Raw genomic sequence first — 46,456 nt, 5'->3', positions numbered from 1 at the left:
AGACAAATTTTATTTGTCTCCACTTGCTTAACCCATAGAAATCCGCGCGGATGCTCGTGCTCAATGCCGTTCGTGATAAGCTGATTCATCGGGTCTGCTCAGTCGTGCATCGTCAGCAGAAATATGATAAAAATTATGTATCACCCCTTGTTTGAACCATGGAAATCCGTGCGGTATAACCGTCGGCGAAGACATTCGACATTAAATTACCAAACGCCCAGTCAACAGGAATCTTATTTTTGTCACTCCCCGATGGCGGCCTGAGAAAAATCTCCAGTGTACTATTGCAAGTCCACTTTTGAGTCTAACAGAACCTTTCGGGGTAGGATGACCAGCCGACGAGTTGGCCGAGCCGGTCGCGGTACGATCGGCTCCAGCGGAGAATTGTCCCATTAGTAAGCTTTACGTTGTATTCCCCGTTGAAATATGGTTCCATTTCCTGAATGGCGTATTGGTTAATGATATAAGACCGGTTGATGCGGATGAACTGAGCGGGCGGCAACCGGGGCTCCAGCGAACTGATGGATTCGCTTAGCAGGTGACGTCGGACACCCGTATAAACCCAGAGGTAGTTGCCATCGGCTTCGACGTATTGAACGTCGTCTACCGAAACGAAGAAGATCCGCTTGTTTTCCTTAACCATCAGCCGGGTAAGGTACTCAGTTTGCGGGCTTGGCCGATGGGCAAGTGTTGTTTCCAGCAGCGCGTCAAGGCGGGTCGTAAAATCGGAGGCTTTTTTTAGCAACAGCTGCTCAATAGTATGGTCGAGGGCCTGATCAAAGCGCTGCCGGCCGAACGGCTTCAGCAAATAATCCATCGCCTTTAACTCAAACGCTCTCAGGGCATACTGATCATAGGCCGTTGAGAAGATAATGTGGGGTAGATATACTGGCTGAACCCGCCGAACCACCTCAAACCCATCCATTTCGGGCATTTGTACGTCCAGAAAAATGAAGTCGGGCCGGTGGGTTGTGATCTGCTCAACGGCTGAATAGCCATCCGCGCACTCGCCCACTACAGCGATGTTCGGGCGGGTAAGCAAAAACGACTTCAACACCTGTCGGGACAGTTCTTCGTCGTCAATGAGCAACGTTCGGTAGGTTGTCATACCGTTACTAGTTGAGGACCGACGGATACAGGTTGATTAGTTTGCTGAACGGGTAGCGTCACCTGAACGGTTACATAGGTTGATCCGGCCGAGAAGTCAAGGGTAGCCTGATCACCGTACAGATGTTTTAAGCGTTCGCGAGTATTGGTGAGTCCAATGCCCGTACCTCTGCGTCCCTTCATGAGCGGATTGTAACTATTGACAATGGTAAGCGTAAGGTGGTCATCCAGCAGTTGAGTCGTTACGTGAATGTATTTATCGCCCAGCGAGGCCTCTACTCCGTGAACGATGGAGTTTTCAATCAGGGGCTGGAGGATAAAATGAGGTACCAGACACGACCGTGTTTCGGAAGCTTCCTCGATGGTCAAACGGAGTCGGTCGCGGAAACGAATCTGCTGAATCGCCAGATACATTCGGGAAAGTTCTAGCTCGTCGCTAACCGAGACCAGCTGCTGGTCTCGGCGGTCGAGAAGAATCCGAAGTAAGTTGCTCAATCCGTTGATCATTTGAATCGCCCGGTCGTTATCCCCCACGAGCATCAGGCCAGTAATGGCGTTATGCGTATTGAACAGAAAATGCGGGTCGAGCTGCATTTTTAGGGCCTGAAGTTGGGCATCAGCCAGTTGGGTACGTAACTGCTCGGCTTTTAATTCGACCTCCTGCCGGTTAATAGTTGCCTGGTGATACCGTACTACGTAGAGATAGACGTTGATACAAACGACAACAAAGAGGTAGATGAGCAAAAAGAAGTTGAACCGGGTCATGTACTCGGCCAGATACTGCGCAATGGTATCGGTCGGCCGGTGACAAAGCCAGGTCTTGACTAATCGGGCCGTTGGAATTTCAATCAGGAATTCAAGCGAGAGGAAGAGCACACCCAATAGCAGATGAATGCCTGCCCACCGAACCAGTCGGTAACGGCTTAGGGGATACCGGAACGCCAGATGCACGATAATCGGGCTAAGCAGCGTCCAGATACTCCATTGCACGGCAAAGTAGGTGACATCTAGAGCCGGATAGCGGTAATCGTTTTTCAAGGCATATGACACGAATATTTCGAGGAGCGATAAGATCAGGAACCCGGCAAAAAAGCCGAAGGTGTAGCGTCTGAGTATACGTTCGCTAAGGGGTAAGGTAGTACGTGTCATAGCCAGTTAGCTTTGAAAATAGACCGATGGATTACCGTAAAATTAGGTTGTTCCATTGAACAGGCAAACCCTACCCAGCTCGTTCGAAGCATACCGATGGCAAAAATGAATCATAATCGGCGCTGTTCGTCTTCGGTCGAGGTGGTCCGCTTACGGGCCGCTTTTACGTTCTGACTACCCAAGCGATAAGTAAACGTAGCGCGGGCTTGCCGGGTCTCGGTTTGTAAGTATTGCGTCAGGTTAAGGTTTTCGTACGAAAGTGTAGCCCGGTACGTGTTTGTGTACAGGATATCTAGCCAGTTGATGCGCAGGGTCGCTCGTTTCTGCGCAAACGTTTTTTGCACACCAATGCTGAGTTGTCCCTGGCTTTTGATACGAACCAGGTTCATGGCTTGCGGAGACTGGTAAAAGGCCGAGACCTCCAACAGCCAGTTGTTGGGTAAGGTCAAGTTGTGTGTTGTCCGGACATTGATCGACGGCTGCTGGTTGCGCACGAATCCGTTTAAATACTGAAAAACGAAGCGGTTGTGGTAGAACGAGGCAGTATTGACCGACGACCACGTTTGCGTAAACCGTAGGGAATATGAGCTGCTTACAGCCACATTCACAAACCGATCCATATTGATGACCGTGCCGCGCTGAATTAATGTCACATCGTCTTGGGTCAGTACCGAGCCGATGGCGTCTTGGGTAGCGCTGTAGCCGACAGTGGTAACCAACGGCCCGTACGTATGGGTAAACTGCACAGATTGGGTATACTGGGGCGTAATGAACGGATTGCCCTGGGCGAAAACCAGAGGAGAGCGAAAGATAATATTTGGGTTAAGGTTCTGATAATTAGGCCGGTCGATGCGTCGGCTGAGGGCTAACCGGAGCTGATGTTTCCCCAATTTCCGGGAAACGGTTAGGGAAGGAAACAGATCAACATACCGGCGAGCCACCGTCTCGTTGGTGGTGACCAAGAGTGCGTCTGACCGGGTGGCTTCGGCCCGTAGGCCCGCACGCAATTCGTAACTTGGTGCGGTGTAATTCAGGCTAATATAGCCTGCCTGCACTGTTTCGCCATACTGAAAGTGGCGGCTGAACAAGGGAGCGGTCTGCCAACGCTCATCCAGCTGCTGTTCAAAGCGCACGTCGCTATCGGTCCGTACATAGGTTCCTTTATAGCCTGTTTCCAAAGCCCACCGGCGACTTAGTCCACGCCGGTAGTCTACCCGAATCGACAAAATATCAATCCGGTTGGGCGTGTAGCCCCGGTAGTACAAAGACTGTGAGACAGCCCCATTGGGTAAATAGTAGCCACCGCCGTACTGATCCTGGCTGGTGCAGGTGTAACGGGAGATGTCGAGGTCAGTATTTAGCTCATGCGGACCCTGAGATCCGCGTCCGGTGGTATCGAACGTGTACCGAAAATTGAGATTCAGGAGCCGGTTGGCCGCTTCCGTTCGGTTGTCGTTGTTAATTTGGAGCAACGAGTCGAGCTGGGTCGTACGGAAGTACATCCGGTTGTAAATCGCCTGGGTTTCATTGCTGTACTGATAGTTAGCCAGCACACCCAGGGTAGCGCTGGCGTTGAGGAAGATATCGACACCTGCCGAAACAGGCATACTACCCGGTTTGCGATACGCTTCATTATCTACATCGAGAAGCAACCTAGGCGAGCGGGTTGTTACGTAGCGTTGAACCTGCGTCTGCCAGTGTAACGGATTAAAGCTCCAATCAATGCTGCCAAAGGCATTTAGCCGCCCTGTTCGGTAGTTCATGCTCACGCCCGACGAATACTTGACCGTTTCGCCTACGCCCAAACTGCCCGTGTAGGTGCCGTTCAGCCCCTGGCTCTGGTCTTTTTTGAGAATGATGTTAATAAGACCAGCACTACCGGCGGATTCGTAACGAGCGGGCGGATTGGTCAAAATCTCAATACGGTCAATACTGCTTACGGGTAAGTTCTGCAAAAACGAGGTCAGCTCCTGTTCCGTCAAGTAGGATCGTTTGCCGTTGATGAGGACGGCTACGCCTTGTTTACCCAGCAGACTGATCGTGTTTGACTGCGGATCGACGGTTAGGTTGGGCGCTTTGCCCAATACGTCTAAGACATTGCCTCCCGCCGAAACAAGGCTGTTGCTCACGTTGAGTACGGTCCGTTCGCCATCTGACTCGATGAAGGGTCGACGCCCCACTACCTGTACCTCATTAATTTGCTGGGCTTGGCCAACTAACCGAATCGTCCCTTGATCTATGACGGGCTTATTAGCTTCAATCAGGATAGACGGAGATTTATACGGTTGATAACCAAGCATCGAAACAGTGAAATAGTACGTGTCTAGGGGAAGATTGGTCAGCGAAAAGCGACCTTGTTCATCCGTAAGGGTAGCTTTGATCAAGGTTGAATCAGCCTGTTTGTACAAACGTAGGCTCGCTTGCGGAGGCAACTGTCCCGGTGCTTCCTCAACGCGCCCGCTTATTTGCCCGGTTAAGACGGGTTGGGCAGCCAATGCCGTCGTTACAAAAAATAATTTAAGTAGGGTAAAAAAACGATTCACGGCCATTTAACAAACAGTTATTTAAAGCGAAAATAGACTGGAGTCTGACCCTGTTCAGGTTTGTCTTGTGGTTCGTGCCGAATCGGATGTAGTTTGTGCTGTCAGGCGCATTAAGTGAAATGGATAGGTTAAGCGTTTCGTGCACTAAGCCAACCGCGCAAATACACGTTATAGAACTGGATCAGGTTACCCTTCGGGTCTCCCGTAATAAGCAAAAGCATTCAGAACCGCTCGTTGATCGGCAATCGGTATTTGATCTCAATACCCCGGTTATAGCGCTTTTTCTCCCGGCAAGGCAGGTCATCAACCCAGATGTTTAACTTGAAGAAGTCTCCTGCTCCGGCCGCGTCTGTTTTGAGTTGGGGAGGGCCGTTAGGGTAACAACCTTGGGCTGGTGAACAACTTCCAGCATAAAATCACCCCACGACAGCATCGCAAAGCCCTTATCGGTAGTGAGCTTTCCGTAACGAATGCACGAGAAGTAAAGTTTATTGGTGTACTGTCCAGGCGTATCGAACCGGTGTAAAACTGACGTAGAGACGGCGACTGCCTCGCAATCAAAGAGCCCAAAAGCAAATAGATACAAACGTAGACCAGTGCCTGTAAAAGCCAATTACGGTGCCAGCCAATTACCCCGGAGTAAACGGTTAGGTCGACGTAGTTTGCGACGTTTTTGGGCTTAGTAACCAGACGGTGATGGGCACGATAATAGCTTTTACGAGCAGGCTACTCACAAGGAAGATTCCCGCATTTCGGAAGTTCAGGGCGGGAAAGGCCGACCGAAACCAGATTGTTTCCAGTTGCATAAGTACCGTTTCCAGACCATCGTGTTAAGAAACAGGTTAGTATACCAATTGTCATGGTGAGCCAGCGGGACCAGTAAAAAAAGCGAACAATACCTGACTGGCCAGCCCGAGAACGAGCATGACCAGCAGATAAAAGATCGTGTTACACAGCCAGTGTAAACGGACTGTTTTTAGGTACGAAAACAACTGTTCTGCCTACTGTTCGTGGCGGTTCAACTGACGCAGAATGGCTACCGCATAACCGCCAACGTTCAACAATCCGGCGGCCCCGAGCCACTGGTTCAGCGCAAGCCGGTTGGGCATCAGCAACAAACTGATGACGGCCAGACCAAACGGAAGCAGGTGGCCCTGCCGAACGATCTGTACCCGCGGCATGGGTTGTGTGAGTGCCAGGGCGTATCGCCACAGCACCGGCCCGTGCAGGAGTGCTATACACTCGCTCAGATATAACAAACTGGTAAACTGGGGCTCCAATCCAATCCTTTCTCCACAACCCAGACGGCGGCCAGATTAATGGAAATTAGTCCCAGCCAGCTCGCCAGGATACGGTCGGCTACCGAATGGCGGGGCTTCCCTACCTGAAGAGCCCCGCAAAAAAGCGTGACGCTGAGCCTACTGATAATGAGTGGTTCCAGAGTTTGAAGCGAATATAATTCTATCCGGAGTTGATGAGTAGTCAATAAGTTGCCCCATAGGCTGGCCGTGATTCCGACCCGCTTATGAGGCTATTGGATTACTTCCCGCTTTCCAGTCCGGATAGATAGCGATTGATGTGCTTAAGGCTTTCGGCGGCCCGGCAGTTGACAATACCTTCATGTCCCGTGCCCGGGATTCTGACGTGTTCGCGGTTTTTGAAAAAGTTAACCTGAAACGTTTCCTGAAAATCGTACCCAATATCTTCAGTCAGTTCGCTGCTAATAAATAGAACGTTTTTTTCAAAACGATTCAGGTGAGTTGTGCAGTCAAAGGTAGCCTCCTCGACCTCTCCCAGTGCAATGGCTATGGCCGAAGCGGCCCCCGACCGATAATAAATTCCCTGGCAATCCGACCCGCGGTCTGTACTTTTCTTGTTGGCCTTGGCAAGGTCATAGACATAATCCGCCTGGGCATGGCTACCCATTCCAATCAGTTGTTTTGCCCAAAGGAACTGGTTGATATCCCTGGCAAAAAAATTCAGACGGCTGATGGCTGATGGTGCCTTTTTTTCAATTTCTGACGAAAACGATCCTGGCTCCAGTAAAATAAGCCCTTTTATGCGCTCAAGATGGGTATTCGTATACTGAACGGCGACTCGACCTCCGTAGGAATGTCCGACAAGAATAACCGGCTCATTGGGAGCGAAATGGTCAATAAGCTCTTCCAGGTCTTTTACGGACTTTTCTACAGTCAACTCACTCATCGGATGCCGTCGCGATAGACCGCAGCCCCGGTAGTCGTGGTAAATGACCTGATAATTAGCCGGTAATGACCACCCCCCGACCGACTGGTTGAGCGCCAGATACGACCGAAAATCGTCGCCGGGGCCTCCTTCCAGCACAAAGATCTTTGCTTTTTTTGCGTCCCCGTAGGTCTGCACATGCAGCCGGGTTTCAGACAATGTCACCGCCGGGAGGGAAGCATCCTCATCGACCGTCCGCGCCACCAGGTTGCCTGGTTCGGCGGGGTCAAGGCTTTGACAGGCAGCCAGGGCCAGAAAGCCGATTACATAGGCTTTTTTCATTAGAATCGTTTGTTTACACCGAGTAGAAAATAGGCAGGAGGTAGCAATTGATCCAGCGAGCCACTGGTTTGATAACCGCCTTTAAGGCTCATTTCCAGACTCTTCCGGCGGTTTAAAAGATAAAGCAGATACACCCCCGCCCGCAGGTTGGTGGCCGTCTGGCGATACCAGCCATCTTTGGCAGCCGCGTAAAAATCATCCCGGAACGTCTTCGAATGCGTAATGTGGGTGGCAAACAGCGGATTATAGGTCAGGTTCAGGCCCACGCCAAACCGGTTGAAGAGCAATCCGGGGTTCAGCTCGACCACCGCGCCAATGGCGTTGTAATCACCCGCCTTGTTAGCGGCCCTGACTCCCTGAAGCGCCACCTGACTCGCCAGCAAAAACCGCCCCACACTGCCCTGCCAAGAGCGGATGCCGAGTTGCGCCCGGGTGTTGTTCAGACCGGGCAGCGCCGTGTTTTGGGTAAGCTCAGCGAACGGGGCCGAGCGAAAGCGTGGCAGATGAAAACCGTACCGGATGTTGACAGCGACTACGCTGTAATCATACCCCGCTTCCACCGCCAGCAGATGAGTTTGATCTTTACCCGGCGGAGCATACTGGCTCAGGGCAGGCAGGCGGAGCAACAAAGCGGCTCCCAGAAAAAAATGTTTTGCGGTCATACTGATTGAGTGATAATGCGGCAAAATTCAGCACTGAGGGCATACCAGTCGTCCGACCCTATAGAGACAGACTAACTTTCCGCATTTCTTTTCGGTATTGCCCGGGCGATTGCCCGGTCGAATCCTTGAACGCCTTGTGAAACGTGGATTTCGAATTGAAACCGGCTTCAAACGCCAGCGCCAGAAGGGTATACCGGTCGTATTTTGGATCGGATAGAAGCGCTTTACATTCGTCAACCCGGTAGCCGTTGACGAAGTCGTAAAAATTTTGCCCCAGTTCGTTATTAATCAGATCAGACAGCACATTGGTCGAGGTGTCAAGCCGGGCGGCCAGTTCGGGCAGGGTGAGGTCGCAGCTTCGGTACGCTTTGCCCCCGGTCATGTGTTGGAGAAGCCCTTCTTTGAGCTGCTGCCTCAGAGCATCCGGCAGACTGGCCGAACGCGGCATGCGCAAAACCGGCTCGTCGGGCGATTCTGTCGGCCGGAGCGGTTCTTCCTTCGGAAAAATGGAATTCTGCCGAACGGCATAAAACCCGAGTGAAAACAGAATGCCGATCAGCAGCAGCGGGGCGAGGAGCTGCAAAACCGGCAAGGCCGGAATGTAGACGGGAAAAAGTTCGTGCAGATGAAAATTAGCCCACAGCAACCAGACCAGAAACAAACCGTAATTCAACCGTCGAAGCCAGGCCAGATTTCGCTTCTCAAGTGCTCCGGAAAAATAGTTTTTGATGTGCCGCTGATACCGGCTAACTAGACAGAAACTGAGCAGCAAATACACCACAAAATGCAACAGGCCGAGGGCGGCCACGTGGTCGTAGTCGGTCGGCTGGTCGTTCATCAACCGCGTCAGGTAATCCAGCTTCTGGTGATCGCTGGCCGTATACAACGGGAAAAACTGCAGGAAGCACAGCAAGACCGGAAGACCGTGCAAGAGCTCATACGGCCGGAAAGAAGCCGACTCTTCGGTGAGCGTTTTGGTGTAAAAATAATACGTGGTTCCCCAGCAAAACAGCAAAGGGACAAGGACTTCAATGAACTCGGGATGCGTTTGAAACGAGCCGTTTTCTTCCAGAATGGTCTGCAACAACAGGATGGCTCCAATCAGAAAAAACCCGGCCAGCCAACGATTTGCCTTCCAGTTGCCCTGCTTCATGGCGCCCAGTACCACGCCGAAAAAGAGCAGGTTCGCCATGCTGATGCTATATAAAATCTCCTTCATACTTTAGCGGTGAGGATAGGCACGCATTCCTCCCCATGACATATATACGTTGTTGCTGGCTAAAAATGGCTGATGCAATCCCTCTCATAAAATCATTTTGTGACCAGTAGCCCAAATCCATCCGAACCCAGGCAGAGCAGGAATTACAATAAGGCGGGCATAAACACTATTGAGTCATCCCGGTTTCTGGCCTGGCGAATCAGCTTCAGCCAGTAGAAACCGTACACCTCGGTCGGTACCTCCGCCTGCTCGTGTACCGTGATAACAACGTTATTCTTCACAAAGCAGACCCTGCCCGATAGCAGTTGTTTACCGTCACTGTACAAACTCCTGTTCTTGAGACGATAGCGTTGGCCCTGATAAACGAAACGGCGGTTTTTTACTTCCATAGTAGCCATTGGCTGCCCATTTTGCTTTACAACCGTGCGGTTTTTTTCCTTAACAAATTGATACCGTATACCCGTAGGTGCCTGTATTTCTGAAGCACCCAACCGGACGTAGAATGGCTTACCTGAGTTCGTAATTTCAAAGGTCTTTCCGCCCGTATATGCTATTTTAAACGAACAGCTGTAGGAGATGGCCGATTGAGCCGATAGCGGGTGCGTACGGAGGAAACCGCAGCAAACAATGCACAGAGCGAGAAGCTTGATCTGCTTCATGGTGTCGAGAGATTAAAAGTGTAAAATTCTAACGGGATAGCCATGCGTAAAGCCAGGTCTGTCCAACTGGTAGGGCAAAGCCGTAAGCGGTTTACCTAACCCCGATTGCGGGCGGGAATTAAAGACCGTGGCAGCGTCCTTCAGGCCGGGAAGCCGGTGCGATCAGAGGGAGAGCCGTCAGCAGCAGCCAGTATCGCCAGCCTAAACCGATGAGTAAAACTTCCCAATTCAGGGCGACAGGAGCCAGATACAGAGCGATCAGCAGGAGTGGTAAGGAATGTAATCCTTGCAGGATATGAATTGCCCGGCGTGAAAGTTGTTGAGGTTGATTATTTTTTCGTCGCTCCCACAGTAATGCCAATAAAAGTAGACAGATAAGGGCCAGGCCAACATCCGCTATTCCTGCTTCCATAAAGCGATGGCCAGGCAAATTTAAAAAGGCTGCCACGAGCGGAAAAACAAGTGAGACACTGAAAAAGACCACGAAGAGTCGTGACAGAACGTTTTGTTTTCTGTTCGGAAAAGTTGGTAGTGAATCCATGGCAGTAAAACCGGGTAACTTGAGAGCAAAAGCTTGCAATCGGTAGTTAACCTACTTTTTGAAATAGGCATCCAGCAGCTTGACAAATGGCTCCCCTGGATTATTATCGGTGTTGTTATTAAATAAGCCGATCACGGCTTTTTGACTATCGGGGTCCAGGGCGATGAACGCTGTGAACCCACCCGTACCCCCATCTTTCACCATGATGCGCCTTTTCTGGGGTGTTTGATAGAACTCCCATCCCAGGCCAAACAGGTCCTCGCCCATGTACTGGACCGTGGGCTTCTGGCAGGTGATCATAGCGCGGCCTAGGGCGGTTGCGGAGTTCGCCGTAAGCTGAGCTTGTGCATACTTTACCAGATCGACCAGATTGCTTTTTAGTCCGCCGGCCGCAGCCATGCCGCTCATGGTCCAGTAAACAGCCGTGCCCGTTCCGTTGTGAGGATAGGCTTTGTTGGAGACGCCATCCAGTGATTCGAAGGTTGTACTACTCATTCCTAAGGGGCTGAGAATAGCCTCATTGACTACATTTTGTAACGAGCGCCCCGTCTGGCGTTCCAGTATTAAGCCTGCCAGAGCGTACGCCAAATTACTGTAATAGTTATGAACATCTCCGGCAGTTGCGGGCAGGGTGCCGGGTGTGCGCACCAGTGGGTTCCTGGCAATATACTGGTATACCTTTGTGCTGTCATAGCCGTTGTAAGGATCCAGGGTGTTGGGTAAATCGGTCGGTATCCTCGGCAAACCGCTCGTATGATTTAGCAGTTGCCGGAAGGTAACCTCTACGTTATTCAGCCGCAGATTGGAGGCCAGGTTCGGGGGAAGATAGGCTTTAATTGGTGTAGTAAGCGCAATAGCGCGTTCATTAAGCCATACTACCAGCGAAGTCGCACTGAAGGTCTTTGTTAGGGAGCCAATCTCATACCGGGTTTCTTTGTCAGGCAGCGTTTTGTTGCCCTTTTTAGTTTCGCCATAATTATAATGGTTGACCTGATTTCCATTGACTAAAGCCACTGAAAAGCCGACCGTAGTCGATTTGGATACGTATTCGCTAAAGGAGTCGTGTACCAGCTGATCTAACGTACTCTGCCTTGGATTATCCGTCATCACCCGGTCCGGGGAAATGGATGAGTCAGTTTTACAGGACCCTAATAGAAAAAGTGCAAGGAGAAATACAACAGATTTTTTCATACTTTTTGTGGATAATTGAAAGCTTAAGAAGCGGTTTGCGCTAAGTCGAGCTCGTCCTGGGGTAGGCCTGCCGGGCGCCATCAGGCTGAAAATGAGCTGGCCAACGCTGGTTAGGTCGCGGTATACAGCAATTCGGCCATAATCCGCCAGCCGTTGCGGGCTTCGTGTTTCCAGATACGGATGTATACGCCTTTCCGGTTGGCATCGTCCGCAGCTTGAAACGAGCCGTAGACGTAGGCCAGATCGCCCGATTCGGCCACTTCACTGCGTTCAGCCTGATAGCGGAGGGGCGATTCTGTAGTCAGGTAGGTGTGAATAGCAGGGCCACGCATTGGCAGGTGGTTTGGCCGAAATAGCGAAGCGTCCCGGCTGAGTTGGGATGCATATGTTTTAGTTACTCCATCGGTCAGTAAACGTCTGGCAAACTGTTGATCGGCTTCGATCATCGTTTTCGGTGCAACCGCTGTACGCTGCGTGGCTATGGCTGCCCGTTCAACCTGATGGGGAATTGACTGGTCAGCGTTGGCGTAATCAATGCCCAGATCGAACAAAAACTTGTAATGCCCGTCGGGTTGCCGTTTCCAGATGGTAATGAAGCTGCCTTCCCCCGCCCGTTTGTTTCCGCTTTCAATATACCAGGGGCCCGTGGTGAATCCCATGTCGCCGGCCTGGGACATATCGGCGAAGGCTGGCCCCCAGTACAATTTGTCGGTCCATTCGGGGCGTTGTTGCCAGAGGGGTCTGGCGTAGGTGAGCCGGCCTTTGTCATACATAATGGCCGAATCCGCCATAAAGCCTAAAAAAGCCTGTTTGTTGCCAGCCTTTAGGGCCTGACGGGCAAAGGACCGTTCGGTAGAAATCATGGCATCGATGGGGCCCTGAGCCATGCTCAGGGAGCCAGACAGGGCAAGCCAGGCCAAAATAATCCGTTTCATAGTGCCTTTACACCGGGAAGAATTAACAGATGCAGGCGTTTCCTAACGCCTTTGCAAAGGTGTTATTCCTGCTCGCAATCCGGGTAAAGATTTATCCGAGCTGACCGTTTTTTTATCCCAGTAGAGAAAAAGAGCTCCCTCACCAAACGCTGACTAATTTTTCCGGGCGTAGAACGCCTTGATGTTATCGCGGTAGAATCGCGTCCACTTCAGTACCTGGCCGTTGGTCATTTTAACGTTGTATTCGCCGTTGAAATACGTCTCAACCTCAAGAACATAATCCAGATTGATGATGTATGACCGATTGATGCGCACAAACATCGATGGGTCGAGCCGCTGCTCCAAAAGCGTCAGGCTTTCGTAGACGATGTGGCCCTGCTGGCGGGTTTGGAGGGTGATGTAGTTGCTGTCGGAATGCAGATACATGACATCGCTGAGCTTTACGAAACTCATCCGCCGGCCTTCTTTAACCAGCATCCGCTTCAGGTACGGATCACGCTCACCGGTTTTGTCTCGCAGCATCTCGTTGAGCAGGCTGGTTAGCTCGGAGGGCGGTTGCGGACCCATTCGGCTGACCACCCGGTCGATAGCCTGGCGGAAACGGTCTTCGTCAAACGGTTTCAGCAGGTAATCGATGGCGTTTACCTCAAAGGCCTTCAGGGCGTACTTATCGTAGGCGGTGACAAAAATGACGTAGGGCTGGTGGTGCGGCCAGAGTTCTTTCAGGGCCTCGAACCCGTTCAGTTCGGGCATTTGCACGTCCAGAAACAGCAGATTCGGCTTGTGCTGAATCGTTTGCAAGACCGCATCGGACCCGTTGCCAGCTTCGCCAACAACCTGAATGTGCGGGAGGTGGGCCAGATAGGATTTAATCAGCTGGCGGGCAATTAATTCATCGTCGGCAATGAGTGCGGTCAGAATCATGGAGGAGGAACCGTAGGGTCAGTTTAGTGGGATGGTGACGGTGAAGGTGGTACCACCGCCGAGCGTCTGGCCGTAGTTTAGCCGGGCCATTTCGCCATAGAGCTGCGCCAGGCGTCGTTGCGTATTCCGAATGCCCACGCCCGCCCGTGAGATTTCGCCCCGAATACCGGGGCCATTATCCTGCACCTTCATGATGAGTTGATCATTCTCGCGGGAGGCTGAAATAACCAGCTTCGCCTGCGACGCGATTTTTTCCAGGCCGTGTACGAAGGCGTTTTCAACCAGCGGTTGCAGAATGTACTGAGGTACGGTGCAGTCAAGCGTTTCGGGCGTCAGATCGATGGCCACGTCGAGCCGATCCTGAAACCGGATTTGCTGGATGCGCAGGTAGCTTCTGATAAAATCCATCTCTTCAGTCAGCGTCACAAACTGCACGTCGGTATGGTCGACGATACTGCGGAGCAAGCTACTAAGGGCCGTCAGCATAGCAATGGCTTTCTTGTTTTCGTGCTGTACAATCAGGCCAATGATGGTGTGGTGGGTGTTGAACAGAAAATGGGGATTCAACTGCATTTTCAGGGCCTGAAGCTGGGCCTGATCCAGTTGTGCCTGCAACTGTTCCACATTCATTTCGGTCTGAAGCGCCTGTTTCTGCAACGCCTGGTAGCGATAACTGGCTACAATAATCTGATAGCCGACAACGACCAGCATGTAAATGGCGATGACCAGGCTGTAGCGCGAAAAAAACCAGATAATAATTTGATTAGGCGGCATGGCCTTGCTGGTTTCGAGCTCGTAAAATCGCCGGACAGCCCCGTACTCGAGACAGGTCATGCTCAGGCTGAGCAGCGATAGAATGAGCAGGTGCATGCCAATGCGCCGAACCAGTACCAGCCAGCCCTGTTCGGTGGAGATGGGATAGCGGTTGGCGGCCCACAGAATAAAGGGCGATAGTGCCCACCAGAGCACCCATTTTACGAGCCAGTGCCACGTTTCGGTGTAGTACATCGACCCCTGGGTAAGCAGTTCCCAGATGGTGTAGTGCATGTACGAAATGACGGCAAAACCGCCCCAGAACCAGGCCGAATAGCGCCAGAAGGTTTTGGGCGTAAGGGGAATGCCGGATTGCTGAAACAGCCGCCGTAAGAGCCGGTGAAACGGATCGATCACTGTAAATCAATAAATTATAGACTTTATTGAGACGTATTGGAATCAAAAATAAAACGATACCAAGAAAGCTGATCTTGATACGTCTCCCACCAACTAGCAGTAAATGATAGTTGGTCTTTGAGAAGAGAAAAGCCTGTATGAAATAAACTACTCAATTCCGACAGTTCTTTGACAAATTGCGTTTGGTTGAGCCACCGCTTAACTGATTTCCAAACCTGTTCAATGGGGTTCAGGTCTGGACTATAGGCGGGCAGTGGCACAAAGAAGATGCGACGCTCCCAGCCCCAGGTTTCCAGACATTTGTGGCTGCGAGCATTGTCCGGCACTGGCCGCCCGGCAAAACACCACCAAGGCCGTGCAATCTGTTTGTTGTGCTTTTACCGCCAGCAACGCTTGCTGGATTGATTCCATTTTACCATCCGCTAAATCGACCAGATGGCTCACGGCATTGATGCCATAAAAGCCAAAAAAGCTTTGACTACCCCGATCCGTATTGACCACACGGCTTACGTGCGGCTCGAAGGCCCAGAAGCGGGCATTGTTGCTTTGCAACTAAGCGGCTACTTCATTGGCAAAACCCCATTTAACCCGCTGTAAATCATGGCCCATTGCTTGTAAAGCATCAAACGTAGCCTGGATACGGGCACGCAATTGTTCTTCGGCATCGTCGGCCCGGCGATAGTCACAGGGGCGGGGTTTGTAATAATACATACCTTCCTGATGGCGTAGTAGGCTACACCAATGGCTGTGACTCTAGCGCACACCGGTAAGCTGCTCAAACACCTCGGCCAGTTGATGACTAGTCCAATGCTGAACCGATTGTTGCTGTAGATAGTCTCGCCAGGCTTCCCAACTTTGGCCCTCCACTTGGGGAGAAGGGCCACCGCCTTGTCCACGGCGGCTGACTAAGGCTTTTTTTTTGAAGCCCGTTGGGCCAGATTCCAGTCGGCCAGCCAGTTATAGAGCGTAACTTTGGGTAGTCCGGTTTGGGTCGCTACCACTTCGAGATTGCCTTGTTGTTGATGAATCATCCGTAGTACCATTGCTTTCAGATCAGTACTGTAACTAGGTGTTTCGGCCAAGACTTCATCCAATAGATCAGCATCATCCACACGCATTTGTCTATAAATTTAATTCAAGTTGCGTAATATAGGTCTTGCCAACCACTTGGGTACTTTTGGAGTATCTCACGCTCTAAAACCACTCACAAGATGACTGACAAGACCATTGCAATTTACTGTTTCTTTGACGATCTGTTGAAAGTTATGGGCAAAAAAAACTGATGCTCATTGCAAACTCAATGATGCCGAAATCGCTACTACCGCTCTAATGGCCGCCTTATCATTTTATGGTAATCAGGCTGCGGCATGTGGTTATATGCGCCAGCATCACGGCTTTCAGATGATCGACAAATCGGGCTTCAATCGGCGCCTGCGCCAGTTGGAGGCCACGTTAGTAACGGTGTTCCGCGCTTTGGGAGCTAGTCTCAAAGAGCTTAATACCAGCACCCGCTATATCATCGACTCGTTTCCTGTTTCCGTCTTTCGCAACTGCCGTATTCCCGTTTGTAAACTATTGAAAGGCAAGGCGTACCACGGCTATAATGAGGCTAAAAAAGAATATTTTTACGGTTTTAAGGTGCAACTCATTGTCACGTCGGATGATCAACCGGTTGATTACTTCATCACTGCCGGGAGCTTCCATGATATTACAGCTCTACAAGCCATGCAAATTGACTTGCCTGCTGGTAGTGAGTTGTATGGAGACAGCGGTTACACGGATTATGAGCAAGAAGACTTCTACGCCGAGTGTGATCAGATTTATCTCAAAATTCATCGTAAAAAGAATTCCTTACGCCCTGATGAAGCTTGGGACGTGTTTCTTAAGAAGACCTTTCGCAAACCCATTGAGTGCATCTTTAGTCAAATCACGAACTTGTTTCCGCGTAAGATTCATGCCGTTACGGCGGAGGGTTTCTTGCTCAAATTGTTTTTGTTCATCTTAGCATTCACAATTGATAGCTGTTTGGTGCAATAACCATTACGCAACTTGAATTATTGCTATTTATTTTTTGTAATTGGGGTTCTCGTATGTTTGCCTGAGTTGTTGCGAAAGGGGATAAATCCGATCTTGGCTGACGGAAAGAAAGTGATGTTGGGGCCACCGTGGCACGTTTCAAACAGTCGTTAACTCGCCATGTTGATGAGGGCTTTAAAAATAGCTTAATTGATGGCTTAATGACTTTTTGTTTCAATGACGACAATCCGTTTGGCCAGTCGCATCACTTGCGTGGCTTGAAAATTACCACCCTGTGCCGTCTGGAAGCCCGCCCCATTTAAGCGCCGGGCAATCTCGGCGTAACTTAGTTTCATCATCACTAGGGCACGAATCAGTTCAGTAGCTTTTCGATTGTTTTCATTCTCCTCGGCCCGCTTGCGATTCGAGTCGGCCGCTTTGGCCGAGACCAATGGATTCAGAAAAGACTGGGCGCCTTTCCTCCACTGACCCACTTTGCGTAGCTTTTGATTCAAGGCCTGTTTGGTACGTTCACTAATAAGCTTTCGTTCCTGTTGGGCCAGGGCCGCCAAAAGGTGAATGGTAAACTCGTTTGCATCGGGCATATCGGCGCAAACAAAGCTAACCTTCGAATCCATCAACGAGGAAATAAACGTCAAGTTGCGGCTCAGCCGGTCAAGTTTGGCAATGACAAGGCGAGCTTGATGAGTCTTAGCGTAGTGGATGGCTTTGAGCAACTCAGGACGCTGGTTATTCTTGCCCGATTCAATGTCGGTGAATTCCGCCAGGATCCCCGACGGATTTTGAACAAACCGTCGGACGGCTGCCTGTTGTGCCTCCAGCCCCAAGCCCGATTTTCCCTGTTGTTGGGTACTGACCCGGTAGTAGGCTACGAAGTTTTCCATGGTGCAAGATAGAAAATATACTCATTACAGATCTATTACGTGCGTTGTGAAAACGTTATGAACTCGAAATTTTCCCTACTTTTATCCGTGGAACACCTTCAAGAGTCAAATTTTATTGGAAAGGGGAAGGAGTGCTTCATTCTTTCTCCCCTTTACAACTCCTAAATGTATATTGTATGAAGTACGTGCCTTACTACCGGGTCTCAACGGCTGGCCAGGGAAAGAGTGGCCTGGGTCTTTCGGCTCAACGGGAAATTGTGAACCGGTTCCTAAAAGCGGATGATGAACTCTTAACCGAATTCATTGAAGTCGAATCCGGTAAAAAAGCCAACCGCCCACAAATGGCAGCCGCTATTGCTTTTGCCAAACAACACCGGGCACGCTTACTGATTGCCAAACTCGATCGGTTGAGCCGCAATGTCTCCTTTATATTTTCCCTGCGTAACTCCGAGGTTGACTTTGTGGCCTGCGACATTCCCGATGCCAATACTCTAACGGTGGGGATCATGGCCGTACTGGCACAGCACGAACGGGAATTGATCGGCGAACGTACCCGAGCGGCTTTACAGGCCAAGAAAGCACAAGGGCACAAACTAGGGATGCCCAATATTACACCGGCCATTACCCAAAAGGGTCTGGAGATCCGCCAGCAGAATGCTCGCAGCCATCAGGCTAATTTGCAAGCGGCTGAACTCGTCCGGTTATATCGCAAAGACGGACTCACGTATGCTGCTGTGGCTGAGCGTTTAAATTCTATGGGTTATCGAACCCGTAGAGGTAATAAATTCTTTGCCATGAGTGCACAACGGTTGGACATAAAAACTAATTAATTTATTTTATAAGTAGCTAATTGTCAATTAGTTGTGTGTATTTTTTCTTGTTTTATAAATTTAATTATGTTAACCAAAATTCTCGATTCTTACTGTAATTTTTTACAATTTTTATAAGAGTAAATGGCTATTAAATTAACAGTAAATATTAGGCTTGCCTGAAACTTTAATTTAAAATTTTTATGTTAAAAAACCTGAATTATATTATATGCAGGATAAATGCAATTTAACATTATAATTGCGACTGCCACGTGTGAATTTATGCATTATTGCAATCCGTTTTTCAAGTTTAATGGCCAATATTACAAGCGAGAATTTTTGAAAAGAAAACTAGGTTTTTTATTTAAATTTTAAAATTATCCGCAACCTTACATAAATATATACTATTTATAACGTAGGAAGCTAACAAATTCATTAAATGTATTTCTGTGATCTTGTGTTGATACAAATTTATCAAGAGGGTTGATAATATATTTTATACTCCAAGCCGTGTATCGTATACCATCTCTACGAATCAAAGAAAATAATATCTTTGCCTCTTCAAAACTAGTAACACGTTGAACCATATTTGAATATAAAGGAAGCACAAAAGCAAACTCATTATCTGTGTTTGTTAGAATAAACGGAATTTTATTATAAATTACTTCAAGTTCTTTAGTGATTTGATTAAAACTATTATTTTCATCTTTTACAATATTAATAATCAATTTTTGAATTCCAATAATACTTTCAATAGTAGTGCTATATCCATAATCCTTCATTAAATCAAGCATTACATTTATATTTTGTAAATCACTCTTGCTTATCGTTCGACCTAAAAGTATGTTATACACCTGGTGAGTAGGTGTTATACCTAAATTTAATAAATTTTTGAACGTCTTAATGCAATCCTGATTTGATATTTTAAAAGATGTTAGCTCTAAGAATTTTTTACAAACCATCGTACTATATTTAGACTTGGATAGCATATCAATCTGAAAATGTATATTAAGTGTATTTATCCATTCTACAGCGCCAATAAACTCATTAATGTCATTACATATATTTAATATTAATTGTATGAAATTAATATTAACTGAAATATCCTCTATAGGAATAATTTTACGTATATCTTCAATTTCTTTAAATGACTGAGATTTTTCAATAACTTTGTTAATAGCAGGACTTCTGGGCATAAAACCAGAATTCATTGCATGTTTATATAATTTTATCGAAACAGATAAAGATAAGTTTCTGCTCAAAATTTTAGTATAAAATGCCGGGTATAACTTATTTGTAAGACGATTATTTTGGCTAGTCACTTCGAGAAAAATCTCTATAAATTTATCTAGCCGAGAGTCTGGAATAGTGAACGCACCACTTTTCTCATGCAACAATAAATAGCTTGGAATTATATCTAGTTCTAGAGTTTTTTTAAAAATTAATTCAATTTTTTCATCATTAAAGTCTCGTAAAAAAAGAGGTAAAAAATGCCAACTCAAAAGTGGAACTCTGTCACTTAATTCATCATAATCTTTAGCTTCAGTATATTTCATAAAGTAATCCCACATTTGGTCATTAGTTAGTGATTTCTTTCTAAAAATCATGGCATACGTATAATCATCTGGCTCACTTAGGCATGTATAAATACTATTGATTTGGTAGAATTCTTTAAGATTAGGATTAGCAATTAAAAAATTATAAAAGTTATTTGTTAATTCTTCGCCATTTTGCGAACACCAATTTTCGGCCTGCTCCTTAACAATTAAAGAATCCCCTAATGATTTAGCACGCCTTAAGTATGCAACGAATTGCGCTGTCGTTATGTAACGGTCAGCCAAAATCATTTCATTATAAACTATTGATGCCTCTTGGAACGAAGATGCCACCTTAAAAAATTGTTTAAAAAATCTCCACCAGAATTCTATAGCAATTTCACTTAAAAAGCTTTTTATTAATTCATAAAAATTTTTAATAAGGGTCTCAAATGAAATATCTCCTAATGGAAGAGTAGAAAATAACTCTAATAGAGTATAATTCCAATAAATAATGTCCGCTTCTGAACATTTGCCCTTTAATAAAATTTGGTAATAAGTAAAAGCCTCTTTAAAAGTTTTGGCATCACGTGAACAAGCATAAAAGGTTATACTATCTGTAGGAGAATTAATAGATATTTGCTTTATGAAATCTATTTTAGTTTCATATTCATTTTTATTAGAATATAGTTTATAGTTTAATTGAGTTGCTTGATCGGCTTTATTAAGTTCTTTTTTTATATTATTTTTTTGAGCATTTTTGTCCTTTTCTCTAATGCGTGTGTGTAATGCTTGAAAGGTAAAAAAATTTGATTTCAACCCTTCAGAATACATACGCTGAAAAATATACCAGCTTATTTTGTCACTTTTAACTCTTTCGATTAGCTTATTATATAATTCTTGGGTAGGGGTATAGTATCTTAAAATTTCATCTACCTGCATCGTCTCTGGCAATAGATTTTCTCCAGCTCTATGCCCAATAATCTCTTCATAGCTTGAATCAATTATTATCCTTTGCGGCTTAAATCCAATAGAATCTGCAAGAGAAATAAATCCACACTGGATAAGTTGTATTAAAGATTCATTCCACTCACTATCAGCGATAATTTTAGGTGAAAGAAACTTTTCCGTATGTATCCTGATATTATCTATGTAGTTTCTTTTGTTTTGTTTCCAACATCCTAAAACTTTATAACTACGTAAAATTGACTTGGATAGCGTGCTTAATTGATCACTTTCATATAAATGCCTTATTGAATCAATTGGGACAAAATAGGAACCAATCCGCTCACCAAGATATTTATCATTTTCGATTTTCAATCTTTTTTTTAGGCTATTTTTTTGAAATGTATCTAAGTCATGAATACGTATGGTTTCGAAATATTGTATTAACCTTTCACCTAAATTGTTAAATAATTCAAAGTATCTGTGGCTGCTATAGCTGATAATAATATTAATATTACTTTTTAAGTCATTTAGCGCAAATTGAATAAGATTCTTATAAACGTATTCAGAAAAAGTATCCTCACAGTCATTAAATATTATAATTATATGACCTATTTGCTCTTTTATATCTAAGTTAATATAATTTAGTTCATCTTTAATATCACTATAAGTAACGCTTTGAGTTCCATCAATAATTATAATTATCGATTTCGAATAATGATTTCGAATTAACTCTAAAACTGCTCTTGATTTACCGGATAAAGGCTTACCTGTTAAAATGATGTTCTTCTTTGATTCGATCTGCTTATATAATTCATTATCTATTTCGCGGTGCATGTAGAACGACTCATTGTAACCCTGTGATGGATTTGCTCTGCGCTTTAAGAGATCAAATGGTTCAATTTCGCTCCCTCTCTTAACAGAAAACCCTAGATTTCGTTTTTCAAATTTTTTTATTGAATTATTTTCTAATAATCCTTCTCTTATTGAACTAATCGAAGTTTTTATTTCTTGTAAGGATTCATTCAATAAAATATATTGATTATGTAGATCATTTTTGATGTTAGTATAAATATCATCTCCGATATAATTGGGAATAAAAACTTTCTCAAACTTTTCTAGTATTTCTGATATTGTATGTTTTAATTCTACGTTTTGTAAGCTGATCTTGGCAAGGATATGGTTTTGATATCCATCTTTTGCAAAATTATTATCTCCCTTAAGCAACTGGTTAAAATAGGCACATACTAATTGATACCAAAGAATTCTATTTTTATTTGAGCCCGCAACAATAAGCTCTTTATTATTAATGATGTACTTTTGAAGCTCTTCAAAACTCGGCCTGTTTTTATAAGAACCTATAGGAATTCTTTGTTTTATTTCATTTAAATGGTTATTTGCCAAGTATAGCCTCAGTTCTTCATTTTGATTTGTGTCACTATGGTCGTTGGCTATCAGCTCAATAATTTCGTCATTGTCTAATAAACTATTTGTTGGTAAATACTCATTTTTTTCCAATAAGTCAAGAACTTCATTTGCTTGCTTTTCAATTGCAATTAATGTTTCTGAAAAATTGGCACCTCTATTTGTGTGAATACCCTGCAATTGTTGTACAAAGTATTTTGTTGTAAGCCATTGTGCTGCTATAGCAGATTTTTGTACATGAAAGTTTGTAGGCATGTCAAGATCCTTGAATGTCTCGACAAATTTTTTTGTAACTTTTTTATATCTTGATATTGCTTTATCTTTTAAAATATCATTTCCACATTCATGAGCGAAAGTTACTAATGCGTTGAAAATAATAGGTGCTGTGAAGTCCATAGATATTATCTAATCACTTAATGATTTGTTTAAATTTTTTATTTAAGCCTTTTTTAGGCCGATAATTTTAAATATTAATTGTTTTTATAGACATTTAATTTTATACTTTGCAAGTAACTTTTTGGATTTTCTAAGATATTTTTTTATAGGAGTAACTAATATAATATAGATTTTTTTCGCGTAACTGTTTTAGTTGATATTATTTCTATTGAATCTGCTTCCGGATCTTTCATCCAAAAGATTTGAAATTAATATTAATATTCCCAATTCCAATGGCTAACTGGAAGTTTGTTGAGATCATTCCTTGATTGCTTCCACTCCGCCAAGAAGTGATCCATATAGGCAATAAATCGATCGGTGTGGTTGCGTTCTAACAGATGGACGAGCTCATGGACTACGATGTATTCAATGCAATGAAACGGTTTTTTAGCCAATTCGAGGTTAAGCCATATTCGTTTGGCATTGCGGTTACAGGTGCCCCATTTAGTCTTCATTTTCTTCACCTGGAACTCATTTAGCGAAACGCCCATTTTTCCCTCCCACTTTTGAATAAGGGGCGGTAGCAGATCTTTTAGTTGTTGCCGATACCATTGCTCTAAAATTGCCTGCCGTTTCTGAGTATCCGTTTCTGGTCTAATATAAAGCTCAATGGTCGAGTGTCTGAGTTTAACCTTAGGCGGAGTTTCCTGCTCAATGATGGCTAGCAAATACCGTTTACCCAAAAAGTAGTGACCTTCTTTATTAAGATATTCTCGTGGGGTTTCACGTGGCTGTTCCCTAAACTTGACTTGCTGCTTCTTGATCCAACCGAGTTTTGAAATGGCATAAATACGGATCGTGTCAAGGTTCATACGCAGTGGAGCTGCAATTCGTACCCTTCCAGTGGGTGGGTATACGCTCAGGTGCACGTTCTTGATGTTTTTCTGTACCACATCAACGGTAATATCGCCCAGCGTCAGTTGCTCCATATCAGTATTCTCCCTGCTTTTTGACAATATCGAAAATCCGCTCGGTTTCGGCCACATTTCCCAACACCTCGTAAATAGCCTTTTTCACAACCTTCTCCCGCGTATCAACACCCCGCCAGCCGTTTGGCTTATACTCGATAATGTTTTCATGCACTTTTATCGCTAAGGCTTCATTGTGGTCGAGGTTATTATACAGCGCCCGTTGTGCGGGTGTACGCAACGCGATGGGGACGTTATCCTTTTTACCAGCCTGCACGGTAGCCGCCAGATCAGCCATTTGTTTCAGGTATTCCGCGTAAGTGATGGCATTGGCTTTGCGCTCTTTGATGATTTCACTCAGCAGCTTGCTCATGTCCTCAAAAAAGGCCGGGTCGATGAGGTGATCTTTGATGATTTTCTGCCTTACGTTATTTTCAATCGTCTCGGCTACAGCCTGCTGATTGCCTTTAATGCCGTCGGGAAGTTTGTCGATGGCCGTATCCAGACCCGACTGTACAATCAGTTCGATCAACGACAAATCACCGAAGGGAGAGGTGGGCGTCGGCTCCTCAGCCTGAATGTAATGGTCAATCAAGTGCCGCATATCGGCTTCGTACGCTTTCAGATCCAGTACCTCACCACTGGCAATCCGTATTTCTTCCCGCAGTTTCAGGTAAAAATCAACCTGCTTTTTAATGTCGTCCTGCTCGGCGGCAGAATACCCGGCTTCGTCGAGTTCGGCGGCTAAATTGGCGTAAGCCCGAATCAGGGCCACGGTAGCTTTATACAAAGCCGTACGCCGTAATTCTGTATTTTTAAGCTCCTCAGGAATCTCCGTATTGCCGCAGAAATAGTGCTGATAATCGAGTTCGGATTTTGGTGGATCAACCGGTTCACACAGCAAGACAATAACTTCCAATGCATTGTCCAGCCGTTCCCGGCCTTTCTTCACGCGATCCTGCAACAGAATGTCGCAGTCTTCTTTCTGAAACTGATCGTAGTCCAGTTCGGAGGTATAGACCTGAATGGCTCCGGTTCCCTTATCGTTGACCAGGTTCTTAAACAGTTCTTTGTAATCGACAATGTAGCCAAATTGCTTGTCGTCCGAATCCAGGCGGTTGACCCGGCAAATGGCCTGGAACAAGCCATGATCCTGCATTTTTTTGTCGATGTATAGATAGGTGCAGGTCGGCGCGTCGAAACCGGTTAACAGTTTATCGACCACGATCAATAACCGCATGGTGGCCGGTTCTTTGATGAAGCGCTTTTTGGCAATGTCTTCGTGCGTTTCGGTCCTGGTTTTGCCCGCTACCGGCGTTACCCGCTCCAGTAGGTCGGTATAGATATTGTAAATAAATTCCTTATCCGTTTCCGTATTCGCACCAGTGTCTTCGGTATTGATATCTTTTGTGGCCGGGTTGTAGGAGGTAATAACCGCGCAACGCTTCTTAAATTCCGTCCGCTGAAACAGTTCGTAGTATTTACAGGCTTCGTAGATACTCCCTGCCACCAGAATAGCGTTGCCAAAATGGGAGCTTAACCGGGGCTTTTTCCGGAAATCGTGCTGAATATCGAGCACGATTTTTTCCATTCTGTTTTTTGAACTGAGTACTTTCTGCATCGTACCCCACTTCTTTTTAAGCTCCGACTTCTGAAAGTCATTCAGTGATTCTGTGGTCAACTCGAACCACTCATCGACCTTCCGGGGGGAGGTTAGCCGTTGATCGATGTCGCGGGATTCATACACCAAATCCAACACGACTTCGTCGGCTACGGCTTCATTGAATTTATAGGTGTGAATGTATTTTCCAAATACTTCCAGACTGGTTTGCCGGTCACTTTTCAGCAGGGGTGTACCCGTAAAACCGATGAACACGGCGTTGTGCAGCATGGCCTTCATGATTTTGTGCAGCTTGCCACTTTGGGTACGGTGACATTCATCGACAAAAACGAACACCTCACCCACGGCCGCCGACGGACCACGCTGCAACTCGTCGATGAACTTGTCGAAGTTCTCGACGTCTTTCTTGCCGAACTTATGCACCAGCGAACACAACAGTCGGGGCATCGGCTGGCTCAGTTGCTCCATGAGTTCCTGCCCGCTCGACGTGCGAACGAGGGGTTCACCGGCATCGTTAAAAACCCGCTCAATTTGCTTATCCAACTCCGTGCGGTCGGTTAAAATGACGACACGGGCATTGGGGTTATTTTCCAGTATCCATTTGGCCAGCAACACCATGACGATGCTTTTGCCACTGCCCTGCGTGTGCCAGATGATGCCGCCTTCGCGCCGACGAACGTGTTCCTGTGCGGCCTTGATGCCAAAATATTGATGATGACGCGGTAGTTTCTTCTTTCCGCCATCGAACAGCACAAAATCGTGCAGGACTTCCAGCAGACGGTTTTTCGTGCAGAGTTTAATCAGATACTTATCCAGCTTGAGCAAGCTGTTTTCGTTTTCGTCTTCTTTCCATTGCAGGAAAAACTTCTCTTCCGTACCGATTGTACCATACCGCAGGCCAGCCGCGTCGCTACCCGCCATGACCAACTGGATGGTGGAGAAAAAGGGCTGGATGAACTCAGCTCGCTGGTTGACCAGATTTTGACGAATCCCATCGCCGATGGAGACGATACTCCGTTTCAACTCCAGCACGCCCACGGCAATGCCGTTGATGTATAGTACAATATCCGGGCGTTTTTCGCGGTTGCCCTGAATGGTTACTTCTTCGGCAATGGCGAAGTGGTTGGTTTCCGGCTTGTCCCAGTTGATGAAATGCACCCGCTGGTATTTCTCGCCGGGATTGGCCATTACCTCCAGGCCATAACGCAGCAGTTTGTAAACTTCTTTATTGTTGTTGTAGAGGTTACCGTCGTAGTTGGTTGCCTCGCTCTGGAGTTTGTAGATGGCCCGTTTCACCAGCTCAGGGCTATAACCGACATTATTGATCAGATACGAATGCAAAAGCGCTTCCTCAATATTGCTGTTGGTGGTTCGGTCTTCCCAGTTCCCCAGATAACCGTAATGCAATTTGTCGCGGAATAGCTTGACGATCCGGTTCTGGGTATGGCGTTCGGGTTGACCTACGGTATTCATGGATTATCGGGCCAGTTTTTGGTGGGCTAGTTCAATGGCTTTATGGAGTTTCTCCTGCAACAAGGCCTGTGGTGGCAGGGCAGTCAGGTAATCGGCTACGCGGATGTTGCTTTTATCCAGTTGCAGTAACTCCACATGCTCCTCATTTTTGCCGGTACATAGAATCAGGCCTATGGGGGTGTTTTCGCCTTCCAGTTGTTCGTATTTCTCCAGATAGCGCAGATACAGCTCCATTTGGCCCTTGAAACCGGCTTCAAATTCACCGATTTTCAAGTCGATGGCAACCAGGCACTTTAGGCGACGGTGATAGAAAAGCAGGTCGATGTAGTAGTCCCGGTTGTCGATGGTGATGCGTTTCTGACGGGCCATAAAGGCGAAGTCGCTGCCCAGTTCGGTGAGGAAGCGTTGCAGTTCGACAATGATGGCGGTTTCCAAATCCTTTTCGGAATAGGCGTCCGACAGACCCAGAAAATCCAGAAAATAAGGGTCTCTGAATACCAGATCGGGGCTTAGTTTCTGTTCGTCTTTGAGCAGCGCCAAGTCGTTGATAATCGTCTGCTCCGGTTTTTTGCTGATGGCGGTTCGCTCGTAGAGCATGGATTGAATGCGCTCCCGGAAGGTGCGAACGCTCCATTTTTCATGAATGCAGAGCTGGGTGTAGAACTCTCGTTTTAAGGGATCGTCTATCGGAATCAGCACCAGGATATGCGTCCAGCTCAATTGTCGTATCAGCGATGCGACAATTTGCTCATCCGGGAAAACCGTGGCGAACTGCATCATACGCCGTAGATTTTTCTCTGAGAACGATGCACCATAGTCTGCTTCCAATTGCCGCGCCAGGGATGCGACAATCTGTTTGCCGTACTCCGCCCGTTGATCGTACAACGTATTGGTGGTGACGGTTTTGCCAATTTGCCAGTATAACAGACTCATGGCCGCATTGACCGAAATGGCAAGCTGCTGACGACTTTGCTCGATGAGTTGCCTGACCGAATCGAGCAGCAGGTTGCTGGTTAATTCGTTGCTCATACCAGGCGCGTTTTACCCGTCAGCAACTCCTGCATCATGCCCTGTTTCAGCCGCTTGTATTTCGATAGCTTTTGCTCCAAACCAGTGATTTCGGCATCCATATCGGAAAGGATTAGAGCGATGCGGGTTTGTTCTTCATATTGTGGTATAACAGTTTCATACATTGCAATTTGCGGTGCCGTTAATTGAGGGACACCTGTACTTTCTTGAACAAATGAAAGTTTACTATTAATATATTCAGCCATAAAAAAGCAATCTAATTCTCGAAGTGGGCTCAATATTAATACTCTTCCAATAGCTGAATATTTATGGTTTCTTGCATTAGCTGTCCCAATACTACCACGTGCAGTAACTGTTATTGTGTTCTCAATACAAGAAAATGACGAGCTATATCCATAAAGTCCATTCTCTAATAATGAGTTTGAATAAATAGGATAACAATAGATATCATCTTTAAATGAAGAATAATTGAATTTATCTAAATCGCCCCCTGCCGCTATTGAAAATAATTCCCCCAACTTCTTTACCACCCATCCCTCTTTCGGTTTTAGCAATTGCTGCATGGCTCCTTGCTTGATGGCTCGTTTTTTATCAATGAGCGTTTCTAAGCGGCTGATGAGGGCATTGGCATCGCTGAGGGCGGTGGCAATGGCAGTTTGCTCGGCTTTAGTGGGTGGAAGAGGGATGTAAAACAGGCCTAACTCTTTTAAATTCATTACTGGTTGAGCACCACCAACTTGATTAGCCTGCACTAGTTCATTTTGATTATTTACTAATATATGATAACAGTACGAGCTATCAAACTTTGAAGTATTAATTGAAAGTCTCGCGACTGAACGCGAAATATTGGCTTTATCTAACAACTCAGGCACTATTGCCATACGTCCGACATTAGAGCCTACAACAGTTATGAGTAAATCGTCTTTACTTACTCTTGACCGTTCATATGGTTTATCAACTTCAAATGAAACTTTCATTATAGTCTCTAATGGATTCCAACCATTTGTATAATCTTGACTGCGAATCATAAAAACGCCATTTGGTTGATTATCACCAGGTTGTACTATTCCATACGTAATAGGTTTATTAATTAAGTCATTAAGTTTTCGTACCTTCCACTCCTCAGGAATTACGCCAACTTCTGTTTGTTTATAGCCTTCTTTCAGTTCCATGATAATTTAATCGGCTTAGTTTGTCGCAAACACGGCGGAATTTGGCGATGATTCTAATTCAAATCCCATAGCAGCCAAATGTGCGTTCACCCGCTCTTCCAGTTCCTTTAGCTCATCCAGTTGCAGCGGCAGGGGCGTTTCGTAGCGGTCGGCCAGTTCGTTAATGCGCTGGGTGAGTCGTTGGCTAATACGCTGCATTTCGGTGTGGATGGCATTGTCCAGAATCTGCATCCATTTGTCATCTACCACCAGCGTTTTAATAGCATCGTCGCCCAGCGTTTTGTAGTGGTTCCAGACCTTGGTTTCCAGTGTGCGTTGCAACTCCTTTATCTGTTTGCTTAGGTCGCTCTGCGTATCGGCTAGCTTCAGGTAGGTTTCCAGTACGGCGCGTTCGTCGGCGTCGGTTTTGTTACCCTTAATTTTCTTGAGCCGGTCTTTTACACTGGCCGCTGTTACTTTGTCTTTGTCATTTTTGGCTTCGACCAGCAAACCGTCTTCACCGCCCTGTTCTTCTTCCAGTTCTTCGAGCTGGAGGGCAACGCTATCACGCCGGGTTTCCAGCGCGGAGAGGACGGTTTTTTCGGCCACGAAGTAGCGGTTAATGAGCAGGGCGGGTTTGAGCAGTTTACTTTCCATACCGTCCAGCCCGTCGATGTCCTTCTCTTTGGTGCTGCCGTTTTTGTCCTTCGTCGATTTCTTAATCCGGTAGACCTCACGCCCGGCCTGCCAGCCGTCGGCGGCAATCACAAACAAATCGTCCTGCATGGTTTCGCTCCAGTAGCTCATCAGGTGCTGATACACATCGTACTTGTCGATCAGCCGGAGGTTCGCAAACGCCTGTAGCAGACTTTCCGATAACTCATGAATAAGCTGCTTGGGCTTTACCCCCACATCCAGCCCTTTCAGCATCTGGGTGGCCTGCTGTCGCCAGTCGGCAAACACGCCGAGAACCTGGTTACTGTACGTGATAAATTCGGGATGGCCAAAAATGGTGGCTTTGATGGCGGTTTTGTCAATCGCCAATTGGCTGTAGCCCAACCGGTCGTGTGGCTCAAACAGACTAAGTTTCAACAACGGGTAAACTTCCCAGTAGGCTTGCAGGGCGTCGATGTCGGCATTCGGGATACCGCCGTTCAGGTGAGCAGCAATGTCCTGCATATCCTCATCGTCCTGGCTGTCGATGTAGCGCGGGATGTTAAGATTATATTCTTTCGTTTCAATTTCGCTTGATGGAACAATCCGACTGTATTTAGGCAGCTCCAGTCGCTTATTAAACACATCCACGATCTTATGAATGTCCTGATCACGCAGCCGGTTTTTGGGTCCATCTTTCGTAAAGTCCTTGCTGGCGTCGATCATGAAAATAGCCTTCCGGTTTTCAGCATTTTCCTTGTCGATCACGATCAGGCAGGCCGGGATACCGGTACCATAAAACAGGTTGGCCGGCAAACCAATTATACCCTTGATATAGCCCTTGCGAATTAGATTCCTCCGAATATCTGCTTCTGCATTTCCCCGAAACAAAACCCCATGAGGCAGGATAACGGCGGCTTTTCCGTTGCGCTTCAACGACCGGATGATGTGGAGCAAGAAGGCATAATCTCCATTCTTTTCGGGCGGAATGCCAAAGCCGTTGAAACGGCCATAATCGGTCCCCTCCTGAAAAAGCGAATTTATGTCTCCATTCTCGGAATCATACACGCCATTGCTCCAGCTTTTCAGGGAAAACGGCGGATTCGCGACTACGAAATCAAACTGTTGAAGTCCGCCATTCGCATCTTTAAACTGCGGGTCAGAAAGTGTGCTATTACCGGTGCATCGAATCAAAGCCGTTGGGCAATCGTGTAGAACGACGTTCATCCGAGCCAAACCAGCGGTTGCACTTTCTTTTTCCTGTCCGTAGATCGTAATCTTTTTTTCGGCTTCATCAGCTACTTTCAGCAGCAGCGATCCCGATCCGCAGGTAGGATCATAAATGGTGGTGTCGGCGCTGGTGTTGTGGTTATTGATACCGATGATTTTAGCCATGATGCGGCTTACCTCGGCGGGGGTATAAAACTGACCCTTGCTTTTACCGCTCTCCGTGGCAAAGTTCCGCATCAGGTATTCATAGGCGTCACCTAGCAGATCGTCACCTTCCGCTTTGTTGGTACTGAAGTCGAGACCCTCAAAAATACCAATGAGTTTGGTGAGACGGTCTACCTTTTCCTTACCCGTGCCCAATTTTTCCGGGTTATCAAAATCAACCTTAATGGAGCCAAGAGATGTATTAGCCTGCTCAATTGGCCCAATAATCTTCTTATTAATAAGGTCGCCAATATCCGGATTTCCTTTTAGAGCAACCATATCCTTGAAACTGGCTCCTTCGGGAACGGTGATTGCCGCATAGGGTACTCCTGCATACTTATCGCTGATGTACTTAATAAACAACATCAAGAGTACATAGTCTTTATATTCGCTGGCATCCATGCCACCACGCAATTCGTCGCAACTTGCCCAGAGTGAAGAGTAAAGCTCAGATTTTTTAACCGCCATTAGTTCGAATTGGGTGTTGAATTGTTGATCACTTCCTGTTGCGCCACTTCCATTGCTTTTAGGGCCAACGCTTCATTTTTTACTAGGTCATATAGTTTGTCGGCCAACCAGAGGGTCAGGAGTTCGTCTTCAGGGTAATCCAATAATGCAGCTAGTTTTTTAAGATGGTGGCGACTAACTGGCTTTTCATTGTTCTCCAGTTTGCTGATGTATGCTGTATCCAATTCGAGTTCAGCAGCAATTTGCCTTTGAACAAGACCTTTGGCTTCGCGGAGCCTTCTAAGCTTTTCTCCCAGCATATTTGACCAAATTTAGACTTGTCCTCATTGGGTCAAATATAGTTTAAAGATTGAAGGCGAGCAATAAGGAAATTGAAGGAATTAATGCTTAAGATGGGTATTCTATTTTCTGGTTGTACAGATTCTGCAGTAGATTGATCTAATAAATTGGCACAGTGAACCAACTTGACTTGCAACATCATACAGCTTAAAAATCAGCACCTTAAACGCCATGAGTACGCCGACACTTCGTATTCGAAATGTTGAATATCATTGGTAACGGCTGATGCCTACCGCATACGGCTCATTTATTAGAAAAATGTGAATTCCTCATCTACAAATGGAAAAAGCGGAACAATTTAATAACGGAAGCCTTCACTATGAGATGCTCTCAGTAATGTCTAATGCTGAATCCGAACTCACCCATGTAGCCATTATAATTCATCAATTTTAAAAGAATATACTTTTCCATAGGCCGGATCAATGACCCCCCATCCCCTTTCTGCCTCTTTGATCAAATAGGCTTTTATTTTTTCAATTTTAGAACTAACCCATTCGACATCGTCGGGAAGTACGCTGAATGGAACGACAACGCAAGTGTAAGAAACCATAATATATGGTTTATCACCGGGACCAGTTACTGATCCAATGTAACAATCAACCGGATCTGAGTAATCCTCCCCGGGCAACCCGGGCAAATGAAGATTGATGAATAAAGGGTGTTTGCTTGTGGACAACAACATGCCGAACCAGAATGGGTGGGTTTTTTCAAGCATTCCGTTGTAGCTATTCAATCGTACGGATAAGCGGCCATCTAAAGAACTCTTAAAATGCTCATACCGGGCCTTGAACTTGCTTTCCCGGTCCAGTAACGTCAGGGTTAATTTATCGGTGTAGAGATTATAGGCATATTCATTCCCTTTTTCTCTGGAATTCTGTTTTTTTATATAAAATACATAGAAGGGATCATCCCCCTTCGTCACTTGACCACTTACTACGGTTTTCCTGTTTTTCTGCAACTCCGACCATATTTCGAAATCTCTTAAAGAATGGATCGGCGAGCTGATTGTCGTTAATCGGTTAAGGGCCGGTTCACTCAGATACTCAAATACCAGTTTTTCTTCATGAAGGCAGTCGCTTATCCCCGCAAGCATTTTTGGAAAAAGGGGCGTATTATCCGGGTCAGATAGGACGGTTGGCCGAAGAAGTACAATAGATTTGCTCAAGTATTTGCCGACCTTCGGTGCCCGTGAAAAATAAGTAAAATGGCCTAAGCAGACTTCTCGACGATCAGACTCTGATAGTTCTAAAGAAAAAAAAAGGGCGTGGCCATATTTTTTGGACTCATCTTCCAACAACAAAACGGTCCGTTGCTCGCTGGTACTGAATGCACTTCCCCGGAAAACAATGACTTTTTCGCCGTACTTTTCGTCGTAGATGAATACTTGCCACAGATCCGAATCTTCAGAAGAAGGAGTAATTGACAAATTCATCCGTTTAATGCCAAATCTTGAATACCGATAAAGGTACCAGTCACCGGTCATATCTTCGAGCACCTTTTTCTTTAGGATTCCGTCCAGAAACCATTCAGATGACGTTTTACCCGGTTCCCAGTCAAGCTTGGCCTCATTCCAGTGAAAAGTATCTTTCTGAAATCTACTTTTAACCGAATGGACGAACTTAGCATAAATTAGATGATTTCTGGTTTTCCAGTCAACACTTAAAATACCGGAAGTACCCTTTGTTAGATTTTCACTTGTGTGAGTTTTATACTTATCGACGATATTTCTGCAATCAGTCACGTCCCTGTCATGGAGCTGCAATCGGCTCCATTCTCCCTTCGAAACATGCGCAATGGTACCCGGTCTTTTTTTAGACTTGTACGTTAAGAATTTTGTGTAGAATAGCTCATTACTGTACGGCTCTCTAATTTCCTCTAGTAATGCCGTTTGCAGATGCTCCCAGTGGAAGTCTATATAAAGCTGTAATTTATGTAGTTGGAGACGTTCCAAATATAGTTTTCGGGGAACGATGAAACTTCTATCTGTTTGATCAGCTACCATAAAAGCAGTAGATAATTTGCCATTAAATATATATCGAAATTATCGATTGATATAAGAAACTTTTGGAAACTAAAAGTAATGGCCTGGACTTTTTTGAAAAATTTTTAAAAGATCAATAAAGTCTAAGGGTTAGCAATAAGAATAACACCCTCATTATTAGCGTGTTTAGTTCCGAAAAGAAAATTTGACAGTTTCTATTAGTTGCGTCTGGTGTCTTGTTTGGTTGCCTATTTTTAGCGTATCTACTGGGATCAGAAAGGGCTTTCGCTCGGCATCTCTACCCGCCTTAAGGTGACAATAAAACAAGGCAGATTATGATCAGGATTCAAATAGAGTACGCGAGCAGTTCCGGTCTGCTGGACGCTTTTTACGCTGTCAAGCACCTCGACGTGGAAGCTCCTACCGTGGCCGGTCCAGTGAAACTCATGTCGCTCTTATCCAATGATACTGGCACGACGTTTTTCTGCGACAGGATCAACGGCGAACACAGTCCTTGCTTGCTCTTCGTGAAACTGTTTACGTTTCGGAACGACGGCTTGGAACCGGCGGAATACACCAGGTTGCTCGACGTTCAGCGAAATCTGGCCGTATACTACCGCTTACACGAAAACCATCTGGAGCGTCCTTTTTCGCAGGAAATCTTCAGGGCCATCCCCCAACTTGTATTCAAAGGGCGTATTGAGGGCTTACTGTTTTACGGCTACGCCGGCCTTGCGCTTGACGCCGACTGGATAACCCTCCGCAATGTACGGGACAGCCTGACTCATCCAGTAGAAAACGCAGAATTTTTCCAAATGGCGCCGGAAATCAAGATTGCGATGGCCCGGGAGTTGGTAACCGGTTTCTCCTGGTTACAAGCTTGTGCGCTGACATTTATCGACGGAACGGATGAGCAACTTGCAGTAAATTATAAAACTGGTAAAGCCGCCTTTCTGGACTACGAAAAGCTTTACCAGCTAACCCAGGAAACGCCGACGACGGGGCTGTCACTAAGCCCCTGGTCGCCCCCCGAACTCATTCGCTCCCTGAACAATGACCAAGATTCGGTAACGCCTATGCCAACCATGGGGTATTATGCGTTGGCGACTCTGTTGGCTGCCCTATTTATCCCGGGGTCTTTTTATCCCAACAACCCATTGACTGCGGAAATCCGGTCGCGCCTGACTGCAGTTCCGGAACGCTCGCGGTCTGCCATAGTCAGCTGCTTATTTCCGGATCACCCGGGGATGGGCACGCTTCCGACCTATTCAGACTGGTTCAACATACTCGCCGACGAACCGAAACCAGCTGATTTAGGGGCTTCAGAGGCTGGCGAGGATCCGGTGTTGGACACCTCTCCGCTTCCCCAAGTCGACCTGAGCGTCGACTCCGACCCGGAGCTGTTCGTTCCGCCCGGCGCAAATTCGGAAGGCCTGTTTGAAACACTGCTCGCTTCCTCAATCAACGAGTACTTGACCAATCTTCATCTGGAACTGAACATTCCGGCATGTCTGCTTGAAGAACCGCCTACCCTGGTTGCCGACCTCGATCCGCTGGGGGGGATTCCTGATCCACCGGCTTTCATTCCGCTACCGGTTACCCCAGAGGCCGGTCTGACGATGCTTGATCAGGCTTTGCAGGAATTAAAGTTCCGAATGACTCAACAGCTCAATCTGCACACGCTTTTTAATGGAAAATAACCTAGATTATCATGGAAAAGAAACAATACCTTTCTTGGTTTACGCGCCAGCGGATTCAATGGGGGGGCGGTCTGCCGGAGATCCTGGAGAACCATCCTACCGAAATCCAAAAGTACGTGATGTTTGGAACCATCGTCCTGCTCACCGCGCTGCTGGCCAGCGTCTCCGGCGGCTACGCCATCTACTCGATTTCAGGAAATCTATTTGTACCCTTTCTTTTCGGTCCATTTTGGGGGTTCATCATCTTCAACCTGGACCGGGCGATACTCATCAGCATGCGGAAGCCATATATTCCTTCGCGTGCCGAGACACTACTCTGGACGGAGAAGGATATCAACGAAGAGCGACGGATCATGCGGCTTCGGGCTCTCCGCAAAGAGATGCTCCGTAAAAACTGGTCTATGTTCGCCATCCGCTTGGCGATCGCCTTAGTTATCGGTTTCACCATCTCCATACCGATCGAGACGCTTATTTTCAATAATCGTATCCACGATGTGTGGATCGAAAACAAAGAGAAGGAGACAGCTCTGGTGACCCGAGAATCTCTACAGCAATTCGGAACCCTGAACGGCGAGCGTGAGCGTGTCAACCGGTTGGCCCAAGAAAAGCAGGAAAAACTCTACAGAGACCCGGAACTCACAGAACAAAAAAACACCAAACAGGAACAGACGACCGCTATCGCTGAACTCAAACAGAAAATTGCCAGACAAACCCAGATACTCCGAGCAAATTATTTCCGCTCAGTCGACGACCTCGGTCGGGTGCATTATAAACCGAATGAACAAGGGCGGCAGGCCCAACTGTTGCGGAAGCAATATGAAGGGCAGCTTACGCAGGCGAAACGGGACCTACAGACGACGAATCAGCAAATCATGGCAATCACGACGCGCCTGGCCGAAGAATCCCTCAACATAAGGGACCAGGCGCGCCATGAAGAAAACAGCTTAGATAGCCTACAGCGAAAAACAAGAAAAGAAAAAGCTGGGTTTGAGACTTACCGGAACGAATTCGATCGCCTGGACCTAATCGAGCAGATTGAACTCCTCCACACCCTCCGCGATAACCCGTCGGTTCGCTGGACATCCATCCTGGTCACCCTGCTTTTCCTATTGATTGAAATAGCGCCGGTCACCGTCAAATTCCTGACTCCCCGTGGGCTATACGACGAGGTCTTGGAATACCAGGAACAGGAACAGCTTAACCGGTCGAAATATAATCTGCATAAATCGACATCAGAACTCAACAGTCGGCTCCAGGTAGACGCCGAAAACGCCAAACTCTACATAGCGGCTAAAACAGATCTCTACGAAAAGTCGCTGAAGGATATGTCGGCGGAATGGCTACAACAGTTTCAGGAAATGCTCTGGAAGCGACAGAATGGACCTGCTGCCCCCACGATTAATAATCATTCACAAACCAAATCCTCTCTAAACCATGAATAAGTTTACGGGAATTTTCGGCTTATTTCTTATCGCCATCAGTCAACCGGTGGCTAACTGGGCGACGAGCCCTGCCGTGAAATACGGCCTGAGTCTGGGCTTTATCTGCACTGGGCTCGCCTTGACCGTATTGAGCGACCTGCTGTTCGATCTGGCGCAATGGATTTCTCAAAGCGGATTTTGGACTTCCCGCTACCAGAAGGCATCTACACGTTGGAAAGGAGTCGTGGATGGCACCTTCTGGGCTGGGATAGGCGCGATTTTCGTGGCCGCTCTGCTGGCCTTCGCCCAGTCTTCCCTAACGAAAACAATGCCTCCGCTTTCAACTTTCTACTTCGTTACGGGCTGTATTCTAGTTGTTTTTCTGACCCGGAATATAAAATTTCCCGATGCAGAAGGGTTATCCGGTACCGGTTTTGATAACGCTTTCGGCCGGGAACTGTTCGTGAAAGTGGCGAAAGGTCAGTTCATCTATGTAAAACCACCTGAAGGAATGGTGTCCTGGAAACAGTACGCTGAAAGTCAATACGTAGTGCTAAGTAACAGAGATTTTTTCGTTCTCGATACCCATACATATTCGCCGGAGAGTACGATCAAAAAGCTGTTCGCGCAATCCGATGATTCGTATGTTGACGCCTGGATCCGAATTAACTTCCGCACCGAGATCATTCGGACGTATAAGGAGATGGATCATGAAACCCTGACAATGATCAGCGATTTCTCCGGACAACAGTCGATCGCCAGCTTTCTTAAAGGCGGGAAAGAAGACTTTGAACAAATGGTCGTAGTAGCTCGGGCTGCTTTCCAGCAGGCATGGGCGGATCAGATCCGCAATCCTCAGAATTATTATGCCAATCGCCAGAACTTAAGCAGATCCATCCAGAACTTCACCGACATTGCGCTACACATCAAGGAAAAAATCAGGAAATATCTTAATCAAACAATGCAGACGGTGTACCTGACGTCCCGTGAACTGAATCAGCAGATTTTTACCGTCGACATCGTCCTGAGTTACGTATTTAATAATACACCCTTTAACGGGCAGTTGATCGAAGGAATCGACCGGATGCTGACTCAACTCATTCAGGAAGAGCGTACTGTTGAGACTACCAACCGGCAGATTATGCTCCAAGGCCTAATCGACGCGATAAAAATCACCGGGCGGCCCGAGTTGGTTCGACACCTCTGGGAAAAAGTACAACTTGCTGAAAATAGCTTGTACCGGTACGGACCCACCAGCAGTACGCCGATGGAGTCCGCTTTTCTCACGCCCCAGGATGTGCCCCTCCCCCGTCCGACCGAAGCGGAAGTATCCGACTCCGAAATCATGGAAGCCGTTCAGGAACTCGTCCGTTTTCTGAACTCGCCGATGCTCCATACCGATAACGTGCACCTCAACCTGGAGAGCTTCGTCGGGTCGCTAGCCTATTTCCGGAAAAACGCCGTTGATTTCCGAAAACTCAGCAAATTGCTGCTTGAGAGAACCTCGATTCTCGATAAGAACGGCGAAATTAACACTTCAAGGGTACTAATGTTGCTGCAAAACTCTTTGGGACCGTACAATCAACTTTCAGCCCATGAATAGAACCTGCGCCATTCAGCGGTGGAAGCAAACCGACGGGCGCTATCTAGCCGTACATGACACCCTGCAATCAAATCTGTTCGTTATTCGAATCGATCATATCCCGCAACTCAGCCGGGACGATGACGCAACCTACCTGGAAGATCTTCTTCAAGGTCAGAAAGTATTTTTGGAAACGATCAATAATCTGTTTCTGTCCAACGAGGCCTACGAAAAAGCCTTTCTGGAACTGCGGCTTGTCAACGAACCGAATGACCGAATCATCAGGGCATACATAATCGTCAATATTATCACCAAAAAATCCGTTTATCTCTCACCAGAGGAGAGAAAACGGGTTCAAAGTCAGTTAAACCGACTGATTCCTGAAGGATATGGATTTACCGTTTTAACCAGCCCGCCAACAGCAGGAGCCATGAATGGGACCCAGGAAATCGACCAACTTTCAGAATGGAAATCCGGCCACGCGTTCGAAATCGGACGGTCGCTGTTCCCTATTCACTTAGGTGCTACTTCGTTCGGATCAACGCCGGAATTGCTGGAACTGGAGCATGATCGGAAAAGAGAAGCCGAAAAGTATTCCCACTTTATACTGCCAGCCCACGAAGTGTCCATGCCTGACGCAACGACGAACTTCAGCCATTTTTATCGATCGCTACAAAATGCGCAGGCATCTGTCCAAGTTCGGTTTTCAATTACCACCGAACTGGTGGACGAGTCGGAACGTAACCTGGCCAATCATTTTCAGACCAACGGCCAAGAATACTACGATGCGCATCGGCAATTGTCGGGTGCCCCGGCCCTATCCTGCTTCAGCAAATACCAGAGTAACGACCAATTATACAGCCTGAAAGTTCAGGTATTCTCCGCCGATGAAACCGCGGCCTCCTTTATTGCGCACGCTCTCAACGCCATTCTGTCCCAGTCTGGTGACGGCGAACGGGCAACGTTCCATTGCAGGTCGATCACGCACATGGTCAGACCGGAAGAGATAAATGAGTTTAAGCAATTCTTTTACCCGGATTACTACGAGTCACTCCTTCGTAAATGGACGAGGCAGGAAAAGGCGAACGATCTGTTGAAGTTCTTCATCAGCCGGATGCCCCATCTTTGCAGCCCGAATGAGGTTTTTTGCCAGTTCCGGCTGCCCTATGCCCCAAGCAGCGGCCTTCCCGGCATCCCTTCCAGAATTATAAAACCCTTCTACCAGCCCAATCTGCAGCCCGACCGGCCGACGGAAGACGAGATTGGTAACCGGAAAATTGAACTTGGCCATATCATTTCAGCCAGTTCTACCGACCGGACGGCGAACCCGGTACCCTACCATATACCAGTCAGGGACTTGACGAAACACGGGCTCATCGTCGGGATGACGGGATCAGGGAAAACCAATACCACGCTGATGCTTATCCAGCAGCTCATTGAGCATGGCATTGATTTTTGCCTAATTGAACCTGTCAAAACCGAGTACGCTGATAAGCTAAAAGAAATTTATAATCATTATCACCGAAACACAGGTAAAAAATTATTAAAATTTGACCTTAAAAATCCGCTTTTGGGCGATGGAACACCAAATCCGGAATTCTTACGGTTCAATCCGTTCGTCGGTGAGCCGAAAATCTCGACCCGAAAACACCTGGCTTATATTCGGGGGGCGATCATGGCGGCCTTCCCTATCCACGGAATTGCTGGACAGATACTGAAGGATTGCCTTTACGAATTTTTCAAAGCTTCCCGTCTCCGGACCGGAAAAATTAACCAGAAGAATTTCAAGACCCTCAAAAATGTCGACTCGCTGTCAGCTGATCAGCTCAAGTTGCGCAAAGAATGGAGGACAAATGGCTCGAAAGGACCTTTGAAGGACGATCAGTATACGATAATGTCGAATACAGTTCCCCTTCGATTAGTAAGGGGATTAAGTGATAAGGAATTCTTTGATCCAGCAAAAGCACTTTCTTTTTACGCTCCGGCCGAGGATGGAACGCCATCCAAGCGTGTCCAGACCGACCGAACCATGATATCCTTTTATAACTTCATCAGCGACTACATTGACGGACAGAACTGGGATGCAAAATTCAAACAAGAAATCCACGGCGTGCTTACTCGCCGTATTGCCAGCTTAACAAAGGATCTTTTCGGTGAGATATTCTGCCCGGAACTTTGGTCGGCCAAACCTAACGACCCGACGATCCAAGACACAATCGCCAGCATAACGGGTGGGCATTCCTGCATAATCGAGCTAGATGAGGTGCCTGAAAACGAAGAAAAGGCCCTGTTGATGGCTTTTTTGCTGACCTATTTGTACGAAAGCCGCACGAACCGCCCTTCCAATGATCCGGCCAGCCCTTACCACATTACACTTATCGAAGAAGCCCACCGGCTGCTAAAGCGTTCGGCGCAGAGCGTCGTTAGTTCTGAAGAAGGTGCCTCCCAAGGCAGTGCAGGAAAAGCTGTCAGCCTGTTCACTGATATGCTCGCCGAAATCAGGGCGAAAAAAGAAGGCATTTTTATCATCGAACAGAGTCCGTCCGAACTGGTAGCGGATGTCATTAAAAATACCAACCTGAAAATCATGCATAAACTACAGGATAAGCTGGACCGGGATTACTTGGGAAATTCCATGAATATGGACGACCGGCAGAAACAGTTTGCCAGTACCCTGAATCCCGGAGAAGCGCTTATATTCGACGGACAACTTGTCAACCCTTTACTGGTTCAGATTAAACAATTTAATCAATCTGCAAATCCAACACAAACACCCAAATAATCATGGAAAAAGACGAAAAAGGCGGCAAGTTCAAATCGATAGCAACCGCTATCGGCCTGGAAGCATTAACCGCCTTCTCAGGCAACCGGGCGGGTGCGCCTGAACCACCGCAACCGGTCGAAGCCGTACTCCAGTATGATGATTCGGAGGTAGTCACTTCTGCCGAGGGGAAATTTATAACGGAGGAAGAAAAGCAAAAAGCCGCACTGGAACAAGCGCGGGAGGAGGAGAATGATATAGCCGACGCCTTTGAACACAGCCGTTTGAAGGAGCTTGAGCGTAGGAAGGAAGAATGGGAAGAGGAAAACAACGGAGAAAATCCTTTAGAAGACAGCCCCGGTACTGGCAATAACCGCTCATTGGCCGACTTGATCCCGAAGGATACTCCCGAAAGCACCGAAGATATGGGTGAAGTAGATGATGATACCGAAGATTTCCTAGATGACATTGAATGGGAAGATCCCGAAGAGACGGACGAGTTGGTGAATGAATTCGAGGAGGTCGAACTGGAAGACCTGGAAATGGAAATTACAGAAGCTTTAGAAGACGAACCAGAGGATTTTGATACTGACACGAAATCAGAATTCGAACCGGAAGCGGATGACGGGGATTGGGTTCATAATGAAATAACTGAATTAGAGGATTACAACGCAGATCAGGTAGATACTGCCGATTTTGATTATAATCCTGAAACAGTCGAATCGGACGATGAGGAAAATATCGGACATTAACGGAACGACCGCTTGGGTCATCGGGTTACAACAAGTTTACTCTCTGAAGTTCCTCTTTAAGTCGGATACGGTTAGCGAAGTAAGGCTATTTCTTGAGGAATTAATCGTACAAATACGACCTGACGTGTCTTGGCTAAAGGCACGTCATTCAGCCAATCGACGATGCGCTATAGGTTCATTGCCGTTACTATAAAATAGGCTATAAATGCGATTTGGCAAGACCGCTGTATAGGGAACGGCGGAGTTAAAAGCCATAAATACCTTGAGAAAGTGTTTATTCAATGCCTGCAATTATAAAAAGGATCAACTCGCTTGACTGTCTGCCTGTCGGGCAATTTGCAAGTCTTGATAATTGTTTCGGCTCAAGGCCCCAGCGTTCCATCTCTATATACTTCAAACGAAGTGGGAAGGGAAATCAATTCTTACGAAAGCACTTGATATACACGCTGGTGGCGATTCCAAAGGTATTAAACTCCAACTGAGATGTATGCCCTGGTAGATAGGTACGCGGTTAATTTTCAATATACTATGAAATCCGCAGTGGCATATCCCTTACCCACCAAAACTTTAATAATTGACAGTCCGGCGAAACTGGACCATCTCACAATTTTATATGCCAGTGTAAGGATGTAAAGGAAAATAAGCAAAAAATGATTAATTACCTCATGAATTTCCAGAGAATGCCAATATTTAGTTAGAATCAGTTTTCGGAAATGCCAATCCCAGTCATGTTTACAATCTCCGAAACGGACAAACCTCGCTCAAAAGCCTTATTGACCTTCTAAAACATTTGGGGATAATACCACTGGATCGACCAATGTGTTATCTTCGTCGCTTTAGCTAAGATTTCCCTGTTTTTTCTAAAAGACTTTTCGTGTCATATTCTGCTAGGGCGGCATAGATTTACAATGCCATATTGAAACTATCTACCCCTAAATCCAGTGCCCGAAAATGAATACCTCGCTGCGCAAACTAACTGATCAGAGAAATGAGATGGTCCCGGCTCCTATCCAACCGAAAAAAGCGAACAACACCAGTGTCACCTTCCCTTAATTTGGAAAGCAATTCGTCCAGGGTTGGTCGGCTAATGTGACCTCCCGAAACTTTGTGGCCCGTCGTAACGGTCCTGGAAAGTATCACCGCAGCCGAATTTCTGTAACGTCTCGATTTGGGTATCTAGGTACTAATCGACCGTAGTCACGAGAGTAAAAATAAAAATCGGATTCGAGTTGGTTCAACAAGTTAGCTTCAGAAAAGTAATAGTAACAAATCGCCTGGCCCTACTTTTTGGCCCTATATTTTGTGAAAGAAAAGAATAAAAAGACAGATTGAAGTGTAGGTTCAGAAAGTTATGATTTGCTGATCGGGTCTCGTTGCCCCTAGCCCCTCTCCAATTATTTTTGTATCTGTTTCAATTGCGATGTCTGAGCAACATCATATTTTGGGGCAGTACCAAATGAAAAATTTTACCATTCGTTTACTACATATCTACAAAAACGTAGGTGGGGCTAAGTGTAGCGCATCTATCGAGCCATCACACTTTATTATGCCAGACCATGTTCTACCGCAAATTTTACTAAATCTGCGGGTTTATTGATGCCTAATTTGAGATTAATGTTGTTGCGATGTGTCTTGACCGTGGCAATACTCAAGAACAATTTGTCGGCAATTTCTTCATTGGTAAAACTTTGACCAATCAGGCCGATTAGTTCAATTTCCCGTTTGGTGAGCTGGAATTTCTTCATGAACGAATCATCGGCATGCCGATTGGCGTGGTGGTCCGGTGCCAGCTTGGAATCATAATACTTTTTACCAGCACATACGGTTTCAATGGCGTTGATGACTTCATCGACACCCGAATTTTTCAGAATATACCCCGGTACGCCCATCTTTTTACAATCCTCAACAAACTTGCGGTCATTGTACATCGTCAGGATGATGATTTTGACACCCGGAGCTACTTTCAGAAGTTGGGAGGCCACTTCCAACCCATTGGTATGAGGCATGTTGATGTCGAGCAGAATGACATTCGGCAAAAGGCGGTTTACAGCGTCTAGCACGTCTTTTCCATTGAATACCTGCCCTACAATCTGGAGGCTTTCTTCCACCGAAAGCATCATTTTTATCCCATCATTGAACAATTGGTGATCGTCGGCAATCAGGATTTTGGTCATTATAGGTATCGGTTTGATTCATGATAAGGAATTTCCACCAGAACGGTGATGCCGTTTGGCGTTTCGTCAATCGTCAGATTCCCCCGAATGAAATCAACTTTCGACGTCAAATTGTTAAACGAGGGCGTTCGGGGGCAGTTATCCTCCGTCATCAAACTCAGGTGATCGTGGTTGTAGACCAGCTGAATGACCGCCGTGGTCGCGGAGGAATTTTTCAGCATGTCGTGGAGGATTTCCGACGCAATCCGGAACACCTGCACCTCAACCGCAGCCTCCAGCCGTCGCTCCGGACCAACTACCAGAAAATCGAACTCGATTGAGGAGGCATTAGCCACTTTGTTGATGGTTTCGGCCAACGATTTCGCCAAGCCCAACTGTGCAAAATTTTTGGGCATCAGGTTGTGCGAAACCGTTCTCAGGTTTTCAACGGCACGGTCCATTAGCTTACGGGCCTCGCCTAACACCGGAAAGCGTTCATTCAGGTCCGATTTTCGCAAGGCACTCGACAAGTAACCGATGGCCGTTGAAAGCATTGCCCCCACATCGTCGTACAAATCTTCGGCGATCCGGTTCCGCTCAATTTCAAGGGCGTCGATAATTTTTTGCGACTGCTCCTGTTCGCTTTGGTGCAAAGCAATCAGCAAGGCCTCATTTTGCCGGCGGTATTTTTGAAACCAGAAGAACAGAACGCCGGACGAGAAAAGAATCAAATCGAGTAGAAAAATAAAAACAATAACCTGGTAGCTTTCGAATTCAAACAGTACGTTCTGACTCCGGGTAAAGGTAAGATTAACCAGAAACACCAGCAGGTAACCTATTAACTGAAAAGAAACCGTGAGGGTGTAAAAGAGCACGACGCTCTCCCGTTTTCGAATCCGCTCAAAAATGGACCAGAAAGACAGTAAAATGCAAATGGCCATAAAGGTTAAGGTCGCTGTATACGTCCACCGGAAATGGCTTACAGGAAATACGTCCAGCACGCGCAGGATCACATCCAGGATCAACAAAACCAGCCCGCCTTTCTTGAACGCCTGTACCGCCCCGTAGGCCCGGCTTTGTCCCGCCTTCTGGCCGATAAACTGTTGCATAAACTGCAGTTGAGCCAGCATAATGAGCCAGCCCGACAGCAGAGCCGGGTCGAGCCGGTTAAAGGCCGGGCAGTTGGGCCAGATGTATTGAAAGCCCAGCCCCGATTGCGCCGAAATATGAAACGCCGTGGCGACGATCAGACCGGAAAACCAGAAATAAACAGTTTCTCTGGTTCCTACAAAAGCCACAGCGTTTATGATCAAAATCAGCAAGGTGAAGCCGGTCAAAAATCCCCAGAACAGATAATTCACCCGATCTTCCTGCTCAAACCAATCGGCCTCCCAAACCCGGAATCGGACACCCAATATTTCGTGCTGCTTGGCAATCATAACATACAGATCGGTCGGAGTGTTACCTGCCAGAAAAACCGTAAATACCCAGTTTTTATTCGGAAACAGGCGGGTGGCAAACGGTTTTTCATCTCCCGTCAAGACCTGCCTGATGAGGGAATGGTTGGTGAACTGATAAACACGGAGTTCATTGATCCGTGGGTTATCGATTTCCAGAAAAACGGTTTGTGGTTTGCGGGTATTCAGCCGAATGTGCAGCCAGTGGTGTCCGGCCGTGTAGGCGCGGTTAAGCTGACTGGCCGGTAAGGTTTTAAAGGCTCCTTGCCCGGCCAAAGCCACGATCTGTTGAATGGTTTGTCGGGCTGTGGTGTCTTCGTAATAACCCACGAAGCCATCCAGCCGCTGATTCTGCCCCGGTTTGGCCCAAAACGTGTTTTGGGCTGCGGATGAACCAACAGCCAGCAGGAACAGGATCCAAACGAAGGCTATTTTTTTCAATGTTTTGCAACGATTTAAACAAAGATAAGGGCCGGCTTTACCCTAAACTATACTAACTAGTTTGTATTTGGGGGATGAGTAGGGTTATGGTTGTTCCTGAATCGCCGGACTCCTGTCGGACCTGGGCCTGTAAATCACGGGCACGGGCCTTCAGATTTTGGGTGCCAATGCCCGCTTTCCTATCCGTACTGACCCGGTCGAATCCTTTCCCGTCATCGCTCACCGTTAGTGAAATTCCTCCCGCATCGGTCACCAGGGTCACCTGGGCCCGGGTAGCCTGTGCGTGTTTAATAACGTTGGTTATCAACTCGGTAATAATTCGATGTATTTGAACTTCCTGCTCAGTGGTTAAAACCGGTTGCCCGCCCATTTGAGTGAACGTGAACTGGACGGATTGAGTCTGGTTGAGTTGCTGAACCAACTCGGTAAGCGACT

At 46.7% G+C, this 46,456-nt stretch carries 36 protein-coding genes and 2 pseudogenes (1 of these 38 running past the window's edge); 7 read left to right on the top strand and 31 right to left on the bottom strand.

Features of this window, described 5'->3' with window-relative positions; translation table 11 throughout:
* Positions 1–304: 304 nt before the first annotated feature.
* From ACS5NO_RS28310 to ACS5NO_RS28220, 19 genes and pseudogenes are all read right to left on the bottom strand, one after another.
* Positions 305–1,108 carry a LytR/AlgR family response regulator transcription factor gene (locus ACS5NO_RS28310; protein WP_439418246.1) on the bottom strand — a complete coding sequence of 268 codons (804 nt, stop codon included), beginning with the start codon at positions 1,106–1,108 and terminating at the stop codon, positions 305–307.
* A complete protein-coding gene (locus ACS5NO_RS28305) occupies positions 1,105–2,256 on the bottom strand; it encodes a sensor histidine kinase (RefSeq protein WP_439418245.1) in 1,152 nt (383 codons plus the stop codon). Before ACS5NO_RS28305 ends, ACS5NO_RS28310 begins: the two co-directional genes overlap by 4 nt.
* A 110-nt stretch (positions 2,257–2,366) precedes the next feature.
* A complete protein-coding gene (locus tag ACS5NO_RS28300; RefSeq protein WP_439418312.1) occupies positions 2,367–4,385 on the bottom strand; it encodes an outer membrane beta-barrel protein in 2,019 nt (672 codons plus the stop codon).
* A 126-nt stretch (positions 4,386–4,511) separates the two neighbouring features.
* Positions 4,512–4,805: pseudogene (locus ACS5NO_RS28295) on the bottom strand (carboxypeptidase-like regulatory domain-containing protein); the annotation flags it as partial.
* 641 nt (positions 4,806–5,446) lie between these two features.
* On the bottom strand, positions 5,447–5,605 hold the full coding sequence (locus ACS5NO_RS28290; protein WP_439418244.1) for a hypothetical protein: 159 nt from the start codon (positions 5,603–5,605) through the stop codon (positions 5,447–5,449).
* A gap of 195 nt (positions 5,606–5,800) precedes the next feature.
* The gene (locus tag ACS5NO_RS28285) at positions 5,801–6,058 is read right to left on the bottom strand and encodes a hypothetical protein (RefSeq protein WP_439418243.1); all 258 of its coding nucleotides are present in this window, start codon (positions 6,056–6,058) and stop codon (positions 5,801–5,803) included.
* A 280-nt stretch (positions 6,059–6,338) separates the two neighbouring features.
* Positions 6,339–7,325 carry an alpha/beta hydrolase gene (locus ACS5NO_RS28280; protein ID WP_439418242.1) on the bottom strand — a complete coding sequence of 329 codons (987 nt, stop codon included), beginning with the start codon at positions 7,323–7,325 and terminating at the stop codon, positions 6,339–6,341.
* Positions 7,325–7,987: a hypothetical protein gene (locus ACS5NO_RS28275; RefSeq protein ID WP_439418241.1), complete on the bottom strand. Its 663-nt coding sequence runs from the start codon at positions 7,985–7,987 to the stop codon at positions 7,325–7,327. Before ACS5NO_RS28275 ends, ACS5NO_RS28280 begins: the two co-directional genes overlap by 1 nt.
* 58 nt (positions 7,988–8,045) lie before the next feature.
* Entirely contained in the window at positions 8,046–9,206 is a 1,161-nt protein-coding gene (locus tag ACS5NO_RS28270; RefSeq protein ID WP_439418240.1) for a helix-turn-helix domain-containing protein, read from the bottom strand.
* A 143-nt stretch (positions 9,207–9,349) separates the two neighbouring features.
* On the bottom strand, positions 9,350–9,865 hold the full coding sequence (locus ACS5NO_RS28265; protein ID WP_439418239.1) for a hypothetical protein: 516 nt from the start codon (positions 9,863–9,865) through the stop codon (positions 9,350–9,352).
* Between the two features lie 118 nt (positions 9,866–9,983).
* On the bottom strand, positions 9,984–10,406 hold the full coding sequence (locus ACS5NO_RS28260; RefSeq protein WP_439418238.1) for a hypothetical protein: 423 nt from the start codon (positions 10,404–10,406) through the stop codon (positions 9,984–9,986).
* A 51-nt stretch (positions 10,407–10,457) separates the two neighbouring features.
* Positions 10,458–11,597 (bottom strand): serine hydrolase domain-containing protein, encoded by a 1,140-nt coding sequence (locus tag ACS5NO_RS28255; protein WP_439418237.1) that lies wholly within the window; start codon positions 11,595–11,597, stop codon positions 10,458–10,460.
* 110 nt (positions 11,598–11,707) lie between these two features.
* Positions 11,708–12,532: a DUF4440 domain-containing protein gene (locus tag ACS5NO_RS28250; protein ID WP_439418236.1), complete on the bottom strand. Its 825-nt coding sequence runs from the start codon at positions 12,530–12,532 to the stop codon at positions 11,708–11,710.
* A 153-nt stretch (positions 12,533–12,685) separates the two neighbouring features.
* Positions 12,686–13,456: a LytR/AlgR family response regulator transcription factor gene (locus ACS5NO_RS28245; protein WP_439418235.1), complete on the bottom strand. Its 771-nt coding sequence runs from the start codon at positions 13,454–13,456 to the stop codon at positions 12,686–12,688.
* 18 nt (positions 13,457–13,474) lie between these two features.
* Positions 13,475–14,626 (bottom strand): sensor histidine kinase, encoded by a 1,152-nt coding sequence (locus tag ACS5NO_RS28240; protein WP_439418234.1) that lies wholly within the window; start codon positions 14,624–14,626, stop codon positions 13,475–13,477.
* Positions 14,627–14,649: 23 nt separating this feature from the next.
* Positions 14,650–14,886, bottom strand: a complete 237-nt coding sequence (locus tag ACS5NO_RS28235; protein ID WP_439418311.1) for a transposase — start codon at positions 14,884–14,886, stop codon at positions 14,650–14,652.
* Positions 14,867–15,178: a hypothetical protein gene (locus ACS5NO_RS28230; protein WP_439418317.1), complete on the bottom strand. Its 312-nt coding sequence runs from the start codon at positions 15,176–15,178 to the stop codon at positions 14,867–14,869. Before ACS5NO_RS28230 ends, ACS5NO_RS28235 begins: the two co-directional genes overlap by 20 nt.
* Positions 15,179–15,337: a hypothetical protein gene (locus tag ACS5NO_RS28225; protein WP_439418316.1), complete on the bottom strand. Its 159-nt coding sequence runs from the start codon at positions 15,335–15,337 to the stop codon at positions 15,179–15,181.
* A 194-nt stretch (positions 15,338–15,531) separates the two neighbouring features.
* Positions 15,532–15,657, bottom strand: coding sequence for a hypothetical protein (locus tag ACS5NO_RS28220; RefSeq protein ID WP_439418233.1), 126 nt, complete (start codon positions 15,655–15,657; stop codon positions 15,532–15,534).
* 180 nt (positions 15,658–15,837) lie between these two features.
* On the opposite strand from ACS5NO_RS28220, the pseudogene ACS5NO_RS28215 reads away from it, so the two are divergent.
* Positions 15,838–16,663, top strand: a pseudogene (locus ACS5NO_RS28215) (IS982 family transposase).
* 197 nt (positions 16,664–16,860) lie between these two features.
* Here the strand turns inward: ACS5NO_RS28215 and ACS5NO_RS28210 are convergent.
* Complete coding sequence (locus ACS5NO_RS28210; RefSeq protein ID WP_439418232.1) at positions 16,861–17,547, bottom strand: recombinase family protein; 687 nt, start codon at positions 17,545–17,547, stop codon at positions 16,861–16,863.
* Positions 17,548–17,723: 176 nt separating this feature from the next.
* Between ACS5NO_RS28210 and ACS5NO_RS28205 the strand changes: the two genes are divergently transcribed.
* Entirely contained in the window at positions 17,724–18,377 is a 654-nt protein-coding gene (locus ACS5NO_RS28205; protein ID WP_439418231.1) for a recombinase family protein, read from the top strand.
* Positions 18,378–18,760: 383 nt separating this feature from the next.
* Here the strand turns inward: ACS5NO_RS28205 and ACS5NO_RS28200 are convergent, their stop codons facing one another.
* From ACS5NO_RS28200 to ACS5NO_RS28165, 8 genes are all read right to left on the bottom strand, one after another.
* Positions 18,761–22,657 carry a hypothetical protein gene (locus ACS5NO_RS28200; protein WP_439418230.1) on the bottom strand — a complete coding sequence of 1,299 codons (3,897 nt, stop codon included), beginning with the start codon at positions 22,655–22,657 and terminating at the stop codon, positions 18,761–18,763.
* Positions 22,658–22,911: 254 nt separating this feature from the next.
* Complete coding sequence (locus ACS5NO_RS28195) at positions 22,912–23,625, bottom strand: M48 family metallopeptidase (protein ID WP_439418229.1); 714 nt, start codon at positions 23,623–23,625, stop codon at positions 22,912–22,914.
* Position 23,626: 1 nt separating this feature from the next.
* Complete coding sequence (locus ACS5NO_RS28190; protein WP_439418228.1) at positions 23,627–26,698, bottom strand: type I restriction endonuclease subunit R; 3,072 nt, start codon at positions 26,696–26,698, stop codon at positions 23,627–23,629.
* A gap of 3 nt (positions 26,699–26,701) precedes the next feature.
* Positions 26,702–27,727: a PDDEXK nuclease domain-containing protein gene (locus ACS5NO_RS28185; RefSeq protein WP_439418227.1), complete on the bottom strand. Its 1,026-nt coding sequence runs from the start codon at positions 27,725–27,727 to the stop codon at positions 26,702–26,704.
* On the bottom strand, positions 27,724–28,899 hold the full coding sequence (locus ACS5NO_RS28180; RefSeq protein ID WP_439418226.1) for a restriction endonuclease subunit S: 1,176 nt from the start codon (positions 28,897–28,899) through the stop codon (positions 27,724–27,726). The genes ACS5NO_RS28185 and ACS5NO_RS28180 overlap by 4 nt, the downstream gene beginning before the upstream one ends.
* A 15-nt stretch (positions 28,900–28,914) precedes the next feature.
* Positions 28,915–31,434, bottom strand: a complete 2,520-nt coding sequence (locus tag ACS5NO_RS28175) for a type I restriction-modification system subunit M (RefSeq protein WP_439418225.1) — start codon at positions 31,432–31,434, stop codon at positions 28,915–28,917.
* Entirely contained in the window at positions 31,434–31,733 is a 300-nt protein-coding gene (locus ACS5NO_RS28170; protein WP_439418224.1) for a helix-turn-helix domain-containing protein, read from the bottom strand. Before ACS5NO_RS28170 ends, ACS5NO_RS28175 begins: the two co-directional genes overlap by 1 nt.
* A gap of 413 nt (positions 31,734–32,146) precedes the next feature.
* Complete coding sequence (locus ACS5NO_RS28165) at positions 32,147–33,724, bottom strand: hypothetical protein (protein ID WP_439418223.1); 1,578 nt, start codon at positions 33,722–33,724, stop codon at positions 32,147–32,149.
* Between the two features lie 365 nt (positions 33,725–34,089).
* Between ACS5NO_RS28165 and ACS5NO_RS28160 the strand changes: the two genes are divergently transcribed.
* Genes ACS5NO_RS28160 through ACS5NO_RS28140 form a run of 5 tightly spaced genes read left to right on the top strand, consistent with a single transcriptional unit; the run spans position 34,090 to position 41,970 of the window.
* Positions 34,090–35,454 (top strand): hypothetical protein, encoded by a 1,365-nt coding sequence (locus ACS5NO_RS28160; RefSeq protein ID WP_439418222.1) that lies wholly within the window; start codon positions 34,090–34,092, stop codon positions 35,452–35,454.
* Between the two features lie 11 nt (positions 35,455–35,465).
* A complete protein-coding gene (locus ACS5NO_RS28155) occupies positions 35,466–36,896 on the top strand; it encodes a DUF4407 domain-containing protein (protein ID WP_439418221.1) in 1,431 nt (476 codons plus the stop codon).
* On the top strand, positions 36,889–38,478 hold the full coding sequence (locus tag ACS5NO_RS28150; protein ID WP_439418220.1) for a hypothetical protein: 1,590 nt from the start codon (positions 36,889–36,891) through the stop codon (positions 38,476–38,478). The genes ACS5NO_RS28155 and ACS5NO_RS28150 overlap by 8 nt, the downstream gene beginning before the upstream one ends.
* Complete coding sequence (locus ACS5NO_RS28145) at positions 38,471–41,239, top strand: ATP-binding protein (protein WP_439418219.1); 2,769 nt, start codon at positions 38,471–38,473, stop codon at positions 41,237–41,239. The genes ACS5NO_RS28150 and ACS5NO_RS28145 overlap by 8 nt, the downstream gene beginning before the upstream one ends.
* 2 nt (positions 41,240–41,241) lie before the next feature.
* A complete protein-coding gene (locus tag ACS5NO_RS28140; RefSeq protein ID WP_439418218.1) occupies positions 41,242–41,970 on the top strand; it encodes a hypothetical protein in 729 nt (242 codons plus the stop codon).
* 1,544 nt (positions 41,971–43,514) lie between these two features.
* Here ACS5NO_RS28140 and ACS5NO_RS28135 read toward each other — a convergent pair.
* The 3 genes in view from ACS5NO_RS28135 to ACS5NO_RS28125 are tightly spaced (at most 52 nt apart) and all read right to left on the bottom strand, a layout consistent with a single transcriptional unit that may run on beyond the window.
* Positions 43,515–44,144 carry a response regulator gene (locus ACS5NO_RS28135; RefSeq protein ID WP_439418217.1) on the bottom strand — a complete coding sequence of 210 codons (630 nt, stop codon included), beginning with the start codon at positions 44,142–44,144 and terminating at the stop codon, positions 43,515–43,517.
* Positions 44,144–46,021: a sensor histidine kinase gene (locus ACS5NO_RS28130; RefSeq protein ID WP_439418216.1), complete on the bottom strand. Its 1,878-nt coding sequence runs from the start codon at positions 46,019–46,021 to the stop codon at positions 44,144–44,146. The genes ACS5NO_RS28135 and ACS5NO_RS28130 overlap by 1 nt, the downstream gene beginning before the upstream one ends.
* A 52-nt stretch (positions 46,022–46,073) precedes the next feature.
* Positions 46,074–46,456 carry the final stretch of a sensor histidine kinase gene (locus tag ACS5NO_RS28125; RefSeq protein ID WP_439418215.1) on the bottom strand. The gene runs 1,483 nt beyond the window's last position, so only the last 383 of its 1,866 coding nucleotides appear in the window; its start codon lies beyond the right edge, outside the window; it ends in the stop codon at positions 46,074–46,076.

Source organism: Larkinella fluvii (genome assembly GCF_051857545.1).
Classification (GTDB): Bacteria; Bacteroidota; Bacteroidia; order Cytophagales; family Spirosomataceae; genus Larkinella.
Note: the sequence above shows the minus strand (reverse complement) of the source record. Positions and strands in the feature narration are given on the sequence as shown.

Excerpts from the sequence above, each read along its gene's own strand:
- ACS5NO_RS28310 (WP_439418246.1), bottom strand. The coding sequence starts at position 1,108 with ATGACAACCTACCGAACGTTGCTCATTGACGACGAAGAACTGTCCCGA.
- ACS5NO_RS28305 (WP_439418245.1), bottom strand. The coding sequence starts at position 2,256 with ATGACACGTACTACCTTACCCCTTAGCGAACGTATACTCAGACGCTAC.
- ACS5NO_RS28290 (WP_439418244.1), bottom strand. The coding sequence starts at position 5,605 with ATGCAACTGGAAACAATCTGGTTTCGGTCGGCCTTTCCCGCCCTGAAC.
- ACS5NO_RS28280 (WP_439418242.1), bottom strand. The coding sequence starts at position 7,325 with ATGAAAAAAGCCTATGTAATCGGCTTTCTGGCCCTGGCTGCCTGTCAA.
- ACS5NO_RS28275 (WP_439418241.1), bottom strand. The coding sequence starts at position 7,987 with ATGACCGCAAAACATTTTTTTCTGGGAGCCGCTTTGTTGCTCCGCCTG.
- ACS5NO_RS28270 (WP_439418240.1), bottom strand. The coding sequence starts at position 9,206 with ATGAAGGAGATTTTATATAGCATCAGCATGGCGAACCTGCTCTTTTTC.
- ACS5NO_RS28265 (WP_439418239.1), bottom strand. The coding sequence starts at position 9,865 with ATGAAGCAGATCAAGCTTCTCGCTCTGTGCATTGTTTGCTGCGGTTTC.
- ACS5NO_RS28260 (WP_439418238.1), bottom strand. The coding sequence starts at position 10,406 with ATGGATTCACTACCAACTTTTCCGAACAGAAAACAAAACGTTCTGTCA.
- ACS5NO_RS28255 (WP_439418237.1), bottom strand. The coding sequence starts at position 11,597 with ATGAAAAAATCTGTTGTATTTCTCCTTGCACTTTTTCTATTAGGGTCC.
- ACS5NO_RS28250 (WP_439418236.1), bottom strand. The coding sequence starts at position 12,532 with ATGAAACGGATTATTTTGGCCTGGCTTGCCCTGTCTGGCTCCCTGAGC.
- ACS5NO_RS28245 (WP_439418235.1), bottom strand. The coding sequence starts at position 13,456 with ATGATTCTGACCGCACTCATTGCCGACGATGAATTAATTGCCCGCCAG.
- ACS5NO_RS28225 (WP_439418316.1), bottom strand. The coding sequence starts at position 15,337 with ATGTATTATTACAAACCCCGCCCCTGTGACTATCGCCGGGCCGACGAT.
- ACS5NO_RS28220 (WP_439418233.1), bottom strand. The coding sequence starts at position 15,657 with ATGATTCATCAACAACAAGGCAATCTCGAAGTGGTAGCGACCCAAACC.
- ACS5NO_RS28210 (WP_439418232.1), bottom strand. The coding sequence starts at position 17,547 with ATGGAAAACTTCGTAGCCTACTACCGGGTCAGTACCCAACAACAGGGA.
- ACS5NO_RS28205 (WP_439418231.1), top strand. The coding sequence starts at position 17,724 with ATGAAGTACGTGCCTTACTACCGGGTCTCAACGGCTGGCCAGGGAAAG.
- ACS5NO_RS28200 (WP_439418230.1), bottom strand. The coding sequence starts at position 22,657 with ATGGACTTCACAGCACCTATTATTTTCAACGCATTAGTAACTTTCGCT.
- ACS5NO_RS28195 (WP_439418229.1), bottom strand. The coding sequence starts at position 23,625 with ATGGAGCAACTGACGCTGGGCGATATTACCGTTGATGTGGTACAGAAA.
- ACS5NO_RS28190 (WP_439418228.1), bottom strand. The coding sequence starts at position 26,698 with ATGAATACCGTAGGTCAACCCGAACGCCATACCCAGAACCGGATCGTC.
- ACS5NO_RS28185 (WP_439418227.1), bottom strand. The coding sequence starts at position 27,727 with ATGAGCAACGAATTAACCAGCAACCTGCTGCTCGATTCGGTCAGGCAA.
- ACS5NO_RS28180 (WP_439418226.1), bottom strand. The coding sequence starts at position 28,899 with ATGGAACTGAAAGAAGGCTATAAACAAACAGAAGTTGGCGTAATTCCT.
- ACS5NO_RS28175 (WP_439418225.1), bottom strand. The coding sequence starts at position 31,434 with ATGGCGGTTAAAAAATCTGAGCTTTACTCTTCACTCTGGGCAAGTTGC.
- ACS5NO_RS28170 (WP_439418224.1), bottom strand. The coding sequence starts at position 31,733 with ATGCTGGGAGAAAAGCTTAGAAGGCTCCGCGAAGCCAAAGGTCTTGTT.
- ACS5NO_RS28160 (WP_439418222.1), top strand. The coding sequence starts at position 34,090 with ATGATCAGGATTCAAATAGAGTACGCGAGCAGTTCCGGTCTGCTGGAC.
- ACS5NO_RS28155 (WP_439418221.1), top strand. The coding sequence starts at position 35,466 with ATGGAAAAGAAACAATACCTTTCTTGGTTTACGCGCCAGCGGATTCAA.
- ACS5NO_RS28150 (WP_439418220.1), top strand. The coding sequence starts at position 36,889 with ATGAATAAGTTTACGGGAATTTTCGGCTTATTTCTTATCGCCATCAGT.
- ACS5NO_RS28145 (WP_439418219.1), top strand. The coding sequence starts at position 38,471 with ATGAATAGAACCTGCGCCATTCAGCGGTGGAAGCAAACCGACGGGCGC.
- ACS5NO_RS28140 (WP_439418218.1), top strand. The coding sequence starts at position 41,242 with ATGGAAAAAGACGAAAAAGGCGGCAAGTTCAAATCGATAGCAACCGCT.
- ACS5NO_RS28135 (WP_439418217.1), bottom strand. The coding sequence starts at position 44,144 with ATGACCAAAATCCTGATTGCCGACGATCACCAATTGTTCAATGATGGG.